Consider the following 54,505-nt stretch of genomic DNA (forward strand, 5'->3'; position numbering starts at 1 on the left):
TTTTGCATATCCGGCTCAAGTGCATTAATACGCATCACAACTTTATTCATGCGCTTTAATTCACGCTCATTTTTTGAACCAAAAACTGCTTTGATTAACTTACCGATCATTTTTTTAATACCGTGAAAATCCAATAGACTGAATAAATTTTGCTCAGCGAAATACAGGCAAAACAACCTGAATGTGCCTGAAGGCAAGGCTGGCAAGTAAATAGGAAGGTGCTAACTAAAGCAAGTGTGAAATCTGCTGTCAGCTGGAGGGAAAAACTTAGCGGTTGGTGCGGCGGATATAACTGGCAGGATCGACCACGCGGCCATTTTTATAAACTTCAAAGTGGACATGGGGTGCTGTCGATCGCCCGGTCGACCCCGACAGGGCAATCACTTGCCCTTTTTTTACGACGTCACCTGCCTTAACAAGATTAGAGGTGTTATGCGCATAGCGGGTAACCAAACCATCGCCATGTTTGATCTCAACCATGTTGCCATATTCAGGATGGCGGCCGGACCAATTGACAATACCTGCGGCAACCGTACTGACTTTACTGCCTTTGCGAGCAGTGAAATCTATCCCCGAATGAAACTCGGTCTTGCCCGTGAAGGGATCTTTGCGATAACCATAGCGCGACGAAACCCATGCATTGGCAACAGGCGCACCGGAAACCAAAGTCTCCTGCTGTAAGCTGCGGTTGGTAAGCAATGCTTCTATGGTATTGAGTTGTTGCTCGCGGCTGTCGACTTGTTGGGATAGCTGATCTATTGCAGCAAAAAAATCGGGGGTGGCGTAAAGAGTATCCGGACTCGCTTTGGAGGGGCCACCAAGTGCAGGGACTTGGCTGAAATCAAATTCCCCCTGCTCCAGGTTGGCAGCCGAGGTGAGCTTTTCACCAAGGGCATCAAGCCGCATCAAGCGCGCCTGCAATTCTCCCATCTTACTCGTCAGCGCCGCTATCTGTGCTTCGGAGGCTTCACGCTCCTGTTCAATTTCAGATTCACGTGCAGAAAGAATATCCATCCAAGCTTTGGTGTCAGTATTAAAGAAGCCATCGCGCTCGTCAGATACCAGCCAGCTATAACCCCAAGCGCCAACAAAGGTGGGAATCCCCAGCAGACATACGGACAGGAACGCACGAGTCCACCCACCCAGGGTAAAACTGCGAGCCTGCGCATGATCTTTGTTGACGATAATAATCTTCATTCAGAAATCTACTTTTTTATAGGTTAAAAAACCGTTCGCTTCGGGCTTTACCCGATAGGATTTTCGATAAAAATTTCGACTTTCAGATCGCGGCTCACTTCCAGGCGAGACGCAGTTTGACATCCAATAAAAACACTTTCAGGTTATTGAGCCGCTAATAAAAAGTGTTTTAAAACAGCCAGTTACACAAATTTCACGAAGGAAATATGACAGTGCGGAAATTCCTTGCAACACACCCAAGCGAGTGCATGTCCGAAATATCGCACAGATAGGAAGGTTTTAACAAGTAGAAATTTAGGCAGCGTTCACAAAACGAACACTGCGCCAAATGGAATCAAGCTGCCGCTATGGGCTGCATATAAGTAATAGGTAATTGCTGGTTTTCCTCAAATGTGACCAACTCCCAGGCATCCGGCTGTTCAATTAGCAATCGCAATGCCCGATTATTTAATGAATGCCCCGACTTATGCGCCTTGTATTCGCAGATCAAACTATTACCCAGCATGTATAAATCGCCGATGGCATCCAGCACCTTGTGCTTCACAAACTCGTCTTCAAAACGCAGGCCATCCTCGTTAAGAATCTTGTATTGATCCACCACAATCGCGTTATCCATACTGCCGCCACGAGCCAAGCCTTTGGAGCGCAGATATTCGATCTCATGCATAAACCCAAAGGTGCGTGCACGGCTGATGTCTTTCACAAAGGTCGAGCTGGAGAACTCAAGTTCAGTTTGCGGGCGACGATCTTTAAATACGGGATGATCAAACTCGATAGAAAAAGACACTTTGAAGCCATCAAAAGGGATAAAACTGGCGAACTTGTCGCCATCCCTCAAGGTGACTTCTTTTTTAATGCGGACGAATTTTTTAGGCGCATTCTGTTCCTGGACACCGGCAGATTGAATCAAAAACACAAAGGGACCGGCGCTGCCATCCATGATCGGAATTTCAGGCGCATTTAATTCGACAATCGCATTATCAATACCCAACCCGGCCATAGCCGACATCAAGTGTTCAACAGTTGAAACACGGACGTCATCTTTGATCAGGCAGGTAGAAAGTGTCGTTTCTCCTACATTTTTCGCGGTTGCTTTAATCTCTACCGGCGGATTCAAATCCACACGGCGAAAGACTATGCCCGTATCAACGGGGGCTGGCAAAAGGGTCAGATGGATCTGATCCCCTGTATGCAAACCGACACCGGTAGTACGTATCGCATTTTTAAGCGTGCGCTGTTTGATCATTTTCTACCCCTTACTCGTCTTACCGTTTCAACACCGCACAGCAGGTACGGCTTGATTTTCATGGGCATGTTACCAATCAGGGAAACTACCAACCAGTTAAAACTGGCAATCTCCCCTATAGCCAAAAGCCGATTAATCCGCCTGACGACGCAGGAAAGCAGGAATATCAAGATATTCCAATTCCTTATCACCCAAAGGTGCAGCCAAAGCAGCCGCGTTGGACGAATGCGCGTTAGCACGCAGATGTGCAGGGCGATCAAGCGCTGCATAATCTACGGGTGGAGTTGCAGGACGACGGGTGTTGTCGATCACTTTGGTCGGCGCTGGTTTTACTTCCTTCGCTGTCGCAGCAGCTTTTGCGATTCCCAGGCCCGTTGCAACCACAGTAACGCGCAGCTCGTTAGTCATTTCAGGATCGATAACCGTGCCCACAACCACAGTCGCATCGCCTGAGGCAAACTCTTCAATGATGCTACCCACTTCAGAGTACTCACCCAAAGAAAGATCAATACCAGCGGTAATGTTAACCAGAATACCGCGCGCGCCTTGCAGGTTCACATCTTCCAGCAATGGACTGCGAATGGCCGCTTCAGCTGCTTCACGTGCACGATTTTCACCAGTCGCACGACCGGTACCCATCATCGCCATACCCATTTCCGACATAACTGTTCTTACGTCAGCAAAGTCTACGTTGATCATACCCGGGCGAATAATCAGGTCTGCAATACCCTGTACTGCACCGAGCAATACATTGTTTGCCGCTTTGAAAGCGTCGAGCAAGCTGGTTGATTTTCCCAAAACTGACAACAATTTTTCGTTAGGAATTGTAATCAGCGAGTCAACACGTTCGCTCAGCTCTTTAATACCGGCATCCGCAATTACCATGCGCTTGCGGCCTTCGAATGGAAAAGGCTTGGTCACCACAGCAACAGTCAAAATGCCCAAGTCACGCGCGACTTCAGCAACAACTGGCGCAGCGCCCGTACCTGTACCACCACCCATACCGGCGGCGATAAATACCATATCTGCGCCGCGTAATACTTCAGCGATGCGCTCGCGATCTTCCATCGCGGCTTGACGACCGATTTCCGGATTAGCGCCAGCCCCCAGACCTTTGGTCATGGAATTGCCAAGCTGCAATACGGTGCGCGCATCTATATCTTTCAATGCTTGCGAATCGGTGTTGGCGCAAATAAATTCTACGCCTTCAATTTTACTGGCGATCATGTGTTTGACTGCGTTTCCGCCGCCACCACCAACACCGATCACTTTGATTACTGCGTTCTGATGAATGCTATCGACTAATTCAAACATGGCCACACCCCTTTTGTTTCCCTTGACTCAATCTGTGAAATAAAATTTGGTTAAAAATTGCTCTGGAATATTTTTTTGATCTTGCTAAAAATTGAACCTTGCGATTCTTTGGTCGTAGTCGATGAGCGGCTACTACCCTGTTGTTGCTTCATGGCGTAAATCAACAAACCTACACCCGTCGAATAAATGGGATTGTTTACGATATCGGATAAACCGCGAATGTTCTGTGGGGCACCGAGCCTAACGGGCATATGAAAAATTTCTTCTGCTAACTCGATAACACCTTCCATTTTGGAAGTCCCACCAGTCAATACAATCCCCGCCGCAATTAAATCTTCATAACCACTGCGACGCAGCTCTGCCTGGATCAGCGTAAATAATTCGTCGTAGCGCGGCTCAACAACTTCAGCGAGCGCCTGACGGGACAAATCGCGCGGTTGACGATCACCAACACTTGGCACTTTGATGGTCTCATCCGGGCTGGTTAATTTCGCGAGCGCACAGGCATACTTAATTTTGATTTCTTCTGCGTTAGGTGTTGGAGTGCGCAATGCCATGGCGATGTCATTGGTCACTTGATCGCCTGCAATCGGGATAACGCCAGTGTGACGAATTGCACCGTCTTTAAAAATGGCGATATCGGTGGTACCACCGCCGATATCCACTACACACACGCCTAATTCTTTTTCGTCATCGGTTAACACCGAATAGCTGGAAGCCAACTGCTCAAGAATGATGTCTTCCACTTCCAGTCCGCAGCGACGAATACACTTTTCAATATTTTGTGCCGCATTCACCGCGCAAGTGACCAAATGCACTTTGGCCTCCAGGCGCACACCTGACATACCCAAGGGTTCTTTTACGCCATCCTGGTCATCAATCAAAAACTCTTGCGGCAAAATGTGCAGGATTTTTTGGTCGGCGGGGATTGCCACTGCTTGCGCCGCATCAATTACGCGTTCCAAGTCCTGGGAAAATACTTCGCGATCGCGAATCGCCACAATACCGTGTGAGTTCAAACTGCGAATATGGCTACCGGCGATACCCGCATAAACCGAGTGAATTTGGCAACCTGCCATCAATTCTGCTTCTTCGATAGCACGTTGGATCGACAGCACGGTCGATTCAATATTCACAACCACGCCTTTTTTCAAACCATTAGAACGGTGCGAACCAATTCCAACAATTTCCAATTGTCCTTCCGGGGTGATCGCGCCAACGATCGCGACAACCTTGGATGTGCCTATATCCAGGCCTACAATCATTTTGTTGTCGCTAGCGTTTGCCATTCATAAACCTCATTTGCCAGTAGTGAGCCAATTCAAGCAACTGGCGATTTTCTTGTTCAATTAATCTGTGGAGTATTCGGAGCCGCTGGACTAGGTAGCTTTACTTGAGCTTGGCTTTTTATGTACTTTTTTGCCGTTGCCGAGTCAGCTACCCAACGCACTGCAACTCCATTTGTGTATCGTAAATCTATTGCTTTTACATCCAACCAAACATTACTTAAATGCGTGTCGTATACAGTAACAAATCTACGCATTTTTTCCATCACTTGATCGCGTCCAAGTGCAATTTCTACGTGATTTTTTATCGTTAATCGCCATGATTTTTTGTTATCGCACTTTAATGCGATAACTTCCAACCCACGTGAACGCAAAAGTTGGGATAAATCCTGATATTGCTGCAAAATTTCCGGTGCATCGGCTTCACTTCCTTGCAACCAAGGCAAGCCGGAAAGTTTGCTTGCTTCATCAACAAGGACAATTTCTCCACGCTGATTTAAAAATCCATCACCCCAGCGGGCAATTGGCTTTTGTTCAGAAATCTTAACGACCAAGGTATCCGGCCAGCGACGATTCAAGGTCACTTTTTCTACCCAGGGATCACCTAGCAACGCATTTTTCAGCTGCATCAAATCCAACTGCAAAAAATCGCCATCGATTTCATTGCCGATCAGCTCAGTCGCACGCTGTTTGGTGATGAAATTAAAATCGCCTTCCACAACTACACTTTTAATTGGACGCTCAAATACTTTGGCAACGGGACCACTGACCCAATAAATCCCGAAACACAGCCCAATCACAAAAATAACTGCACCTAATTTGCGATTGACCCAAGAGAAGTTCCATTTTTGCCAAAACTTCTTTTCAGCGCGCCCTGTTTTTTGTCTCGTTTCACGCTCCCTGCGCCCTTGAGGTGATGCCTTGGTATAACCGCGCTCACGTTTTACCGTTCCATCTTGCGGGGCAACCGGCAAATCCGGTGGAACATAACGCGATGATGGACTATCCAGTAACACATCGCGCACTATTCGGCTGGTCGCTACAGATTCACTGCGACTATCGCGCGCAGTTTCAGCGGCGCGATTGCGGCGCGTCGATTTTGCCACCTCGGCATCGTCTCGCTCGTTACCAATCCTCGGTTCGATGCGCTCGCCTTTCATATCACGCATGTTTATTCACATAGCCACTGCGCATTTATACTTTCACCGCGAGGCTTGCGCGCAAAACGGTGAGCACCAACTCTGCAAATGACAACCCAATCGCTTTTGCTGCCATAGGGACCAAACTGTGGCTGGTCATACCCGGTGCGGTATTGACCTCTAACAGATAAAAGTTTTGCTGCGCATCTGCCATCACATCGACGCGCCCCCATCCGCGGCAACCCACCGTAGTAAAAGCATTAAGTGCGAGCGTTTTTAATTCCTGTTCTTTTTCAGCAGGCAAACCACAGGGGCAAAGGTAGCGAGTATCGTCGGCAATATATTTCGCATTGAAATCATAAAACGTGTGGTCAGTTTCCAACTTAATCGGCGGCAGAGCTTCGCCGTCCAAAATTGCCACTGTGTATTCAGCCCCTACAATCAACCGTTCCACCAACACACTGCCTTGGTATTGCGCGGCTTTTTGAAACGCAAGCTCCAGATCTGAAGCATTATTCACCCGAGACATGCCAATGCTTGAACCTTCATTGGCCGGTTTCACCATGACTTCACCGCCCAAAGTTGCCAGTACTTTTGCAAAATCAGAACCCTGGGTTAGTACCGCAAATTCCGGTGTAGGTAAACCTTGCACCCCATTGATATCTACGCCGCGCCACAATTGTTTAGTGCGCAATTTATCCATCGCCAACGCCGATGATGCAACATCACTGCCGGTGTAAGGAATATTTAAAAATTCAAGCAGCGCCTGGATACGGCCATCCTCACCACCAGGGCCGTGCAAAATAAGAAAAGCGCGATCAATATTTGCCGCTTTAATATCCGCAATAATGTTATCGCCTACATCAATAGCAACATGTTCAACGCCCGCTTCAGCTAAAGCAGCGATAACCGCCGCACCGCTTTGCAGGGAAATTTCACGTTCAGCCGACAAACCACCAAAGAGCACACCTACGCGGCCCAATTGTTTTTTCAATGTTTCACTGATCGGCAGAGTTACTGCTTGCATCACTTGATTAACCTCTAACGCAATTGTCGTTTTGCTAATTCAGGGGAGAGAACACCCACATTACCTGCGCCTTGTGTGATCACTATGTCACCGGCGCGCACTATGTCTTTCACTATTGCCGGAACGCCATCAACCGTTTCCACAAAAATGGGTTCGATAACACCGCGTGCGCGAATACTGCGGCAAAGATGACGACTGTCAGCACCGGGAATCGCATCTTCACCTGCGCTATAAACTTCCAACATAATTAATGCATCGGCAGTCGACAGCACCTCGACAAAATCTTCGTACAGATCGCGCGTACGCGTGTATCGGTGTGGTTGATAAATCATTACCAAGCGACGCTCCGGCCAACCATCGCGCACCGCTTTAATAACGGCAGCCACTTCACGTGGGTGATGGCCGTAATCATCGACCAACATTGCTTCGCCGTCGCCCACCGGAAAATTACCGTAGACTTGAAAGCGGCGGCCAACACCTTGAAAGTTTTCAAGGCCAGATTGAATTGCTTCGTCACTAATACCTTCATCGGTTGCAACTGCAATTACCGCCGCTGCATTCAATACATTGTGAATGCCAGGAATATTGATGCGGATATGCAATGGTTTGTCGTGACCGGGGCGAAGCACATCAAACTCGGAATGCATTTTGTCTTGCTTGATATTGATCGCGCGGAAATCGCAATGATCGCCAAAACCGTAAGTCAAAATCGGGCGCGACACTTCCGGGATAATGTCGCGGATTACCGGATCTTCACCGCAGAGTACTGCCAAGCCGTAAAACGGCAGGTTGTGTAAAAATTCGATAAAGGTTTTTTTCAGCTTGGAAAAATCGCCACCATAGGTTTCCATATGGTCAGCGTCGATATTAGTAACAATTGCGACCATTGGCTGTAAATGCAAAAACGATGCGTCGCTTTCATCGGCTTCAGCAACCAAATAACGGCTCGCACCTAATTGCGCATTGGTACCTGTGCTATTGACCAAGCCGCCAATAATAAACGTTGGATCCTGTTTTGCCGCCGCAAGAATTGATGCGAGCAAACTGGTAGTGGTGGTTTTGCCATGGGTGCCCGCTACTGCAATACCGTGGCGATAGCGCATCAACTCGCCCAGCATTTCCGCGCGGCGCACGATTGGGATACGCAATTCGCGCGCGCCCAGCATTTCCGGATTGCTCGCATTCACTGCGCTGGAATTCACCACGACATCCGCACCGCGAACATTATCTGCTGAATGGCCAATAAATACCGTCGCGCCCTTACTGACCAAACGCTCGGTAACGCTGGACTCTTTAATATCAGAACCGGAAATTTCATAGCCCTGATTCAACAACACTTCAGCGATGCCACTCATACCTGCACCGCCAATTCCAATAAAATGAATACGGCGAATACGGCGCATTTCTGGAACACAATGACCTATGGACGTCTGTGTAGATTTATCCACGGGCTACCTCCTCACAAATATCAGCCACTTGCGTAGCAGCATCAGGCTTGGCCAATTGCTGCGCTTTTTCCGCCATCGACATCAAGTGATTGCGGTCAGCTAATTCGGTTAACAACAAAGCAGCTAATTTTGCTGCCGTTAAATCTTTTTGCACCAATGCAATGCCCGCACCGGCTTCGGTTAAATTTTTTGCATTAAATGTCTGGTGATCATCAATCGCACTCGGCAATGGAATTAATATCGAGGCAACACCGGCCAACATTAATTCCGATACAGTTAACGCACCCGCGCGGCAAATCACTACATCAGCCCAGGCATAAGCAGCCGCCATGTCATCAATAAACTCGGTGACTTTGGCATTGACTTGATGCTGCATGTACAGCGCCGTCGTCGCTTCCGCATGACCTTTACCGGTTTGATGCCAGACTTGTGGACGTGCATCGAGCGGCAGTTCCGCCAACGCTTCCGGTACCAACTCGTTGATCGCTTTTGCACCCAAACTGCCACCCACAACTAACAGTTGTAACGGCAGCTTTTGTTGCGCCCTTTCAGCGTACCGATCTTGTACGGCAGAAAGATTCTTGATCTGTTCACGCACCGGATTGCCGACAACCTGCTCATTACCAGCATCACCAAAAGCATTAGGAAATGCGGCGAGTACTTTATTTGCAACCTTTGCAAGCAAACGATTGGTTGTTCCTGCTACTGCATTTTGCTCATGAATAACCAAAGGTATACGGGATAATTTTGCCGCTAACCCACCAGGGCCAGATGCAAAGCCACCAAAACCTAAGACCACATCCGGTTTAATCTGGCGCATGACACTCAAGGCTTGCAGCAATGCATACATAATCAGGAATGGCGCCTTTACCAGTCCGATCAGACCGCGACCGCGCACACCCTCTACTTTAATAAGATGCAATTTGATATTTGCTGCAGGAACCAAACGATTTTCTATTCCGCGCCCAGTTCCTAACCAATTGATCGTTGCACCGCGCGTGCGCAATTCTTCAGCTACAGCCAATGCGGGAAACACATGGCCACCGGTACCGCCGGCCATGATTAACACCGAGATATTTTTTGCAGCAGGGGTGTTCATGTCGCCGCCTCCACCAAACTTCTACGGGGAGTTTTTGCAATTTCCGGCACGGCAGGAACATATCCAGCGAGTTCCCATTGGACGCGCATTACAAATGCCATTAACACGCAACAAATTAACAAGCTACTGCCACCGTAACTAATAAAAGGCAAGGTCAGACCTTTTGTCGGGAGTAACCCTGAGGAAACGCCCATATTGATAAAGACCTGGAACGAAAACAAAATCGCAATACCAAATGTGGCTAAAGCCGGGAACATTTTTCCAGCGGCTAAATTTTGTTTAGCCACATTAAAAATACGCAGGATCAACGCAGCGAATATGCCCAATAAAACAATCGCACCAATCAGACCAAATTCTTCCGCGATAATTGCAAAAATAAAATCGGTGTGCGCTTCAGGTAAAAAGAACAGCTTTTGCAAACTATTACCTAAGCCCAGCCCAAACCATTCACCCCGGCCAAAACCAATCAGCGACTGGGTGAGTTGGTAGCCGGTATTAAATTGGTCAGCCCAAGGATCAAGGAAGGTAATCAAACGCTGCATACGGTAAGGGGAAAGTACAGCAACAGCTGCCAAGCCACCGACACCGATAACAATTAATAGCAGGAAGTGCAGCATGCGCACACCGGCAATAAACATCATGGCGAATACGGTTGCACTCAAGACTACCGAGCTACCAAAGTCTGGCTCCAACAACAATAAGCCCACAAATACACCGACAACCATTAAGGGCTTCAGAAAACCTTGCCAGCCAAAATGTAATTCTTGATAACGGCGCGCAAAAAAACTGGCAAAAAATACCACTGCACAAAATTTGGCGATCTCAGACACTTGAATGGATATAACACCAAGACTGAACCAGCGCTGACTTCCATTTACTTTTTTACCAATACCGGGAATCAATACGATTACCAGCAAGAAAAAAGTAAGCAATAAAAAATGTCCCGCATAACGCTGCCATACACTCATTGGTACACACACCACAAACATCGCTAGCACGATACCGAGCAACATATACACCGCGTGGCGTTTGGCAAAAAACCAGGCATCGTTATAGGTCAGCGCCGCAAAAGAAACTGAAGCGGAAGCCACCATAATCAAACCAATTGACATAAGTGCTAACCATAAGCACAACAACGGCCAATCGATACGTTGGCTCAGGGGCAATTGATTGAAATGGGTGGTCGCGTTAATCATGATGCAACTACCTCCTGCACGGCGAGGCAGAATTTTTCACCACGATCTTCATAGTTTTTAAACATATCGAAACTGGCGCAAGCGGGAGACAACAACACTGCATCGCCAGATTTTGCAGCTGTGAAGGCTTTGTTGACCGCATCTTGCATTGAATCGGCATAAATAATTCTCGCCGCATCACCAATAGCCTCGGCAATAATCGGTGCATCGCGACCAATTAAAACGACTTTGCTATTAATTGAGCGCAAGGCAGGCGTCAACTCAGTAAAATCCTGCCCTTTACCTTCGCCACCCAAGATAACGATTAATTGTTGTGGGTCGCGCGCCAAGCCCTGGATAGCTGCAAGGGTTGCGCCTATGTTGGTGCCTTTGGAATCGTTATAAAATTCCACTGCATTTTTTTCTGCGACAAATTCGCAGCGGTGACGCAAGCCACTAAACGATTTCAAGGTAGCAAGCATGGCATCCATAGGAATGCCTGCTGCATCCCCCAATGCCAAGGCGGCAAGCGCGTTATCGACATTATGGCGACCACGAATTTTCAATTCTTTTGTTGCCATTAATGGCGTAAGATTTTTTGCGAGAAATTCACCATCACTATCTTGAATCAAACCGAAGCTGCCAAAGTCGGCATTACCACCAAAATAAACAGGTTTAACACCCGCAGCCAAAGGTGGATGGGTCAGAATGTCTTTGCGATTTACCACAATATGCTCAGCACCAAAATACACGCGCAACTTCGCAAGAATGTAAGCGCGCATGTTTTCGTAACGATCCAGATGATCAGCGCTGATATTTAAAATGGTGGCCACTTTGGCATTGAGCTTAGTAACCGTCTCCAATTGGAAACTGGATAATTCCATTACATAAAGTTCAACTGCATCATTTAGCAACTCCAGTGCTGGTGTACCCAGGTTGCCGCCAACGGCAACATTCATGCCTGCCACCTTAGCCATCTCACCCACTAGCGTTGTAACCGTACTTTTGGCATTGGACCCAGTGATCGCGACAATCGGTGCTTTCGCCGCGCGCACAAATAATTCGATATCACCAACAACAGAAATGCCCGCAGCTTTGGCTTGCTCAATTGCCGGAGTTGCAATTGCCACACCGGGGCTGACAATAATTTCATCGCATGCCAACAAGGTGTGCAGATCCAATTCACCACAAATAATGGTGACACCGGGAAACTCGTGTTGGACTTTTTCAAGATTGGGCGGATTGCTGCGTGTATCCATCAACACAAACGCCTGCCCTTGTGCCGCCAAAAAGCGCGCCACCGACAACCCGGTGATACCGGTGCCGATAATCGCTTTTACTTTACTGGTGGCAATCATTTGGCTCACTGTGTTTTCTCTCTCGCATTCTTGTTTAACAGTTAATAAATTTCACGGCCTTCATCAGGCTTTATCTAACGCAGCTTTAATGTCGCCAGGCCAATCAACACCAGCACCAAGGTGATAATCCAAAAACGCACAATCACACGCGGCTCCGGCCAACCTTTTAATTCAAAGTGATGATGAATAGGCGCCATGCGAAAAATACGGCGACCGGTTAATTTGAATGAAGCTACCTGCAAAATCACTGACACGGTTTCCAGTACAAAAATACCGCCCATAATAAACAGTACGATTTCGTGGCGAACGATTACTGCGATCAAACCCAATGCAGCACCTAATGCCAGCGCGCCTACATCACCCATAAATACTTGGGCGGGGTAAGTGTTGAACCATAAAAATCCCAGACCGGCACCCACTAACGCACAGCAAAACACCACTAATTCACCCGCACCGGGGATGTAGGCAATATTCAAATATTGTGAAAATTGTGAATGCCCCGAAAGGTAGGCGATCAATGCCAAAGCACCGGCCACCATCACACTTGGCATAATCGCAAGGCCGTCCAAGCCATCGGTTAAATTAACCGCATTGCTGGTACCAACGATCACGAAATAGGTGAAGACGATGTAGAACAAACCTAAATCGAGCGCGACATTTTTGAAGAAGGGAATAAACAATTGAGTTTCCGCTGGACTCTGCGCGGTGTAATACAAGAATATCGCCGCGCCAAAACCGGCTATGGATTGCCAAAAATATTTCCAACGCGCTGGCAATCCACGTGAATCGCGCTTTGCGACTTTGCGATAATCATCCACCCAACCTACCGCACCAAAAATCGCAGTGACAATTAACACAACCCACACATAACGGTTGGATAAATCAGCCCACAACAAGGTGCTGATAAAAATGGCCGATAAAATTAATGCACCACCCATGGTCGGTGTGCCGGATTTACTCAAATGGGATTGCGGACCGTCGTTGCGAACCGATTGGCCGATACGTAATTCGGTTAACCGGCGAATGAACCAAGGGCCGAGTAATAACGAAATACCTAATGCGGTAAGCACACCTAAAATGGCGCGCACGGTTAAATATTGAAACACTGCAAAGCTGCGCAGGTATTCCTGTAAGTATTCTGATAGCCAGTACAGCATTAGTGTGAGCCCCCCGCTGAATCACAGAGCTGGCGCACAACTAGATCCATAGCGGCGCTGCGCGAGCCTTTTATAAGTAAAGTGGTATCCTTATTGGCAATTTTTTTCAGGTGTTCGACCAGGGTGGGTTGATCGGCAAAATGCAGCGCGCCTTTACCAAACGCGCGCGAGGCATTTTCACTGAGCTTGCCCACGGTAAATACGTTGGCGATTTTTTTTGCACGGGCATACTCACCTAATTCAGTGTGTAACTGCGGCGCTTCCGGCCCCAACTCACCCAAATCACCCAACACCAAAATACCTTGTGATTTTTGCGCGAGCACATCTATAGCGGCACGCACTGAACCCGGGTTAGCGTTGTAACTATCATCGATAATTTGCGCTTCATTGAAGCCAATGTGACGACTCATGCGGCCGGCAACGGGAGCAAAACTCGCCAAGCCTTGTTTAATTTGTTGCAAATTTGCGCCCACGGCCGACGCACAGGCAGCAGCCATTAACGCATTGCGCACGTTATGCTCACCTTGTGCATTGACGCTGACCTGCGTAGATGCACCATGCAAATTAATAGAAAACTCAATGCTGTTAGCACTAGGTTCAATATCCTGCGCAAAACAATCAGCGTCGCGATTTTGAAAGGAAACACGAATAATTCGACGATTGGTTAAGGTCGCCAACCAATCCGGGGCAAAACGATCATCGATATTGACGACTGCAGTACCGGTAGTCGGCAGTGCTGCATAAATTTCACCTTTTGCACGCGCCACACCTTGCAAGGAACCAAAGCCCTGGATATGCGCAGCCATCACATTATTCACCATCGCAATTTGCGGTTTGGCGAGTGAGCAAAGGTACTCAATTTCGCCTGGGCCACTCGCACCCATTTCAATCACCGCAAATTCATGATGCGCTTCCAACTGCAACAGCGTTAAAGGCACACCAATATGATTATTAAAATTACCTTTGGTCGCGTGCGTTGAACCACACTCGGCAAGAATGCCGGAGAGCAAGGTTTTAACGGTGGTTTTGCCACTGCTACCCGTAATCGCAATAATCGGACGTAAGAATAAACTGCGATTGAGCGCTGCAATCTGGCCAAGTACCAGCAACGAATCGCTGACAACTAATTGCGGCAATTTGATGTCGGGGAAAAACCGCTCAACCACCAGGGCACAAGGTTTTTTCGCAACAGCATCATTAATAAAATCGTGCGCATCAAAACGCTCACCGCGCAGGGCAATAAATAATTCGCCTTCTGCCAGGGTGCGCGAATCAGTATTCACACGGGTAAATTCCACATCGCCCTGTTTCAGCTGTGCAGTAACTGCACGCAAGGGTTTATTGGTAGCAATAAATTCTTCAACCCACTTTAAAGTAAGAGGCTTGATCATGAGTGAGCCTCGGGTGACTGATTGTCATTTTCATGTTTGGCGATACGGCGTTGCAACGACAAGCGCGCGTGTTTGCTATCGCTGAAGGGAAGGGTTTGGGTTGCGAAAATTTGGTAATCCTCGTGACCTTTACCCGCAATTAACACTATGTCGCCCGCCTTGGCTTGTTGTACGGCAAAATCAATTGCCTGAGCGCGATCGGCAATCACCAAACAACCGCTTGGGTGATTCATACCGCGCACAATTTCTGCCGCAATACTTGAAGGCTCTTCTGAACGAGGATTGTCATTCGTGACGATTACATAATCACTCAAGCGCTCGGCGATTTTTCCCATTTGCGGGCGCTTGCTTCTATCGCGATCACCACCACATCCAAACACAGTCCACACGCGGCCGGCTTTGTGTTGATGAATTGCATTCAAGGTGTTTTCGAGCGCATCCGGCGTATGGGCATAGTCGACAATGACTTGAATTTCTTGCGCAGATTGATCGACCGTGACTAACTGCATGCGGCCAGGAGCAGGTTCTAATTGCGCAATTAGTGGCAACAATTGTTCCAACTTAAATCCTTGTGCTCCCAAAGCAGCAATCACAGCAAGCAAATTACTAAGATTAAATTGCCCCAATAGTGGCGAATCTATATCGGCGTCACCCCAGGGAGTATGCAAATGTGCACGCACACCCTGTGCATGTAGTTCACTATTTGTTGCGTAAACGTCAGCTATTTTTTCGGTTGAGTAACTAATGATGTTTACATTGGTCGGGGCTTTTTTCACCAAACTACTTGCCCAATCATCATCAAGATTAATAATGGCTGTTCTCAACTGCGGCATTTGCAATAGCTGCGCTTTTGCATTGCCGTAGCTGTTTAGATCACCGTGGTAATCCAAGTGATCCTGGGTGAGATTGGTAAAAATCGCACTGGTAAAATGTAAACCAGCAACACGCTTTTGTTGCAAACTGTGTGATGACACCTCAATCGCAATCGAAGCAGCACCACCACTAACCAATTCGCTCAAAATACGCTGCAACGTAATTGGGTCAGGCGTTGTTAGACCTGTTGATGTGAGCAAGCCGATTTGTTGCGCAAGCGGTGCGATTACCGAGATATCCAGCAAACCGTAACCGATAGTCCCAACAACGGCCGACTTTTTTTGCAACCGTGCAAGCATTTGTGCTGCCAGCAGACTGCACGTGGTTTTACCGTTAGTGCCAGTAATACCAATCAATTGAATTTTTTTGCTCGGCTCACCGAAAAAGTGACCGGCAATTTCGCTCACCCGGGAAGGCAAATTATCGATTGCAATAACCGGCACCGCTCCCAACCAAGCAATACCCTGCCAGTTTTTATCTGCCTCAACTAAAATGGCGGCTGCACCCAATTCAATCGCTTTGGCAATAAAATTACGGCCATCAACCTTAATTCCCGCCAACGCAATAAATGCATCACCTGTTTTTAATTGGCGGGTATCGAGACATAAATTGCGCACCATAATACTGGCCGCTTTATCCAGTACCAGGTCGGGTAATAGATCGGCAAGCGCAACACTGTGAGTTTGATAATGAGTGGCCATCAGGTTTCTGACCTCTCGTCATGAACAGGATTTTTAGGTGCAGCTTTAATCGCAGGCTCTGCAGTTAAGGCTTTATCATCTGCACCGCGAATATTGTCGGGCGGAACTTGCAACATACGCAGCGCATCTTCCGCTACTTTGGAGAATGCGGGCGCCGCAACAATACCCCCGTTTCCCATAATGCCGCCGCCCTTGGGTTCGTCGATCACGACCATAGCCACAATGCGCGGATTATCGACCGGCGCCATGCCTATAAACGAACTAATTTGTAAGCTGGAATATTTCCCGTTTACAGCCTTGTAAGCAGTGCCGGTTTTTCCCGCTACCGAATAGGAAATCGCACGTGCTCTACTACCAGTACCTTCAGCAGATACCACGCGCTTAAGCATTTCTTTTACCTGGTTGGTGTATTTTTGCTCAACAACACGCTGACCGTCCGGCGGTGTATCCACGCGCAACAATGAAACCGGACGCTTAACACCGCCAGTTGCTATCACTCCATAAGCTTGCACGGTTTGCAGCACCGTGCTGCTGAGCGCATAACCATAAGAAAAATTGGCGCGCTCAATTTTTTGCGCGGGCTTCAACACAGGTAAATGCCCGGCAGATTCGCCGGGAAACCCGGTACCTATAGGTTGGCCAACACCCAGGCGTTCATACATGTCGCGCACGGTATTGGTATCTAATGCAAAGGAAATTTTAGTCATCGCAATGTTGGATGATTTTGCAATTGCCATTGCCAAATCCATCGCGCCATAGTTTTGATGATCTTTGATTGGCTTACTACCAACCATAAAGTAACCGGGGTTGGTATCAATAATATCTTCCGATTTAAATTTGCCACTTTCCAGCGCAGCGAGAATTACCCAGGGTTTCACTGTAGAACCCGGCTCATACAAATCAGTAATCGCGCGATTGCGCAAACCAGCACCGCGCGCGCGGCTGCGATCATTCGGGTTATAAGAGGGTAAATTGGAAATGGCGAGCACTTCGCCAGTGAGCACATCCAGAATCACGATCGAACCGGCAACTGCACCAGCATCTTCCACTGCTTTTTTTAATTCGCGATGAGCGAGATATTGCAAACGCAGATCAATGCTGAGTGTGAGGTTTTGCCCCGGACGCGCCGCTTTCACCAGACGCAACTCTTTTACGGTGCGGCCACGTAAGTCTTTCACAACTTCTTTCGCGCCGTTCTCACCGGTGAGCCATGCATCGTAAGCTAGCTCCATCCCTTCCTGACCGCGATCATCTACATCCGTCATTCCGACTAAATGCGCAGCAACTTCTGCAGCGGGGTAATAACGATGGTATTCAATTTGCTCGTAAACACCGGGGATATCTAATACCAAAACCGCTTGCGCGGCTTCGGGAGACATTTGACGCTGCAAGTACATAAATTCTTTTGTACCGTAGCGCGCGAGGCGTGTTTCCAATTCGGCTTTATTGAGCTTTAGCGCCTGCGCCAATTCACCCCAGCGATGCGGGGCTTGCAATAACACTTTGGGATTTGCCCAGAGCGTGGATACCGGCGTGCTCACCGCTAGCGGATCGCCATTGCGATCGGTAATCACGCCGCGATACGCAGGGATAACTTCAGTGCGCAGGGTGCGTGACTCACCTTGATCCTGCAGGAATTCGTAGCCTTTATCGGCATTTGGTAAAACTTGCAGGCTGGCAACATGACCAATTAGCACCATCACCAACAGCACCAACAGAATGCCGACACCATAGAAGCGCCAGCGCGCAACCTTCAGCGGCTTGCGTGCAGGCTGCAATGGTGGGCGCGCAGTACGCGGCTCGAATGCCGAGGGGCGATTCATTGTCCACCTGCCGCAGGCTCTGCCTGGTTGTGCTTTTCAATCACATGGTTACCGGAGATCATCACCATCTCTTCCGGCGTTGGTGCCATCATATTGAGCTCAGAAACTGCCGCATTTTCTACACGGCCATAGGCCGCCCAGGTGCTTTGTTCGAGCAGATATTGCCCCCACTGCACTTGTAGTTGGGATGCTTCACGACGCAGGGTTTCAAGGCTGTTTACATCGCGACGGACTACTTGTGTCGTGGCGACCACCCCTATCGCAGACGCTAATGTTGCCACCCACAAAAACGCCACAACCAGGATGACACCTGGTGATAGCGGCTTTGGTTGTGATGGGTGACTTCTGTTCATGGAATCCCTGGAGTTTATAAATTTATCGAGTGATCTCGTACTGGTAGATCGGGTTACCGCTAGTGACGCAAAACCGGGATTTACAACTTCTCCGCCACACGCATAACGGCGCTGCGCGAGCGCACGTTGGCATTCACCTCTTCGTCGCTCGCTTTGATCGCCTTGCCAAGCGAGCGCATACGTTTATTTAATTGGTCATCGCGAATCGGCAGGCCTTTGGGTACGGGATCTCCCAACTCCTGACGACGAATAAAGCGCTTGACCGCACGATCCTCAAGCGAGTGAAAGCTAATTACTACCAAGCGACCACCGGGAGCGAGAACGGCGAGAGCCTGCTCCAACACCGAATCAAGATCGATCAACTCGCTGTTGACCTGAATACGAATTGCCTGGAAGGCGCGCGTTGCGGGATGCTTACCTTTTTCCCACGCTGGATTCGCCTCTTTAATCACTTCCGCCAAATGCTTGGTGCGCGTGAATGGAGTCTTTTGGCGCTCGGCGATAATGGCGCGCGCCATCCGCTTGGCAAAACGCTCCTCTCCATACTCTTTAAACACCCAGGTGATATCGTCTTCACTTGCAGTATTTACCCACTCCGCCGCACTTTGGCCGCGGGTCTGATCCATTCGCATATCGAGTGGACCATCCTGCATAAAGCTAAAACCGCGCTCGGCCTCATCCAACTGCGGTGATGACACCCCCAAATCCAGCAATACACCGGCAACTTTCCCGGTCATATCGCGCTCAGCAACTAACTGCGCCAGCTCTGCGAAAGAGCCATGGGCAATGGAAAAACGGTCATCATCCGCAAAGCGGGCATTGGCAGTGGCTATCGCAGCCAAATCTTTATCGATTCCGAGAAGCCGACCATCGACAGATAACTGCTTCATAATCAGTGCACTGTGACCGCCGCGCCCGAAGGTGCCATCTACATAAAAGCCCGATGTATCGGTAACTAGCGCCGCGACCGCCTCATTCAAGAGCACGGTTATATGTTGTGAGTCAGCCACGCCGGTACCTAGAAAGAGAGATTTTGTAAGTCGGCTGGCATTTCGCCTTCAGCCGGCTGATCCATCAGGGCGTTCCAGCTGTCTTCGTCCCACAGCTCCAACTTATTGCCCAGACCAACCAACATGAGTTTTTTATCCAGATGCGCAAATTCGCGCAGGGTGGGGGGAACCAGAACACGGCCATTCGCATCCATCTCAAGATTCACTGCCTGCCCAATAAAACGGCGCTGAATCCGGCGAACATGCTCATTTCCGGCTGGAAGTGCTTGTACCTTGGCAAGTACAGGTTGCCATTCGGCTTCGGAGTAAACCAACAGGCAGCGTTCATACATGTGTGCAGTCACCCACAAACGCGCAGCACCAGACGCTGCCAGCGAGTCGCGGATGCGCGCTGGTATCGCCATGCGACCCTTGGGGTCCATGCTGATGGAGTGACTACCTGTTAAATCGGACACGTTTCACCACTTGCCGGGTTTATTTCCCACAAAAATCCACAATTACCCACATTTCCCCACGACGCTCACTATAAATCGGGGGGATGCAAAGTCAAGCAAGCAATTGCCAAAAGGCGCATAAAATCACGGGAAAAATCGGCAAACGTCGGCAAACAAGAAGGGAAAATACAAAAGCAAACGCCCACAAAAACCAACTTAAACAACAAAAACAAAATGATAGAAACCAAACTTAATGTAAAACATTAAGTTTGGAATTATTTTGCAGTGAAAATTAGGGATTTATATAAGGATTAGATCTATACAGCAGGCAAGAAAGCACAAATCAGGATCTGCGAGCAGTAAAAGGCTGGAATTTAGGAGCATCGTACCTAAAAAAGTAGCGGTACATGCCAAAGCAGGCAGCCTAACCTAGAGGGCACTTTTAATGCAAGTCCCGCCTCATTGCACCGAAAATGATCGATATGTATGATCGATGCAACAGAATCTGAAGCTATCCCCGTGGGACAATAAGCCTTCATCAAACTAGGAAGTTTTTATAATGAACAAGACACTCATTTTCTTGCTCTCAATCATATTCGCCGCCAACGCTTTCGGTGGATTTATTAATGCCAATGACTTGAAGACTGGCGAGAACATCGCCAACAGCTTTGGCAGCTCAGCAATACTGCATTGGGTAAGCAAAGAGCAAAACAAGCAAGCTGTTATGAGCCCGCTCATTGTCAATCAGGCAAACACCGAATTTTTGGGAAATTACTCCCAGTACTTTGGCGCGGCCAATGGCAAATCTGATACTTATGGCCTTGGCAATTTACAGGATACCCTCAATGACCCGGCAAACTATCCTGAAGAAAACGCAATTTATAGCGCCATCGCAATCACATTTACGCAACCTGTATTGAGCTTCGGATTTGAGGCAGAGAACTTTAACGGAGACGAGCAATTTGCTTTCCTTTTCACACCACAAGGTAGCCTGATCAGACGCGAGACAATTATACCCTTAGGTATTACAGGAGATTTTGGCGTTCCTATTTCGGGGTACAAACATACATTTGATTTAACCAGTCAAAATGTTGGTTCAATTATCCTTGGGTCGTGGAGCTCTGCAACTTACTACTACAAGCTTAGTATTGATACGAAACTGCCCGAACCATCAAGCATCTTAATGCTGGTTCTAGGGCTAACTTTGTTGAGGATTAAACAGATAAAGGCAGTCAGTTTGCGATGCATCACACCCTAGGCAAGGTGCTATAAAAAAACATAATCAATGCAAAGAATGGATAAAAACGGAGTCAGCCTGTAAGCCGGGTTCTGTCGTGGACAGTCATTCATCTGGGACTAGCGTCACCGCTAGCCTCAAGCAACCTACCCGAATCCGATGCGGGCCGCACCAATGGATTCCTATTTGGTCTTGCTCCGAGTGGGGTTTACCATGCCGCAGCCTGTTGCCAGTTGCGCGGTGCGCTCTTACCGCACCCTTTCACCCTTACCGGCATTCTTGCGAACGCTTAGGCGGTCTACTCTCTGTTGCACTTTCCGTAGGCTCGCGCCTCCCAGGCGTTACCTGGCACTCTACCCTATGGAGCCCGGACTTTCCTCCCCGATGCACCAGATAACACTCAAGAGAGCTATTCAGTTAACACCGGAGCGACTGTCGGGCCGACTCCGAGGCAGCACATTACTCGCCAGAATCAACAAGCGCAAGTTCAGCCTTTGAACAAAAACCACTTTTTTTGCGAACTTCGTCACCAAAAGTGGCAGCCTTATTCCCACTTTGGAGCAAAGCTTTTCATTAACTGGTATTTTTGCCACTTTAAGCTATTAATTAACAAGTATTTATTGCCCAACTTTGGGCAATAAATACTCTTCACGCACAAATTTCACAATAAAAGCCAAGGAGACTCTCCCGTGAAAGCGCACAAGCACAACCTTCTCGCAGCGGCTATAGCTTTATCTCTGACTGCACCTGCAATCGCCCAAGATGATAGCCCAGCACTTGAAGAGGTGATGGTAACCGCTCAAAAACGTCCGCAAAGCCTGCGCGATGTTCCATTGTCGGTGAATGCACTAGGGGGGGAGAAAATCGAATCTGCCGGTATCACGAATATCGAAACCATGGCGGACTACATCCCCAGCTTCAATATGACCCAGACCGGTATAGGCACCAACATTGCTATCCGCGGCATCAGCTCCGGTGTAAACCAGGGGTTTGAGCAGTCTGCGGCACAATTTATCGACGGTATTCATTATGGTCGTGCGCAATTGTCGCGCGCGCCCTTTTTGGATATCGAACGCGTAGAAGTCCTGCGCGGCCCGCAAAGTATTATCTTCGGCAAAAACTCTACTGCAGGTGCGATCAGCATTACCACCGCCAAACCGGGTGATGAGCTGGAAGGAAAACTCAGTGCGCTCTATGAGCCGGAACACGGCGAGCAGGATGTGCGCTTGATATTGTCAGGCCCAATCAGCGATACCGTCGGTGGCCGCCTTGCTATTTTGCAAAGCAGCCTCGATGGCTACATGGAGAACACCACGCTGGATCGCGATGAATCCGGTGATAAAAATCGTGTGATCCGTGCGACCTTGCAGTGGCAACCGAGCGACCTGTGGGACATTACCCTCAAGATGGAAGATGGATCTTTCGACAGCAATGGGCGCAACATTGAAGTTGTTAAACCGGTAGGTGGATCTTACGCGAATGCCTTATCGTTCTTCACCCAAGGCGCCTATCAACTTGATACGACCCACGATTGGAAGCGCCAATCGAACGGCGACTACAGCTATAACGATACTGAAAACATCACACTCAACATCGAGCGGGAACTGGGCGAGCACACAATTACCTCGGTTACCGGCTACAACGCCTACACCTATCAAGAGTTGTGCGATTGTGATTTTACCGGTGCGTCCGGCTTTAACATCCTTTCAGACGAAGATTACAGCCAGGTCAGTCAGGAACTGCGTATCGCATCACCAGAAGATGAAACTATCAGCTATCTCGGAGGCGTGTTTTTCCAGAGCAGCTCGCTGAAATTCCATGATGCAGTGCGCGTTCCCACTGACAGCTTTATCGCCACCGCTTTCTCCTCACTACTCGGGGCCCAAGCCGCCAATTTACTGCGCGGTGCGTCAACCCAGCGCGACTTCGAACAAGATACGGATCTGGCCGCAATATTCGCCCAGGGGACATGGAATTTCACCGATTTGTCGCGATTGATCGTGGGAGCTCGCTATACCCAGGAAACCAAAGAAGCTAGTCGTCACCAGTATCACGTTAGCAATACTGGCGTGACGCTACCTCAGGGCACGACAGCACAGCCTTACAACCTGATCTGGAGCCAATTCAAGATCGATCCTCATGCAGTTAAAGGTGATCGAGATGAATCCGGCTTTACGCCACTTATCACATTCCAACACGATTTCTGGGGTACCGACATGGTCTACCTCAGTTACACCACAGGGTTTAAATCCGGTGGTTTTGATGTCCGTGCCAACGCTGCGCCTAATGCATTGGATGGTATTTACCCGAATATTGAGGGCACTTGGGAATTTGAAGAGGAAAAGGTCAGAAACTTCGAGGCAGGCGCCAAGCTTGTATTGGCTGATGGCGCCGCAGAGTTGAATGTCGCCGCTTTCCGCTCCGAATTCAAAGATATGCAAACCAGCCAGTTCGACGGCAGCCTCAGCTTCAACGTGACCAATGCGGGTGAAGCTGTAGTTCAAGGCCTTGAGGTTGATGGCCGCTGGGCAGTCATTGATAACGTTATGTTGCGCGGTGGCGCAGCCTACATCGATTTTGAATACACCGATTTCCCCAACTCGCAATGCTACTTTGGTCAACCTGCATCCGAGCGCAACCCAACCAACCCAACTGTGTGTGATGCCACCGGCAAACGCCGTGAGTTCACCCCGGAAATTCAGGGCAATATGGGCATAGATTACACCTTGAACTTCAGCAATGGCCTCAAATTAGTTAACACATTGGACGTCATTTATAGCACTGAGTACCTGACCACTCCGTCATTGGATCCCAAGTTTGAGCAGCCGTCCTACACCAAAATTAATGCTCGTATTGCGCTGAGCGGTAACGATGACATGTGGGAATTGGCATTGATCGGCAAAAACCTGACGGACGAATCGGTAGTTACCTATGCCAACGGTTTACCAGTAGCGACTACAGTATCGAGCGGCACAGGTTATTACGCCTTCTACGAACGCCCAAGAAATATAGCCCTACAGGGAACCATTCGCTTTTAATCCGCGAGAGTAACAAACGCCTAAATAAACCCCAGCCCAGTGCTGGGGTTTGTCTTTTTAACTTCTCGCGTTAATCCTTCACCCACTTTGCTGCTACCATTAATATGACTTATTTTTTGCTTCACCTATCGGATTAACAGTAATGAGCGATTCACCCGCTGGGCAAGCTGCACAGAAAAACGCCCCGCACACCATAACCCTGCTGCAACACAATGCCCTTAAAGGATTCCTCCTCGCCGCCGCCGGCTTGTTTCTCTTCGCCTGCATGGACAGCACCACCAAATACCTGACCACCCATTACAACGTTCCCTTTGTGGTAGCGATGCGCTATATCGTCCATTTTTTGCTGATGGTTATGATCCTCGCCCCGCGCCATTCAGCTCAGCTGGTTTACACCCAGCGCACCGGATTAGTGGTCGCGCGCGCGGTGGTATTGACTATCGCATCGCTCTGTATGGGTATGGCATTACATCGCATGCCGCTGGCAGAAACCACGGCGATCAACTTTCTCGCGCCCACGCTGGTAGCGTTACTCGCCGGCTCCATGCTGGGTGAAAAAATTGGCGGCTGGGGCTGGGCGGCGATCGTCACTGGCTTTATCGGCGTGCTGCTGATTGCCCGCCCCGGGGGTGGACTGGATGCTGTAGGCATTATGTTTGCGCTGGGTGCAGCGGCAGCCAACGCGACCTATCAGCTGTTATCGCGCTTGCTAGCCAGCACCGAAAAAGCCATCGCCTTGCTGTTTTACACCGCGCTGCTTGGCTCGATTATCTTTGGCATCGCCCTGCCCTGGTTCTGGGAAAATGAAGCTCCAAGTGAGCTAGAGGTGATTTTACTGCTGAGCATGGGGGTTAGCGGCGGCTTGGGACACTACTTGTTTACCCTTGCCTATCGGCATGCGCCCGCATCCATGTTAGCTCCCACTACCTATTTGCAACTGCTTTGGGCTGGATTGTTGGGCTGGATTATTTTCGACACCATCCCCGACAGCATGAGCTTGATCGGTATGGCGATTGTGGCGGCCTCAGGCCTTATTATTGCGTTCAAATCCCACTAGAAACCCGGACCAACTCCGCCAGGTTAACCTGTTAAATGGTGCTGGAACACTTAAAAAAAGACCTCCTAACAAATGAGTACCAGCAAAAAAATCAAACTTGGCAAACGCCTGCAACACATTGAACTCATGGTAACCAAGCAATACGATCACATTTGGGATTGCTGCTGCGACCATGGTTTGTTAGGCGCTGCACTGCTTTCGCGGCACGCAGCACCTAACATTCATTTTGTGGATATAGTTCCCGATCTTATGCATGAACTGGAACATAAACTGAAACAGTTTTTTCCAAAAAAGCCTGACCCGCACACTCAATGGCAAGCGCACTGTATAGACGTAACAGCCCTTCCCTTACAACAATTCAGCGGAAAACATCTCGTGATAATTGCAGGAGTTGGCGGCGATTTAATGACGGAGTTAGTTCGCGCGATTTATCAAAAAAATCCTGCATCAGATATCGATTTTTTACTTTGCCCCGTACAACATCAATTCACGCTAAGACAACAACTCATCCAACTTGACTGCAGCTTACTAAATGAAACATTGATTGTTGAAAACAAACGCTTTTATGAAATTTTATTAGTCTCAACAGCAAAAAACTCCGGTTCAAAAATAAATCCCTTCGGCAGCCTCATCTGGCAAAGCAATACACCTGAACAAGCAAAAATCGCCGCTGATTACCTAAAGAAAACAATGGATCACTACAAGAGGGCTCAATTAAGTCGTAAAGCTGAAGTGCAGCATATTATTGATGCCTATAGCACTATAACTGCACAATCATTTTATCTATAGCCAAAACACCAAACAGTACTCCCCCCCCTCACACACCACACACCACACACCACACACCACACACCACACACCACACACCACACACCACACACCCCAAAAAGATTTTTCTGATCAGGTTGCTGCACGCGCCAACATTATTTTGTTAGATAAAAATCCATTAATTGATATTAGTCATAGCCGAAGTAATAGTGGTATATATACTCGCGAGCGATGTCTTTCCAATTCAGGCATTAAAGACTTCTTAAGTTTGCTCTGATGTTGCAATAGCAAAATGTAAATCAAAATGGCAACAAATATGACTCCGGACGTAAATCCCAAAGAAGACGTATGGCTGGTATACGACGGCGAATGCCCCGTATGCAAAACCTACTGTAAATATATTCGCATACGCGCAGCGGTTGGCAATTTGCATTTGGTTGATGCACGGCAGCCAGGTGAGCTGATGGATGAGATAACCCGCTTGGGGCTGGATATCGATCAGGGAATGGTGCTGAGATTTAGAGACGCCATCTATTATGGGTCAGATGCAATTCATATGCTTACGCTACTCAGCACACCTTCCGGAGTTTTTAATCGCATTAATTATTATGTGTTCAGCACCCAAGTGGGTTTTAAAATCTTCTACCCAATCGGCAAAGCCTTTCGTACACTTTTGCTGAAATTGCTCGGCATCCGCCGTATTGAAAACTTGAAAAAAAATTCTAAAACGTCGGTTTCATAAAAAAATAATCCCGCACAGAGCGGGATTATTAGACAGAACCGGCAAGCGGTTGTTAAAACTTGAATTTCACCCCCACATCGATGCTGCGCTCAGTACCCACGTAAATACCTTGGCGCAAGCTGGCGATGTACTGCTCATCGGTCAGGTTCTTGGCGCTGGCGCTCAGGCTCAAATCCTTGCTGAACTCGTAGATCGCGTTCAAATCCAGCAGCGTGTAGCCATCGATTTGGCCGGTGAAAAAGCCGGATGTACTCTCAGTGATAGGCTTGGTGTTGAGCACGTCCGTATATTGCTCACCCGTATGATGCACACTGAGCGCGGTGCGCAACTTGCCGGTTTTGTACTCCAGGCTCAGGTTGGTCACCCACTCAGGAACATAGGTCACGCGATTGCCATCGGGTGTAGTGATGTTGCCATTCGCATCGCGGCGCGCGCCCACAAACTCCGCATCTGGAATGTAGGTGGCGCTGGATTTGAGGGTAAAACCAGCGCCCAACTCCCAACCTAATGCCGCTTCAAGGCCTTGATGAAGCGTCTCACCACCATTGGTACGCTGGAACTGACTGTTCGAGTTAGCCGGGATAATCTGATTGTCAAAATCCATGCGGAAGAAAGTCAACTCGTAGGTCAACTGCGCGCGCGCGCCACGAACACCCGCCTCGATATTCACCGAACGCTCGGCGTCGAGCTGCTGATCTTCCAAGCCGTTAAGTGCATCGCTATTGAGCGCGGGCGAAAAGGCTTTGTAGACGCTTGCAAAACCTTGCAGCGCAGGATTGATCTGATAGGTAGCACCCAGCCCAGGCAGTATCTCGGTGTTGGAGGTGTCAGCCTCATTATTGGTGGCAGCGCGTTTGTTTTGGCTGGTTTGTTCGTAACTCTCGGCACGCAAGCCTGCGGTCACGGCAAAACGGTCAGACACGGCAAACCGATTTTGCGCATACAAAGCGAGACTATCTGCGGATTCAACCGCATCCCTGCTGATGGTGCCAGTGCGCGGAGTAGCGCGAGTGGCAGCGACAGTCACGTCATCCATGGATTCATTCATTGCCCGCACACCAATTTCCGCCTCGTTCGCCAGACCAAACAATTGATGCTGCAGCTTGAGGCGGCTATCGATACCAAAACGATCAAAGCTGCGGTTGTTGCCGTTCAAACTATCGGTGTAAACCCAGCGGCCGGCTGCCGCAGATGCAGCATTGTTGGTGGCATAGCGCCAGTAGTCGCGATAGGTTTCGCTCCCGTACACCAACGTAGTCAGCTTGGCGGTAGCGCTGATGTCCCACTCGTGGTTCAAATCCAGTGCGCGACGGCCACTGATAAAATAATCGTCCGGCGCAGGATTGTAGTCGGCGCCATCTTTGTAAGCCTGCAAAAACACCCCGCGGTAGGAGATATTGGCCTCGCTGTCGTAATCGCTGAACTTCAGGCTCAGCCACTGATTGTCGCCCAACGCCATGCCCGTTTTGATCATAACGTCAGTCATGTCATAACCCTTGTCCATAAATCCATCGCTGCTGGCATGGGTGATGAAAGCGCCAAACTGCGCTTCTTGCGACGGCGTTGAACCACCGACTTCCAGTGTTGCCTCGCGGCTGTTGAATGAGCCAGCGCGCGCCTCAAGCTGAACACCATCTTCAGGTTGCTTGGTGATGTAGTTGATCACACCGCCAATAGTACTGGGGCCGTATCGCAAAGAAGCGGCACCTTTGAGGACTTCAATTGTTTCCATGCGCTGGATGCGTGGGTTGTAGTAACGACCATTGCCCACAAACAAACCGGGTGCAATGGGCACACCATCTTCGAGAATCAGGGTTTTATAATCGGCAGAGCTCAAGCCACGTATACCAATGTTGGCAACAATCGCACTTTCTTCTTCAGGCTTGATGGCCACACCGGGCACTGAACGCAAGGCCTCTTCTGTTGAACGGGGTTGACGAATCTGCAGCTCCTCTTCAGTGACAATCGCAACTGCGCCTGGCTGACGCTCGCTATCACCCTCTTCTGTACCCACAACCACCACCTTCGGCAGCACCTTGGCCTCTGCTTCGGCGGTGGCAGGCAAAGCAGCACCACCCAAAGCAAGTGTCATAGCAACGGCGAGTGGATTAGGTAAAAAACGGGCTGCGCGAGCAGCGGGAGTGACGGAATGACGCATGTGAAGTTCCTTGGGTTCCAGTGGTTAACAGTCGCATAAACACAGCTGAATACAGCCGATTATGGCAATCAAATACGTGTGTCATGCTTTTTCAGATGCGCCACTATAACAAACAGGAATAATTTACATCAAACTTACATCAAAATAAGCGCTAATCTGCCAACCACGGCAAGACTACTCAGCCTGCTGCAACGCCCAATCGTACAGAAAATTCTTTTTCAAACCGGTGAGTTTTGCGCCTATTGCCGCCGCTTGTTTTACCGGCAATTCATCCAGCAACACTTTCATGATATGCATGTGCTCGGGCGTCATGGCTTCGTTTTCAGGCTTGGGCGCGCCATGGACCAAGAGCACAATTTCTCCGCGCTGCTGGTTGCTATCGCTCTCAACCCATGCCGCCAACTCACTGACGTTACTGCCTTTTATCGTCTCAAAGGTTTTGGTCAGCTCGCGTGCCATCACCACTTCGCGCTCCGCGCCAAACACCTGCGCCATGTCTTGCAGGGTTTCCAAAATACGGTGGGGGGCTTCGTAAAAAATCAGTGTGCGCGGGTCAGCAGCCAGCGACTGTAACTGGGTGCAGCGGGCGACTTGTTTGGCGGGCAAAAAACCTTCAAACGCAAAACGGTCAGACGGCAAACCGGCAGCACTTAAAGCGGCGATCATCGCGCAGGCGCCAGGAATAGGAACGACTTTAACACCCGCTTGGCGAGCAGAGCGCACCAAGCGATAGCCGGGATCGGATACCAGCGGGGTGCCCGCATCGGAAATCAGGGCGACTGAATCGCCGGCTTGTATGCGGGCAATAAGCTGCTCAACGCGCGTCTCATCACTGTGGTCGTGGTAAGCGATGCAGGGGGTTTTGATATCGAAATGGGCCAACAGACGGGAACTGTGTCGCGTATCTTCAGCGGCGATTACCGCTACCGTTTGTAGTGTTTCCACCGCTCGCGGTACCATATCGCCCAAATTACCAATCGGGGTCGCCACGACATAAAGAATGCCTTGGTTGGAGGCTACTGTTGTCATACCGAACTCCGGAAAAGGGGTAGAATCCACGCCAGGTTTATGGCTTTGGATGTTGAATATTCACTGCAGGTTTTCACCGAGGTTTTCATGCCGATACGGCCTTTTTTGTGCACTTTATCGACCAAGTCGCGCAACTTATCAACCAATACCCTAGCCACGCTGATGATCGCAACACTGACCTTGAGTCTGGCGAGCTGCAGTAGCAATCCACCCCAGTCCGAGAAGCGCAAATCCACCGCTGTCAAAACCCAAGCAGCCAAGCCAAGCGCCGCCAAGCTGCTAAATCAGGCAAATCAATTGCAGTCGCCCGAGCGAGAGAGTTTGCTGTTGGAGGCGGCGCAAGCCTATATCGATGCACGCCAATACAATCGCGCGCGGGATTTGCTGGTCGATATGAACTCCGATGCACTGCCCGATCAGGATTACATCAAACACACCGACCTGCTCAGCACCGTCGCCCTGCATCAGGGCTCCAACTTTTTAGCGCACGGCATTCTAACCAAGCCGCGCCTCGAACAACAATGGTCAAACATGGAGCCACAGACCGAAGTGTCGCTGCGCGAAAAGCGCGCCCAGGTGTTTGCACTTCTGGGCGAAGCGCAAAATAGCGTGGCCGAGCGGATTCAACTGAGTGGATTGATCGACAATAAAAACCAACGCCAGGCTAATCAGGAAGTGCTCTGGCAGAATTTGATGAGCATCCCTTTTGCTGAATTACAGCAACTCAGTCAGGATGAAAACGGCCAGGCAGCGCGCGGTTGGTACAGCCTCGCTGCCATCAACAAAAACAACCAAATCGACTTGGAACAACAGCGCGAACAATTACAGCAATGGTTGGGCGTGTGGCGGCAACATCCCGCACATGACAACTTGCCGAGCGATTTGCGTCTATTGCAAAGTTTAATTGAACAACAACCGCAACAAGTGGCGCTGCTACTGCCAATGCAAGGCAAACTCGCTGAAGCAGGCGAAGCTGTGCGTGATGGTTTTTTTGCGGCTTATTACGAAGCATTGAGCAATGGTCGGAATACCCCTGAAGTGCGCCAATACGATAGCAGCGGCGATGCAATCGCGGCCTATCAACAAGCGATCGCAGATGGTGCCGATCTGGTCATTGGGCCTATCGATAAAGAGAAAGTCACCGAAATAAGTTTGATGCCTTCACTGGAAGTGCCAGTGCTATCGCTCAATTATCCGGACACTCCCCCCGCCGAACCGCTTAAAGGTTTTTATCAATTTGGTTTAGCCGTTGAAGATGAAGCGCGCCAGGTTGCGCGCCAGGCATTTTTGGAGGGACATCGTCAGGCGATGGTGATTATTCCAACGCAAGAGTGGAGCGAGCGCAGTGCGCGCGCCTTTGCCGATGAGTGGGAAAAGCTCGGCGGTGTAGTGGTCAACCGCACACAATTTCAAACCGGCGTGAATTATTCCGGTTTGGTAAAAGATGCGATGTTGATTGAGCAAAGCCAAATACGCACCCGCGAAATGCAAGAATTATTGGGCATCCCGCTGCAGTCATCGCCACGTAGCCGTGGCGATGTAGATATGATTTTTTTAATTGCCGATCCTGCGCAAGCGCGTCAAATAAAACCGACATTTGCCTTTCACTACGCCGGAAAAATTCCGGTGTACTCCACTAGCCAGGTCTATTCTGGCCAACCCAATCCGAAAGCGGATCGTGATTTAAATGGCATTCGCTTTAACACTATGCCCTGGCTGTTCGACACCACCAGCCGCGAAAAACAAGCAGTTGCACAGCACACAAAATCCGCTGCGGTTTACGGCCGCTTACATGCGCTGGGCGCCGATGCATTTCGTCTTTACGCGCGTTTGCCGCAACTGGAGCAAGTGCCCGATATGCGCATTTACGGCGCGACAGGTGCGCTGCATATGCTGAGTGACAGACGCATCGAGCGCGAGCAAATCTGGGTGAGATTTCGCAATGGTGAAGCGCAACCGCTGCCGATGGTAATCAACGAAAATGAAGTTCAATATTAAGGATTGACTATGTTTAAACGCGACAAGGATGATGCCGCAACAACGGGCAGCGATAGCAGTGTTCACAGCACCATCAACATAGGTGCACAAGCCGAAGCACAAGCGGAAGCATTTTTACAGCAGCAAGGATTGGTGACTCGCACTAAAAATTATCGCTGCAAACTCGGTGAAATTGATCTGATCATGCTGCAAAAAACTGCGCGCGGGACCTGCTTTGTGTTTGTTGAAGTGCGCCTCCGTACCAACAAGCGTTTTGCCCCTGCAATTGAAACCGTGGATTACCGCAAGCAACAAAAAATTATTCGCACCGCCACCCGTTTTTTACAAGAGCAGCGGCTGTTTGATAAAGTCGCCTGTCGTTTTGATGTGATAGCATTAGATCAAACCGGTACTGCCCCACCCATTCAATGGATTCAAAATGCATTCGGGGCTTGAGCTGCAGTTGCGTCAGCAATTATTGACTCCGCATGGAACCTGCATCACCACACAACATCATCACAAGTAGAATTGCTATGGATCAACGCGTTATCACCCTGTTTCATGAAAGTATCGAAGCAAAAATGCACGCGGGTGAAGAACTTGCGCCACTAATTGCGCAAGCCAGCCAACTGATTGTCCACGCGCTACTAAGCGAGAAAAAAATCCTCACCTGCGGCAACGGAATTTCCGCTGCACAAGCGCAAATATTTACCGCCAGCTTGATCAATCGCTTTGAACAGGAACGCCCGAGTTTGCCGTCATTTAATCTGGGCGCTGATTTCACCACCCAAACTGCGATTGGTAGCGACTACAGCTTTAATGATGTTTACGCTAAACAAATTCGCTCGCTCGGCCAACCGGGAGACGTTTTGCTACTCCTCACCAGCACGGGTAAAGCAAGCAATTTATTGCAGGCCATTAGCGCCGCACATGATAAGGAAATGCAAGTTATTGCACTCACCGCGAGCGATGGCGGCGATGTTGCTGCCTTGCTCGACAACCGCGACCTGGAACTTCGCGTGCCTTCCGTGGCCAAACCCCGTATCCACGAGGTTCATCTCCTCAGCATTTTTTGCCTATGCGATTTAATCGATCAGCAATTGTTTGGAGGCTTTTAAAATGTTTATTGCCCGCACCCTCACCCCCGATCTTATTCACATGGGCAAAGTGTTGGCAATTGTAGTCATCGCCTTAATGCTGCTAAGCAGCTGCGCCAAAATTATTAGTGTTACCACGAGTGAGCCGATCCAGATCAGCACCAACAAACGCACACTCGGAACTAAAATTAATGACCAACAACTGGAAACTTTTGCGCGCGTCAACCTCAATAAAGCCAGCGAACAACTTGAAGATGCACACATCAATATCGATAGTTTTAATGGCTTGGTGCTCTTAACGGGTCAGGTGCCGAACGAACAACTCCGCAACCTCGCAGGCGACACCGTCGGAAAAATAAATTCAGTGCGGCAAGTGCACAACGAGCTGACCTTAGGTGCTCCAACTGGATTTCAAGCGCGCAGTAGAGACAGTTGGATTACCACCAAAATTAAAACCAAACTGGTCGCCAGCAGCATCCAAAGCCGCCGCGTTCTGATTATTACCGAGGCGCAAACTGTATTTTTAATGGGATTGGTGTCGCGATACGAAGCCGATCGCATCACCAACGTTGCCAAAAATACGGATGGTGTAAAGCAAGTGGTTAAGGTATTTGAATACATCGATTAAGCACTGTTTTTACCGCAACACCTTTTGTCCCTTCTTTATTGACGATTGTCACCCAGCCAGCGCAGCCTCTGGCATTCTCTGTACATCCTGCTAGTATCATGCGCACCGCAGATCCGGTTTTATAAACATCACTTGGATAAAACGGCGACAGCGTTATTTCATCCCCATGCAAAGGAAACACCCATGATCTCTACCATCATTCTTCTCGTGATTATTGCTGCACTGGTGTTTTACGTGATCGGGATTTACAACCAGTTGGTAGCGTTGAAAAATCGTTTTGAAAATGCGTTTTCGCAAATTGAAGTACAGTTAAAACGCCGCTATGACTTGATCCCTAACCTGGTTGAGACCGCCAAGGGCTATATCAAACATGAGCGCGAAACATTGGAAGCGGTCATCAATGCGCGCAATCAGGCGATGAATGGTTTACAAGCTGCCGCCGCAAATCCCGGTAGTGCGGTCGCCATGAATGAGCTCGCGGGCGCCGAAAGTTTATTAACCAGCGCGATGGGCCGTCTGAATGTCGTGATGGAAGCCTATCCGGATTTGAAAGCCTCACAAAATATGATGCAGGTTTCCGAAGAGCTGACCAGTACCGAAAATAAAGTCGCGTTCGCGCGTCAGGCGTTTAACGATGCGGTCACCGCCTACAACACCTACAAACAAAGCTTCCCTCCGGTTGTGTTTGCAAAAAGTTTTGGCCATGTCGACGACGCCAGTTTATTGGTGTTTGCCGATAGCGCCGAGATTCAGGCTGCACCCAAAGTACAGTTTTAACCATGCACAACTAAAGTCTTCCTTCTATATATAGAAGGAAGACTTTTAACGCTGGTCGCTGCCATTACATCTTCCTTCTTTATATAGAGCACTAGCTCACTTTTTATTGACAGGTTGCGCATGAATTTCTTTGAGCATCAGGATCGCGCGAGGCGCAATACCAATCATCTGATCCTGCTGTTAATACTTGCAGTACTTTCCCTTGTTGTCATTACCACATTGTTATTTGCAGCATTCGCTTATTTTACGCAAGAACACTATTCTGCCGATGTAGGGGAAACCGTCGGTTTGTGGCAGGGAATTATTAACGCACTGAGCCTGGAAACTTTTATCTTGATCGCTCTGGGGGTTAGCAGTGTTGTGCTGCTCGGAAGTTTATTTCGCTTTTTCCAATTACGCGCGGGCGGCAAAAGTATTGCAGAGGCAATGGGCGGCCGTTTGTTATCCGGCAATACTGTCGATCCTGACGAGCGTAAAATACTGAATGTTGTTGAAGAAATGGCAATTGCATCCGGCGCCGCTGTTCCACCGGTATATTTAATTGAAGACGATGCAATCAATGCCTTTGCCGCAGGTTATCACCCCCAAGACGCGATCATCGGTATTACACGCGGCTGCATACACACATTGAATCGCGATGAGTTACAAGGGGTGATCGCCCATGAGTTCAGCCATATTTTTCATGGTGATATGCGCATCAATATGCGCTTGATTGCTCTCTTGCATGGCATTTTAGTCATCGGTTTGATTGGCGAGTTCTTAATTCGCAGCGCAAGCAACCGCAACATTCGGCGCTCCAGTAAAGATAATTCTCCTGCAGCGATTATGGGATTGGGCCTTGGGTTGTTAATAATTGGTTACAGCGGAATATTTTTTGGCAATTTGATCAAAGCCGCCGTAAGCCGCCAGAGGGAATTTCTTGCCGATGCCTCAGCAGTACAATTTACCCGCAACCCGGATGGTATCGCCGGTGCGCTGAAAAAAATTGGCGGTAGTAGTTATGGCTCGCAATTGCAGAATGAACATGCTGCCGAGTTCAGCCACATGTATTTTGGGCAGGGCGTAAAATCCTTTTTCAACTTGATGGCGACCCATCCACCACTGGAAGACAGGATTAAACGTATTCAGCCCAATTGGGATGGAGAGTTTGCAGAAACGACTTATATAAGAAGGAAGACTTCACATGACGACACCGGTGCGATGGGCTTTAGTGAAGGAGCAACAACCTATACAGATGAAACAACTCGCGTGGTAGTTAATATTGATGCGACCTTGGACCAAATCGCACAGCCAACACAACCTCACGTTATTTACGCCCGCGATCGTATCGCCGCAATCCCGCCACTATTAAAAGAAGCAGCACAAGTACCAGCTAGCGCGCGTGGGTTGGTGTTTGGATTCCTGTTGGATCGCCATCGCGATTTACGCAATCGACAATTCGCACTCCTCAGCGAACATTTAACCACTGCTGATATGGGCGACTTGAATACGATTATTACTATCGCAGCAGATCTTGATGCAAGCCTGCGCTTGCCGGTAATCGAACTATGTTTGGCCGCACTCAAACAATTGTCGCCGGATCAGCATGCAGCATTTATACGTTGCTTGAATGTATTGATCAGCGCCGACCAAAAAGTCAGCATGATGGAATGGGCAATCTATCGTATTGTGCTGCACAACACGGTCACCGATATTAAGCTCACACACAATCGCCAACTCAGCGAATTACATACAGAGTGCCAATTATTATTATCATTACTGGCCTATGCCGGAGCGCGCACCGAGCAAGATGCATCGACTGCTTTTGCACAAGCGCAAAAAATACTGGGTTTTTCCAATTTTGTATTATTGCCACGCAACAGTATTAAGTTGGCTGACGCCGATAAAGCGCTGGAAAAACTTAACCTCATCAAGCCACTGCAAAAACCCCAACTACTGAAAGCCATGAGCGAATGTGTATTGCACGATGGCCAATTGAGTATTGCAGAAGCTGAACTCTTCCGCGCCATCGCCGATAGTCTCGACTGCCCTATTCCACCGCTCATCACCGAGATGCGCAACTAATCATCCCGCCAAGCCTGCAGTTACACCAAACTGTCTACAACAATTGGAGTGCGAGCGGGTATAATGCGCCCCACTTTAGCTTGCTAACTTAAGACGAATCCCGCCAACCACCATGAGGTAATCACCTTGCAACTGGATAACGCATCTGTAGCGCAACTGCGCGAATGGGAAAGCCAACTGACTGAACAATATCAGGCTATCCTCGCCAAAAAACTCAATCTTGACCTGACCCGTGGCAAGCCTTCGGCAGAGCAATTAAATCTGTCGGATGAGCTTGATGGCCTGCTCAAGGGCAACTACATCGCCGCTGACGGCACCGACACCCGCAACTACGGCGGCCTCGACGGCCTGCCCGAAGCCAAACAACTGGGCGCCAACATCATGGGTGTTGAGCCAGCCAACGTGTTGGTAGGCGGGAGCTCTAGTCTGACCCTGATGTTCCAGATGATGCTGACAGCTCATCAGTTCGGTCTCAAAGATGCGTCAAGCGCTTGGAAAAACGAAGGTGAAGTTAAATTCATCTGCCCGGTTCCCGGTTATGACCGTCACTACACCGTGTGCGAGCAACTCGGCATCAAGATGATCAATGTGCCTATGACCTCAACTGGCCCGGATATGGACGCGGTTGAAACATTGCTCAAAGCGGACAAATCCATCAAGGGTATGTGGTGTGTTCCCAAGTACTCCAACCCAACGGGTGTGGTCTACAGCGACGAAACCGTTGAGCGTATCGCCAAACTCGGCCAAATCGCCAGCGCTAACTTCCGCGTATTCTGGGATAACGCTTATTCAGTCCACGACTTAACCGCCAATGCGCCGCAGCTTGCCAGTATTCTCGAAGCAACACGTCGCAACGGCACTGAAGACTCAGTTGTGCAATTTGCATCGACTTCAAAAATTACTCATGCGGGGTCTGGTGTCGCCTTTGTTGCTGCTAGCGCTGCGAACCTCGCTGGCTTCAAAAAGTTTTTGAACAGCTGCACTATCGGCCCGGACAAAGTAAACCAAATTCGCCACACCCGTTTGCTGCCAAACAAAGAAGCATTAATGGCACACATGGGCAAACACGCCGCACTTTTGAATCCACGTTTTGATGCAGTACTCACAGCATTGAGCAAAGCATTCGAAGGCACCGATTTAGGCGCATGGGAAAAACCAGTTGGTGGCTACTTCGTTTCTTTTGATACTCGCAAAAATTGTGCAAAAGAAACCGTTCGCCTTGCAGCAGAAGCAGGTGTGAAATTAACGCCCGCAGGCGCTACTTATCCCTATGGTAAAGACCCTGAAGATCGTAATATTCGTATCGCACCTTCAGTACCTACCGTATCGGAAGTCGTTGGTGCGATGGAAGTATTCGTGACCTGCGTAAAACTGGCATCAGTAAAACAACAGCTCGCGAGCCTCAGCTAATAAAACATTAGATACCACATAACAAAAAGCCGCTTTTATAGCGGCTTTTTGTTTTATTGCGTATATACAAGCAGAACCTCACTACCAATAAAAAGTTAGCGCTACCGCCTCACAACAAAGCGTTCTAACAAATCAGGATTAATTCCAAAACGCTTGCCCCGCTCGTAAAAATCCTTCCTATACTCCAATTAGCAAGAAGTTAATTGCTAAACGTTTTATCAACCATCCTTTTAACTATTTATGGATTGCTTACGTATTTGATAGCGGTGATGGATGCCATAACCAACAAATAGTGTTTAACCCTTTCTCTGCGCATTTCGCCACAGGAGATATTTGTATGGGTGTTGCTGCAACTGTAGAAAAATATCTAAAAGCAAAACAAATCGACTTCACGCTGCTGGAACATGACTACTGCGAAGGTTCATACAACACCGCACGTGTCGCACGCATTGACGACCACTGCCTTGCCAAAGGCGTTCTGTTACGCGATGAAGATTTTCATTACACGCTTTGTGTCTTACCCACACGCAATAAAATCCTCCGCCACACACTGAACCAAATTTTTGATCGGCACATGGAGCTGGTTGAAGAAGAGGAACTAACTGAAATTTTCAAAGACTGCGCTGAAGGCGCGATACCTGCATTAGGTGAAGCCTACGGTATAGATGTAATATGGGACGAAGAATTGATGGGGGTTGAGGAAGTTTATATAGAAGCTGGCGATCACCGCCATCTGATCCGCTTAAAGCAACCTGACTTCGCCCAGCTCATGCAAGACAAACTCCACGATCACTTTAGCGCCGAACGTACACGGCACAGCACACTGCCCAAAAAGTACATCCGCCACGAATACGAACTATAACCATCCACCAAATCACAGACATAAAAAAACCGCCATGTTTCCAAGGCGGTTTTTTTTATTTCCAAGTACCGATTAATTAATTGTCGGTCGGCACGAGAACAACGTTAGGCGCTTTGGCTTCGCGCGCAGCATCTGCAACGGTGACATAAGTGCTGGTATTAGCACGACCACTTGCCTGGATGATGACTGCAGCTTTGGGGAACTCGGCACGCAAGCGCTCAATATTTGAGCGAATAGCACGACCATCAACACGACGCTCGCCTTCTTTCTCCATCAGCCAAATCTGATCGTCTGCAGAGATGCGCACCAGGATGTTAGGTTCGGCATCTTCTGGTGGAGGGTTATTGTTCGGCTCCGGCACATTGGGGTTGATACCCGCCTCTTTCACAAAGGATGCGGTCACGATAAAGAAAATCAACATGATGAAAACCACGTCGAGCATCGGCGTCAAGTCAATCTCGTTAGTATCATCGACGGCACGGCTTTTATGTCTGCGGCTCACTGCGGGTACTCCTCGTGTTATTTGGAACGTTATAGTAAGTCTGTGGTAAAACGCCAATTCTAGCAGTTTTGGCAAAACAAAAACCAACCCTTTACCTGTCCCTTTTGGGAATTTACGCGAAATATTCAGGCAACCTAGAATACATGCTCAATTATTGACCAGACCATAAGCCCCATCAAAATCTTTCCGCACGTGTCAAAAATCAGTCATGTGCCGGGACCAAAGCACGAATCCAGCTGATCCGTTGCAAGCTAATCTGATTGAATCCAATCACTGAATGCCTTCGGCGTAGCCACGCAGGCATACCTCTAAAAACATAACTCCAATACAAAACCCAAATAAGCGGATGCGTAACACCTAAACACGATACCGCCAGACTTATTCACGTCACCGATTGCGATACAAACCTGCATCGCCACTGCGACCAATTTTATGCATTGCTTATCGTTGAAGCGATTGATCCAAACCAACAACTCGCTCCAATATTACTCCCTGGAAACCAAGAACAGCTCCATGAGCAATTGAGCAACACGCTCAACATAAAAAGATATTTTGTATACCGGCATTCAACATTAACCCTGACTTTTCTCCCATCATTAAGTGCACTCACGTCCAGTAGATAAACCAGAGGAGCAACTAAGGCTTTTACTGCGAAGAAAAGTAAATCACCAAGCACGACAATATTTCCTTTAGCTGCAAGGTGCCTATTCGCCCGCGTCAAAAAATTGGAATTAGTCGTGTATATCACTCAATCATCGACTGCTTTAAACAACAAATAAAATCCGGCTTATTCCTGGCGCCGCGCCGAACATAGGGATTCAACCCATCATGCGATAAATAAAATTACCGATCCTCCGTCAATGCAGGCGATACCCTCATGCAACGCAATGTACAGATGCAGAAAGATTGATAAACACCAATCCTGATCATTAAAAATTGACACGCAGCATTAACATCGGCAATTTCTTCCGCTCACGTGAGCACGACTTGAAGCCTTATTAGCCATAAGTGGCCTATCCGACAACATTTTTACCTTGCTCCTCGATCAATTGCGGTTATACGAAAAATTAGCACGCAAATGGGTGTAAATGCTTCTCTAGCATCCCGCACTCACACCTAAACAATCCTGAATACTGTTGAGTGGGGTATTGTTCTACATAACAGCTGTTTTTTGTCGCCATCCAGCCAACACAAACCGTCGAAAACAATACGCAAAAGATCCTTTCTCGCTAAAACAGAATTGGGCACAGGGCAATACTCTGCGTCAGGGAAACCAATTGAGCGACTAAAAACGACGGTAATCACTATTTATATTTTCTAAAATCGCCGGCTTTGAATTATTGATATGCGTTAAATCAACCGTTAACGAGACCCGGAAAGAGTTTCAGACAAAACCAAAATGACCATACACAACCTAAACACAACCTGAAAAATGGATTGAAAATATCGCAACCAAATAAATTTTGGACATTGAAAGGACAAAAAAGAGCGAGCGATGCATGGCTTGTTTTTCTAACGCAGAGAGTAACTCATAGAAAAACTTTCCGAAAAATTCACAAAAACACATTTTTTTACTAAAAATCATCAAAAAAACGCGTTTTTATTGACTATTTAACGCAAAAAACTTGAATTTTTTTAATAAAGTTTTAACTTATACATGTTGTACTTTTTAATCCATTTATCGACTTGTCGAAAACTATAAAGGAAGCACACCATGGCTGCACGTAAACAAACCGCTGTTAATACTGTTGCAAGTTTGGAACAGCAATTGGCTCAACTGAAAGCACAACTGGCAAAAGCTCGCGCAGCTCAAGCGGCTGATGCCGGTAAAGCTGTTGCTGGTTTGGCAAAAGATGCTGCTAAAGCAACTGCTGCATTGAAAGCCGCGCAAAGCAAATTGGCCGCTGCTGCTAAAAAGAAAACCCCAGGCTCAGCTAAGCAAGTTTCTGCAGCTAAAGCTGCTGTTGCTGCAGCAAAGAAAGATGCTACTGCTGCTAAAGCGGCTGTTGCCTCTGCCAAGAAAGAAGCTGCCGCTGCAAAAGCTGCTGCTAAACTTGCTGCCGCTCACGACAAAGCAGTTGCAAAAGCAGAAGCGGCTGTTGCCAAGCGCTTGAAAGCATCAGCTAAGAAAGCTGCTGCAAAAAGTAAAGTAGCTGAGAAAAAAGCTGCTGCTAAAGCCAAGTTAGCTGCTAAGAAAGCTGCTGCTAAAGCGAAAATAGCTGCGAAGAAGCAAGCTGTTAAAGCAAAAGCGGCTGCAAAGAAAGCTGCTTTGAAAAATAAAGCCGCAGCCAAGAAAGCTGCTGCTAAAGCTAAAGTTGCTGCCAAGAAAGCCGCAGCTAAAGCTAAAGCTGCAGCCAAGAAAACTGCAGCCAAAGCTAAAGTTGCAGCTAAGAAGCCTGCAGCCAAGAAAGCTGTAGTTGCCAAAAAACCAGCAGCGAAGAAAGCTGTAGTTGCCAAAAAACCAGCAGCGAAGAAAGCTGTAGCTAAGAAACCAGCTGCGAAAAAAGCTGTAGCTAAAAAGCCGGTAGCCAAGAAAGCTGTGGCAGCCAAAAAACCAGCAGCGAAAAAAGTTGCTGCTAAAAAGCCAGCCGGTGCTGCACCAGCTAAACGTGGTCGCAAGCCAAAAGCTGCTGCTCCTGTAGCTGCTGCTTAATGCTATCGCCCCAATAAAAAAGGCACCTTCGGGTGCCTTTTTTATTGGGGGTACTCAAACAACAATTATGGGACTGAGTTTTCCTGCAGCGCGATTTGGTTAAATACATAGGCGTACATTACCAATCGATGTTCATCAGTTTGACTTGTAAACTCCAATCCGTAGCTAACCAATACTCCTTCACCGAGATTATCTGTCGGATCGACACGCGACCGAATCACACCCGTTAATATCAGGTCTCTTTTCACATCGCGTATATCTACCTGTGCCCTAAGCTCAAGAATATCGCCAATTTCAGCAATATCATCACTCAACTCTATCCGGGTGCCGCTGATACTCATGTCCGAGATAAATCCAGAGGCTTTAATTTTACTTTCCACACTGATATTGGTGACTTCAATTTTTTCGCGAACAGCAACGCGTGTTGCACCACGAATGCCTTTGAAGGTCACTGTTTCAGGATAACTGAGATGTAATATGGGGTAGGGATCTTGTGTTTGGCTCTCAACAATACCGGCAAAAATGCCAATCCCATTATCGATCATTAAGCGGACTACAATTTTTTGCCCTGCACGGAACTTAATCAGCTTACCTGCCTGCTTGGGCACTGACAGCAAAATACTGCGTCCAGGTAAACAACCAATTAATCGACAGGAAAAGCGCTCCGGTTGCCCTGCTAAGGTGGCAGTTTGCAACTGTAATGGGTAGCCATAGGTGAGTTTTAGCTCTTCAAATTTCATTGCCGCTACTACACTAATTATTGGAATGTTATTTTAGTAAGTGTAGCAGTAGAAAAAACTCTTGCCGCAAGGGCGTGGGGCGATCAATCAATACGCCTAGGATTCACGTTCGACGATATGCTGGTTTTGATTGAGCGTGTCGGCAGACAATACACCAAATTCTTTATTCCACTCTAACAGCAACAATGCCAATGCCTGGGATTGCTCATGGAGTGACACCAACTCCTCATGCGTATCTTTAGGACCAAGATACAGCTTTATTTGCCGATGTTTATTGGCCAGCTCATGCTGTAAATGCTGGGACCGGTAAACTTCGAGCTTCCATCGCAAGTTATGCGCAGTATTGCGGTAATAGGAAAGTTTGGTTTGCCGAGATATTGGGCTCACTGAATTTAATGGGCCAAACACATTAAAATCCAACGCCAGCACCATAGATTCTTTTGCCGCAGCATCAGCAATTACGGTTGCCGTTCGCGCCTGTCCCATTAACTGTGCCAAATCACCGAACACTTCACCTGGCGTAACATAATTAACAAGGTCGCCTTGTAACGCCTGATCGACATAAACTGCCAGTTTCCCTTTAAGCAAGAAATAGAGCCAATTACCGGTATCACCTTTTTGCAAAACAATTTCGCCAGGTAGGTAAGAGACAACCCGCGACGCTTGCAGTAACAACTCAAACTGTTTTAGATCCTGCTGCCTTACTGCTTTGAAGAAGGGGATACCCGATAATAAATGATCGAGTGTATCTCGCGGTACCTTGTGCAGAGGTTTCGTTTCCATCATCTACCCGTATGTATATATGTTTTTTATCATTAATTCACTACGAATCAAACCAGAGTGACTAATCCTGCCGTAAAACTCCTTGGATAGGCATGATACTACCGAAAATTTATATAACAACTATAGTCAAATTATCTCTGAGGTACGCTCTAACACTTTTTTTCTATATTATATCCCCGTACAACGTATAAGATTCAGCCTACACCACTGGACGATAAACCAAACCAAAACCACAAAGTCCCTAAAGATAGAGAGTAGTAAGACTATGCGCTTCAACCATCTATTCCGAGTTCTCACCTGTATCTCGCTATTAATGTTATGCCAACTCACTCGCGCTGAACCCATGCTCAATGGTATTGGCGTACATCAGGAATTAGGCCGGGAAGTGTTTATCGGCGCACTCTACTCTGAGTCGCTCAGCAATGATCCCGATACTCTTATGAATAATGTCCAGCCGATGCGCATGGAACTGAAAATAGTGGCACCTGATGGGTTAACGACTCGCCGCTTCAGCCGCATGTGGATTGAAGGCATGGCCGTCAACAGCAAAGCGGATGCGCTCACTGCACAAGCCGATAACATGGTGAAGTTTGATGGTTTGTTTAAAGGCCGTTTTCTAAAAGATGATTTCATCAGCTTTATTAATAATCCCGGCAAGGGCGTCGATATTGCAGTGAATGGTGTGCTGCTGGGCAACATTGATGACAACGCCTTTTTTTCTATGCTGTTATCAACCTGGATTGGCAAAATTCCACTCTCATCCGATTACCGCGATAGCCTTCTTAAAGTGGGCGATGTTGATGCAGGTTTACGTAGCCGCTTCAGCGCGATATCACCAGCGGCTGCGCGCACAGCAGAGGTTAAAACCTGGACTGGCGCTCAAGTCGAAGTAAAAACAGCAGCAGCTTCATCATCCAAATCTTCAGTCAACGCGAAAGTCGAGGTGGCAACGATAGCAAAAACCGAGCTGCCAAAATTGGAGGTTCCCGCGCTTGAAAAACCAGCCTTGGATATTCCAGTTCCTGCGCCACAAGCAGAAAAGCCTGCGCCTGTTACAGCCGCCGCTGCTAGCACACCTGCTAAACCAGTGGCGGTTGCTGCTGCAAAAGTTGAGGAAGAAGAGGAAGAAGGCCCGGCACTAACGGCACAAAGTCTGTTGGCTCGTCAGTTTTATGTATCTGATGTCATCAAAAAAATCCGCGGCAAAACCAAATATCCGCAACGCGCATTGGATCGAGATCAGGAAGGGAGCGTGCGTGTTGCTATCGTTATCGATCGTGAAGGCACTGTTCTCAGCACCAACATTTTGGAAACCAGCAAGTTTGATATGCTAAATAAAGAAGCCCTTGAAGCGATAAAACGCTCAGCACCTTTCCCCGCTTTACCGGCAGAAATAGCGGGCTCGCGATTTGAGTTTACGGTACCTATGCGTTGGACCCTGCCGAAATAAAATCTGCACCATCTTGATACCAATAAAAAGGCCACCCTCTGCGGTGGCTTTTTTATTGCAACTGAAATCAAATCACTAGCCCAGTTGACGCAAGCGCTGCTCTATCACCTTATGGATTCCACTGCGCTCCAAGGTTGAGTGCTCTGCCAAACGATCCAGATGGATGGCATGTAAGTGCAAGCAAGGGGTTGAGGCATCCAATTCACGCAAATCCCCTTTCATTAACACCGGTAGAAAGGGTTTATGCGGCGGGAGTTTTTGACGAACAATATTCAAGCCCATTTGCAGTGGTACAGCACGATATTTAACGGTGCCACTTCGAAAGGGAATACGCAAAAACAAACAGGGACGCGATTGGTAAATGCCGGGAATAATTTCCATCCCGGTGGGTGTAACTGCATTGGGGGGGATACCATTGAAGGTATCGTGCGGCATATAGGGATTCGGCAAAATCACCAACTTTCGATCTTCTTCCTTGGGAAAGAAAATATTGTAGTTTGTATAGAGCTGTTCCACTGAGCTGGAATAGACACAGAGTTTATTTTCAAACCCCATAACAAAATCCACCGCACGCTGGCGCTGGTTAAATGCATCCAGATCCCAAATAAGATCCTTATTGTCGGAAGCTGCTGTCAAAGTTGCGCCTGTTTTAGTTGATAATAGTAATGGTCTGAGTATAACCGAGCGAAGGGCGCCTAACATCCAGCTTAGCAGTCCAGTGCCTCAACCTTCGCCAAAATCCAACGAATTTGAGTTAAACCACTTTCACTCAGTAAAAAACCAGTGCGCGTATGGCCAAGATATTCTTTTTCATCAATCGCTGCACAGGCATCGCGAAAGGGTTCTAGCTCCGGGCAATGGCGAAACGACGAGGACAAAAAAATCGCCCAATCATTTTCGCTGGCCTGCCCCACCAATACCTTTTGCAACAGCTCGACCAAGTCTTCCCTGGTCATCTGGTAACGCGGAGTTTTTACCCACAGCAATACCCCTATAACACTCAGGAATACGGCCAAGGTGATAAAAAAAACGAGCATCTATTAGTGCTCGCGAGTCGCGCGGAAGACCACATCAGGATGCCGCTCTTGGGTAAGGGATAAATTTACCCGTGACGGCGCGAGATAGGTGAGGTGGCCACCGCCATCCAATGCCAAATTTTCAGCACATTTGCGATTAAACTCTTCCAGCTTTTTCGGATCAATACAATCGCACCAGCGCGCGGTGGTGACGTTGACCGGTTCATAAACTGCTTCCACTTTATATTCATCTTTCAAACGATAGGCGACCACCTCAAATTGCAGAACGCCCACTGCGCCCACAACGATATCGTTATTGTTAATGGGAAAAAATACTTGCGTGGAACCCTCTTCCGATAACTGCTGCAAACCTTTTTGCAGCTGTTTCATTTTAAGTGGATCTTTCAAGCGGATGCGGCGGAATAATTCCGGTGCAAAGTGCGGAATACCAGTGAACTTCAAATTTTCGCCTTCAGTGAAAGTATCGCCGATTTGAATGGTACCGTGGTTGTGCAACCCGATAATATCGCCTGCAATAGCCTCATCAACAGCACTGCGGTCACCCGCCATAAACGTCACTGCATCGGCAATTTTCACATCCTTGCCCAGACGCACATGCTTCATCTTCATGCCTTGCGAATAAGTGCCGGAGCAGATACGCATAAACGCTATGCGGTCGCGATGTTTGGGATCCATGTTGGCTTGAATCTTAAAAATAAAACCGCTGAATTTTTCTTCGCCCGGTTCAACCAATCGTTCATGAGTGGCGCGCGCGCGCGGTGTCGGAGCCCATTCAACAAAACCATCCAGCATTTCACGCACACCAAAGTTGCCCAGCGCAGTACCAAAAAATACCGGCGTCATACGGCCAGCGAGGTATTCCTCCAAATCAAATTGGTTCGTTGCGCCGCGTACAAATTCAATTTGGTCGCGCACATCCTGCGCATAGGCACCGAGCAATTTTGTGGCTTCTGCACTATCGAGGCCTTTGATTTGGATATCGTCGGGAATCGTGTGACCCATCCCCTGCTGATAAACATGAATCACATCGGTATAAAAATTATAAACGCCGACAAATTCTTTACCGCTACCTAACGGCCAATTGATTGGCGCTGCGGTAATTTTTAACACGTTTTCAATTTCATCAAGTAGCTCAACGGCATCGCGGCTTTCGCGATCCATTTTATTGATGAAGGTTAAAATTGGAGTGTCGCGCAGGCGGCAGACTTCCATCAATTTAATCGTGCGATCCTCTACACCTTTCGCGCCGTCGATCATCATCAACACAGAATCTACTGCGGTAAGTGTGCGATAAGTATCTTCCGAGAAATCTTCGTGGCCGGGGGTATCAAGCAAATTGACGATGCGATCCTTGTAGGGAAACTGCATCACCGAGGAGGTCACGGAAATACCGCGTTCCTGCTCCATGGTCATCCAATCCGATTTGGCATGGGGACCGCGCTTGCCTTTAACCGAGCCCGCTAATTGAATGGCATTGCCCCACAGCAATAATTTTTCCGTCACCGTGGTTTTACCGGCATCCGGGTGGGAAATAATCGCAAAGGTGCGACGCTTGGCGAGTTCAGCAGTTAAATTAATCATAAAAATATCGCGTCAAAAGAGAAAAATAAAAAGATACAAAAGAAGTGCGGGAATTATACCCTGTGAGTTATCCCTTGGTGGGAAGCTTCGGCGGAGAATTCTCAGCGTGCTATGGCTCAGCAGAAGCTGCTTGCTGGTGGATATGTTTTCTTAGCCACAGCCACGCCCATAGGCCCAGCAAAAGATTGGCGAGTGCAGTCGCGACAAAAAGCCCCGTCATGCCCCACCAATGTTGTCCAAGCCAAGCCAGCGGTAAATACACATAAAGCACGCGGCCGGCAGATATCAGCATCGCTGGCCAAGGGCGCCCCAAACCATTGAAAGCCGCGTTGACCGCCATCACCAAACCATAGGCGCCGTAGCTGATCGGCACAATCATAAGATAGGTTGCGGTAATGGTAACCACTTCGGCGTGATCGCCAAATAACCCCGCAATTTCTGCCCCTAAAAAGCCAAGTACGACCGCTAATATCACACCAAAAACCAAACAAAAAACCGTGAGCACGCGCAGGGCTTCATATAAACGGTCCAGTTTTCCTGCACCGAAGTTCTGCCCGAAAAACGGCCCTACCACACCGGAAAGCGCATAGAAAACTATCAGCGCCAGAGGTTCGATACGCATTGCAATTCCCAGTGCTGCTACCGCATCGGTACCATAGGCAGCGACCATCGCCACCACAATCGCACTGGCAAAAGGGATAATGACGTTGGCGACCATGGCGGGTACGCCCACTTCAACAATTGTCATCCAGGATTTCTTTAGCTTTTCCCAAGGCAAAAATGGATTGACTAACATGTGCACACGCGCATGCAAAATATAAAGGGCAACTACCAGCATTAACGCACGAGTAAACAGTGTGGCTAACGCTGCGCCTTGTAGACCCAATGCTGGAAAACCGAACAAACCGAAAATCAAAATAGGATCGAGCAGCACATTGAGCAGTGCAGCGCCCCCCATCAAATAGCCCTGCACCTGGCTCATGCCCATTGCCCGGAGCGCCGATAGGCACACCATAGGCACCATCAAACAGGGCGCACTGAAATACCAAATGGACATGTAGGAGCGAATCAGCGGAATCAAATCCGGTGTAGCGCCCAGCGCGAGAAACAGGGGTTCAAGTGTGATCCATCCCAATAAGCACACACTCGCCGAGATGATGAACGTGAGGCTCATGGCGTCGGTAGCAAGCCGCCGCGCCTTGCTGGAATCGCCCTCGCCAATTGCGCGGGCGACAGCCGATGATGTGCCAGCCCCCAGACCAATACCCAGACTGGTGAGCACCATAATAATCGGAAAGGTAAAGCTCAGGGCGGCCAGGGGTTCGCGCCCCAATTGGGCGATGAAAAAGGTTTCTATCGCATTGAGCGACATGGTCGCCATCAGCCCCCAGACCAGAGGCAAAGCCAGGGTTTTTAGCTGTTCAGAGACCCGTCCTTCGGTAAGGGTTGCTGGTAAGGGGGTTGTCATAAACGCTGCCGGCTGTTGTAACCAAGAAAAGGCGATCAAAAAATGGCGTGCAGTATACACCAGTCCCTATGCGCGGCTCCGCTTTGAGCAGAGTGAAGCGCGACAAAGTGTCGCACCACCGATTTCCCGCTAAAGCAGTTTGCGCGGCATCAGTTCGCTATAATCCACCTCTCCAGCCGCTGCTTACCCGGACTCCAATGCCTCAAAAGACTATGATCAATGCGCCCTTCACCTTGGCTGGCCACGCGCAGCATTTGGGTTATTGGGTGATTATCCGCACCTTGATTTTGATTTGCCTCGGTATCGCCGCCGTTATCTTTTTGTGGGATGGTACGGTCAACTTGCCGTTTACTGAAATTCTCACTGCACTGGTTATTCTGACGAGTGTCAACCTGCTCACGTTCGTGCGTTTGCGCAAACCATTAGCCGTCACCCAGATGGAGTTTTTTATCCAGCTACTGGTAGATTTAGCCTGTTTAACTGCGGTGTTTTACTTTAGCGGCGGCGCCAACAATCCATTTGTTTCCTATTTTTTAGTACCTATCTGTATTTGTGCAGCAACCTTAAGTGGCCGCTATACACTCGCCATTGCCGGTTTAAGTGTTATGAGTTATTCGCTGCTACTATTTTTCCACATCCCCTTGCCCATCCTCTCTCCCCATCACCACCAAGCCGACCACTCAATCAATTTGCATGTGCTCGGTATGTGGCTGAATTTTTTTATCAGCGCCTGTCTGATTACTTACTTTATCGTGAAAATGGCGCGCGACCTGCGCGCGCAAGAAGCGCAATTAAATCGCTGGCGTGAAGATCAGTTGCGCGATGAACAAGTAATGGCAGTCGCTACACTTGCGGCGGGAACCGCCCATGAACTGGGCACGCCTCTATCAACAATGAAACTCTTGCTCAGTGAGTTACGCACCGAATACAAAAACGTTGATCCGCTGCAAAAAGATTTGCAACTACTGCAGGAACAGGTCAACCAGTGTGCCAACACCTTGCGCGAATTGGTTGCCACTGCCGAGCAAACCAAAGACGGGCAATTACCCAGCGACAATATCAGCAACTACTGTAATACCATAATCGAGCGCTGGAAAATTATGCGCCCCGATGTCGTATCTACAATTAATATTGCACCTAATCAACCGGACATGATTGTACAATTTCACCCAACTATTGCCCAGGCAATTATCAATTTATTGAATAACGCCGCCGATGCCAGCCCGCAAAATATAGAAATTGATATCAATTGGAATGCACAAAATATGCAATGGGCAATTAAAGACAGCGGTGCGGGAATTGCCGAAGAAGTGACTGCTCATTTGGGTAAATCATTTATCTCAACTAAAACCAAAGGACTCGGTATTGGTTTGCTGTTGACGCAGGCTACGATTAATCGCTACGGCGGAACTGTATCGCTCCATAATCGCGTACCGCGTGGCACTATTACACGTCTCGAATTACCTATCACACTTGTATCACCGACAGAGCCACTCGCAATATGAGCGCAACGACCACGGATTTTTTAATTGTAGATGATGACCAAACCCTGGCGGGCATGCTTGAGCGCGTACTGCAAAGGCGCGGTTTTTCAACAATATCAGCAAGCAATGCAACCCAGGCGCTACAACTAGCTAGCAGTATTGATTTTGCACGGGCTATTGTCGATTTGAAATTAGGTAGTGATTCAGGCCTGCAACTAACACGTGAATTAAAATTGCGTCAACCGGAACTGGCGATAGTAATGCTGACCGGGTATTCGAGTATTTCAACCGCCGTCGAAGCGGTAAAATTAGGTGCAGTAAATTATTTATGCAAGCCCGCAGATGCCGATGAAATCCTTGCTGCGTTTGGAGAGCAAAAACAGCAATCCGCTATTGAGCCAACTTATACACCGCTCTCAATTGACCGCTTGGAGTGGGAGCACATTCAAAAAATACTGCAGGAAAATGATGGCAATATCTCCGCAACAGCAAGGGCATTGGGTATGCATCGCCGCACACTACAACGCAAACTTCATAAGCGTCCTGTGAAGCAATAAATTCCGTGGATGTTGTTACAAAAGCTGCCGCGCCATTAAAAGTGCATCTTCATAGCCATTAACAGTAGGATAATAATTTTTGCGCTGACCAACTTCGAAAAAATCCTCTCTTTCATAAAGTGCAATTGCCTTGCGATTAGACATACGCACCTCCAAAAACAACATATCCGCTTTTGCTTTAACGCAATTCACAGCATGAGCCAATAAGCACTGACCTATTCCTTTGCGCTGATAAGCCGGTGCAACTGAAATATTCAGCAACTCAGCATCGCCGCCACCATGAGTAACGACCACATAACCCACCAAGATTCCCTTATGTTCTGCCAACCAACATTTTTGCCGACCGTTTAAGCAGTCTTCAAAACTGGATTGTCGCCAAGGGTGAGAATGAGCGATACGCTCAAGCGCCATTACGTGCGGAATATCCTCCGCCGTGATTAAACGGAATTGCAATGCCAAGCCGTTGTAGGTTTCGCACGCGAGAGAAAGTTCTTCGGTCATTGTTTTAATTTCGGTGTAAAAACAAAATTACGGCAGACAAGCCCATAATCTGGATTTTTGTGTAGGGTTTTGCAGCAGCTGATTAAGGCTCGGCAAGATCAATGCTTGCAAAGACATATCCTTGATAGGTTGCGCTGTCCAACATATTGCCGCCAAATCGCGACTTGCATCCAACCAATAGCGCGCAGCACTTTCGCCCATCAACCATAGCTTATGAATAGGGCGCAATTCATTTTCTACCGCAAGCCAAGTCTGCAATTCATTGCGCGCATCATCCTCAGTGCGCGATACAAACCGGTTCTCAATCATCGGCCAACGCAAGACCTCTTCGCCAAGCGCAGGCTGTACTGCCTTTAGATGCACACGTAAAAGATTATTAAGCAGAACCTCAGTAGGCAATGCCAGCTTCGTGTTACGCGAATCGATAATTAAAAAACCAGGCTGGGGGCGATAAACACTCAGTGAAAAAGGTTGTACAACCGGCGCTTTTTTTTCTTCCAATTGCTGCAGAATCACTGCAGCATTGATTGCCAGAGGCGCCTTTTTTTGCTCGCCCAAATCGGCCATTGCCGCTAATACATTCGGTGCAGAGGGTTTACTTTCGATCCTAGTTTCTATTGTTACAGCCTCCAAAGACGCAGGAGTTGCAGCAACAGGAATATCATACACTGGTAGCACACAGGCAACTGAAACAGGGGCAGAAGGCATGAGCCAGCGCGGGGCATAATTTTCTATGCCGAGCGCCGATAAATAGGCTTGCCGCTGCAATTCATTCATAACCAGATCAGATTCCGTCGTGTTGTGGATGGGCTTTGGCGGCATGAGCGCTTAACAAATTAAGTGCGTGCAAATATGCCTTTGCCGATGCAGTAACAATATCAGTATCAGCACCAACACCGTTAACAATTTGACCATCGTGTTCCAAGCGCACAGTGACATCACCAAGTGAATCAGTTCCCTGTGTAATAGCATTGACTGAATAAAGCTGTAAATGCGAGTGGCTATTCACCAGACTTTCTATCGCTTTAAATGTAGCATCAACCGGTCCAGAACCTATAGCATCCGCACTGACAGATTTACCGCGAATTTTTACTTCCACTTTCGCGCGAGGGCTCTGGCCTGTTTTACAAACCACCTCCATCTCACCCAATTCATAAACATCAACCAGGCTATGTGCTTGAGTGTCGCTGACCAGTGCCTGCAAATCTTCATCAAAAATTTCATGCTTTTTATCGGCAAGATCTTTGAATTTTACGAACGCAGCATTGAGTGCATCATTGTCTACAAAGCTAATCCCCAGTGCTTCAAAACGCGCTTTTACCGCCGCACGCCCCGAGTGCTTTCCCAACACCAGTTTATTGGTATTCCAACCCACATCTTCTGCGCGCATGATTTCATAAGTTTCACGATGTTTTAAAATACCATCCTGATGAATACCGGATTCATGTGCAAATGCATTAGCGCCAACAATGGCTTTATTTGGCTGAACAGGAAAGCCGGTAATACTTGAAACCAAACGGGAGGTAGGCACTATGTGGCTGATATCGATACAGGTTTCAACGGGCATTAAATCCTTGCGCGTTTTAACCGCCATCACAATTTCTTCAAGCGCAGCGTTGCCAGCGCGCTCACCCAGACCATTAATCGTGCATTCAACTTGTCTTGCACCATGCATAACAGCAGAGAGTGAATTAGCAACGGCAAGGCCAAGATCGTTATGGCAATGAGTGGAAAAAATAGCTTTATCCGAGTTAGGGATAGCTTCAATTAAACGGCGAAATAAGAATCCATATTCACCTGGTTCCCCGTAGCCGACAGTGTCCGGTAAATTGATTGTGCGAGCGCCCGCATCAATTACCGACTCAATGATGCGACACATAAAATCGAATTCGGAACGGCTGGCATCTTCGAGGGAGAATTCGACATCATCGGTAAATTGCCGTGCTAATTTAATCGCCGCCACCGCCTGCTCCAACACTTTGGGAGGCTCCATTTGCAGCTTGTATTTCATATGAATCGGTGAAGTTGCAATAAAAGTGTGGATACGGCCAGAGTTTGCAGGTTTTATTGCTTCGCCAGCGCGCTCAATATCGCCCTTTATCGCACGCGCCAAACTGCACACAGTTGAATCTTTAATAACTTCAGCCACAGCACGAACCGACTCAAAATCTCCTTGGCTCGCAATTGCAAAACCTGCCTCAATAACATCCACGTGCATTTTTTCCAGCATCTTTGCGATACGCACTTTTTCATCGCGGGTCATAGATGCACCGGGGCTTTGCTCTCCGTCACGCAAAGTGGTATCAAAAATGACGAGTTTATCTTTCTGTGTCATATAGTTTTGCCAGAAGGAAAGTTTGATTAATTATAAATCAATATAGGAAAGAACAAGCACTAAGTCTTCGGGTAATTAAGGCAGTGTGATTCTGCAGCCCCTAAAAGCGCAATGAGAGAGGTTGGAGTCTCTGCGCCTAATGCTGAAGCTATAAAAAGAATGCGTAACAAAACGGCGGATCAAAAAAAACGCCCTGCAGTTACCTGAGGGCGTTTTTAGTATTAGAAGCTTGACGATGACCTACTCTCACATGGGGAGACCCCACACTACCATCGGCGCTAAGTCGTTTCACTTCTGAGTTCGGTATGGGATCAGGTGGTTCCAACTTGCTATGGTCGTCAAGCAATTCTGCATGAGTTCGGAGGTCTTAGGATGTGTAGCACATCAGCCTCGATTGACTCAAATAGGGTGGTGGATGTAAAGCGTTGCTGTTTTACTGCTGTTTTTTACATATCTGTATTTTACAGTGTTTTGGATGCTTGTATATCTTAACAAGTCCGGTGCAGTGTTAGTGCATTTGAATCTGTAAACCGTCTAAC

At 48.3% G+C, this 54,505-nt stretch carries 47 protein-coding genes, 1 rRNA gene and 1 other RNA gene (1 of these 49 cut by a window edge); 17 read left to right on the plus strand and 32 right to left on the minus strand.

The features are described from left to right. The 18 genes from secA to mraZ form a co-directional block, all read right to left on the minus strand. Positions 1-110: the 5' portion of a preprotein translocase subunit SecA gene (gene secA, locus J2X05_RS18370; RefSeq protein WP_310075302.1), read on the minus strand. 2,623 nt of this gene lie to the left of the window's left edge; only the first 110 of its 2,733 coding nucleotides appear in the window; it begins with the start codon at positions 108-110; its stop codon lies off the left edge, out of view. Between the two features lie 157 nt (positions 111-267). Next, positions 268-1,197 carry a peptidoglycan DD-metalloendopeptidase family protein gene (locus J2X05_RS18375; protein WP_310075305.1) on the minus strand — a complete coding sequence of 310 codons (930 nt, stop codon included), beginning with the start codon at positions 1,195-1,197 and terminating at the stop codon, positions 268-270. Positions 1,198-1,531: 334 nt separating this feature from the next. After that, positions 1,532-2,443, minus strand: a complete 912-nt coding sequence (gene lpxC / locus J2X05_RS18380) for a UDP-3-O-acyl-N-acetylglucosamine deacetylase (RefSeq protein WP_310075307.1) — start codon at positions 2,441-2,443, stop codon at positions 1,532-1,534. Positions 2,444-2,575: 132 nt separating this feature from the next. Further along, positions 2,576-3,757, minus strand: coding sequence for a cell division protein FtsZ (ftsZ, locus tag J2X05_RS18385; RefSeq protein WP_310075310.1), 1,182 nt, complete (start codon positions 3,755-3,757; stop codon positions 2,576-2,578). Between the two features lie 50 nt (positions 3,758-3,807). Next, entirely contained in the window at positions 3,808-5,046 is a 1,239-nt protein-coding gene (gene ftsA, locus J2X05_RS18390) for a cell division protein FtsA (RefSeq protein ID WP_310075316.1), read from the minus strand. Between the two features lie 56 nt (positions 5,047-5,102). Beyond that, positions 5,103-6,212 (minus strand): cell division protein FtsQ/DivIB, encoded by a 1,110-nt coding sequence (locus tag J2X05_RS18395; RefSeq protein ID WP_310075319.1) that lies wholly within the window; start codon positions 6,210-6,212, stop codon positions 5,103-5,105. A 25-nt stretch (positions 6,213-6,237) separates the two neighbouring features. After that, a complete protein-coding gene (locus J2X05_RS18400; protein ID WP_310075322.1) occupies positions 6,238-7,209 on the minus strand; it encodes a D-alanine--D-alanine ligase in 972 nt (323 codons plus the stop codon). A gap of 14 nt (positions 7,210-7,223) precedes the next feature. After that, the gene (gene murC, locus J2X05_RS18405) at positions 7,224-8,612 is read right to left on the minus strand and encodes a UDP-N-acetylmuramate--L-alanine ligase (RefSeq protein WP_310075410.1); all 1,389 of its coding nucleotides are present in this window, start codon (positions 8,610-8,612) and stop codon (positions 7,224-7,226) included. Positions 8,613-8,649: 37 nt separating this feature from the next. After that, complete coding sequence (gene murG / locus J2X05_RS18410) at positions 8,650-9,756, minus strand: undecaprenyldiphospho-muramoylpentapeptide beta-N-acetylglucosaminyltransferase (protein ID WP_310075325.1); 1,107 nt, start codon at positions 9,754-9,756, stop codon at positions 8,650-8,652. After that, positions 9,753-10,952, minus strand: coding sequence for a putative lipid II flippase FtsW (gene ftsW, locus J2X05_RS18415; RefSeq protein ID WP_310075329.1), 1,200 nt, complete (start codon positions 10,950-10,952; stop codon positions 9,753-9,755). Before ftsW ends, murG begins: the two co-directional genes overlap by 4 nt. Next, the gene (gene murD, locus J2X05_RS18420) at positions 10,949-12,289 is read right to left on the minus strand and encodes a UDP-N-acetylmuramoyl-L-alanine--D-glutamate ligase (protein ID WP_310075412.1); all 1,341 of its coding nucleotides are present in this window, start codon (positions 12,287-12,289) and stop codon (positions 10,949-10,951) included. Before murD ends, ftsW begins: the two co-directional genes overlap by 4 nt. 74 nt (positions 12,290-12,363) lie before the next feature. Next, entirely contained in the window at positions 12,364-13,446 is a 1,083-nt protein-coding gene (mraY, locus tag J2X05_RS18425) for a phospho-N-acetylmuramoyl-pentapeptide-transferase (RefSeq protein WP_310075331.1), read from the minus strand. Then, positions 13,446-14,837: a UDP-N-acetylmuramoyl-tripeptide--D-alanyl-D-alanine ligase gene (locus tag J2X05_RS18430; RefSeq protein WP_310075334.1), complete on the minus strand. Its 1,392-nt coding sequence runs from the start codon at positions 14,835-14,837 to the stop codon at positions 13,446-13,448. Before J2X05_RS18430 ends, mraY begins: the two co-directional genes overlap by 1 nt. Further along, positions 14,834-16,411 carry a UDP-N-acetylmuramoyl-L-alanyl-D-glutamate--2,6-diaminopimelate ligase gene (locus J2X05_RS18435; RefSeq protein WP_310075337.1) on the minus strand — a complete coding sequence of 526 codons (1,578 nt, stop codon included), beginning with the start codon at positions 16,409-16,411 and terminating at the stop codon, positions 14,834-14,836. The genes J2X05_RS18430 and J2X05_RS18435 overlap by 4 nt, the downstream gene beginning before the upstream one ends. Continuing rightward, entirely contained in the window at positions 16,411-18,234 is a 1,824-nt protein-coding gene (locus J2X05_RS18440) for a peptidoglycan D,D-transpeptidase FtsI family protein (protein ID WP_310075339.1), read from the minus strand. The genes J2X05_RS18435 and J2X05_RS18440 overlap by 1 nt, the downstream gene beginning before the upstream one ends. Beyond that, positions 18,231-18,587, minus strand: coding sequence for a cell division protein FtsL (gene ftsL / locus J2X05_RS18445; protein ID WP_310075342.1), 357 nt, complete (start codon positions 18,585-18,587; stop codon positions 18,231-18,233). The genes J2X05_RS18440 and ftsL overlap by 4 nt, the downstream gene beginning before the upstream one ends. A gap of 80 nt (positions 18,588-18,667) precedes the next feature. After that, positions 18,668-19,597 (minus strand): 16S rRNA (cytosine(1402)-N(4))-methyltransferase RsmH, encoded by a 930-nt coding sequence (gene rsmH, locus J2X05_RS18450; protein WP_310075344.1) that lies wholly within the window; start codon positions 19,595-19,597, stop codon positions 18,668-18,670. An 8-nt stretch (positions 19,598-19,605) separates the two neighbouring features. Further along, positions 19,606-20,052 (minus strand): division/cell wall cluster transcriptional repressor MraZ, encoded by a 447-nt coding sequence (mraZ, locus tag J2X05_RS18455; protein ID WP_310075346.1) that lies wholly within the window; start codon positions 20,050-20,052, stop codon positions 19,606-19,608. A gap of 538 nt (positions 20,053-20,590) precedes the next feature. Between mraZ and J2X05_RS18460 the strand changes: the two genes are divergently transcribed. Further along, a complete protein-coding gene (locus J2X05_RS18460; RefSeq protein ID WP_310075348.1) occupies positions 20,591-21,289 on the plus strand; it encodes a hypothetical protein in 699 nt (232 codons plus the stop codon). A 44-nt stretch (positions 21,290-21,333) separates the two neighbouring features. On the opposite strand, the gene rnpB is transcribed toward J2X05_RS18460, so the two are convergent. Continuing rightward, positions 21,334-21,716, minus strand: an RNA gene (gene rnpB, locus J2X05_RS18465) — RNase P RNA component class A. A gap of 241 nt (positions 21,717-21,957) precedes the next feature. Here rnpB and J2X05_RS18470 point away from each other — a divergent pair. The 4 genes from J2X05_RS18470 (at position 21,958) to J2X05_RS18485 (ending at position 26,873) form a co-directional block, all read left to right on the plus strand. Further along, entirely contained in the window at positions 21,958-24,306 is a 2,349-nt protein-coding gene (locus J2X05_RS18470) for a TonB-dependent receptor (RefSeq protein ID WP_310075351.1), read from the plus strand. Positions 24,307-24,448: 142 nt separating this feature from the next. Continuing rightward, positions 24,449-25,363: a DMT family transporter gene (locus J2X05_RS18475; protein ID WP_310075354.1), complete on the plus strand. Its 915-nt coding sequence runs from the start codon at positions 24,449-24,451 to the stop codon at positions 25,361-25,363. A 72-nt stretch (positions 25,364-25,435) separates the two neighbouring features. Further along, positions 25,436-26,152 carry a tRNA (adenine(22)-N(1))-methyltransferase gene (locus J2X05_RS18480; protein ID WP_310075356.1) on the plus strand — a complete coding sequence of 239 codons (717 nt, stop codon included), beginning with the start codon at positions 25,436-25,438 and terminating at the stop codon, positions 26,150-26,152. A gap of 295 nt (positions 26,153-26,447) precedes the next feature. Continuing rightward, positions 26,448-26,873 carry a DCC1-like thiol-disulfide oxidoreductase family protein gene (locus J2X05_RS18485; RefSeq protein ID WP_310075358.1) on the plus strand — a complete coding sequence of 142 codons (426 nt, stop codon included), beginning with the start codon at positions 26,448-26,450 and terminating at the stop codon, positions 26,871-26,873. Positions 26,874-26,925: 52 nt separating this feature from the next. Here the strand turns inward: J2X05_RS18485 and J2X05_RS18490 are convergent, their stop codons facing one another. Next, positions 26,926-29,031, minus strand: a complete 2,106-nt coding sequence (locus J2X05_RS18490) for a TonB-dependent receptor family protein (protein ID WP_310075360.1) — start codon at positions 29,029-29,031, stop codon at positions 26,926-26,928. 174 nt (positions 29,032-29,205) lie between these two features. Then, on the minus strand, positions 29,206-30,060 hold the full coding sequence (gene rsmI, locus J2X05_RS18495) for a 16S rRNA (cytidine(1402)-2'-O)-methyltransferase (protein ID WP_310075363.1): 855 nt from the start codon (positions 30,058-30,060) through the stop codon (positions 29,206-29,208). Between the two features lie 162 nt (positions 30,061-30,222). On the opposite strand from rsmI, the gene J2X05_RS18500 reads away from it, so the two are divergent. The 8 genes from J2X05_RS18500 to J2X05_RS18535 all read left to right on the plus strand — a co-directional run bounded on the left by J2X05_RS18500 (position 30,223) and on the right by J2X05_RS18535 (position 38,875). Continuing rightward, a complete protein-coding gene (locus J2X05_RS18500) occupies positions 30,223-32,058 on the plus strand; it encodes a penicillin-binding protein activator (protein WP_310075365.1) in 1,836 nt (611 codons plus the stop codon). A 9-nt stretch (positions 32,059-32,067) separates the two neighbouring features. Continuing rightward, on the plus strand, positions 32,068-32,493 hold the full coding sequence (locus J2X05_RS18505) for a YraN family protein (RefSeq protein ID WP_310075367.1): 426 nt from the start codon (positions 32,068-32,070) through the stop codon (positions 32,491-32,493). A gap of 77 nt (positions 32,494-32,570) precedes the next feature. After that, a complete protein-coding gene (locus tag J2X05_RS18510) occupies positions 32,571-33,155 on the plus strand; it encodes an SIS domain-containing protein (RefSeq protein ID WP_374725284.1) in 585 nt (194 codons plus the stop codon). 1 nt (position 33,156) lies between these two features. Continuing rightward, complete coding sequence (locus J2X05_RS18515) at positions 33,157-33,762, plus strand: BON domain-containing protein (protein ID WP_310075368.1); 606 nt, start codon at positions 33,157-33,159, stop codon at positions 33,760-33,762. Positions 33,763-33,945: 183 nt separating this feature from the next. Continuing rightward, positions 33,946-34,539, plus strand: coding sequence for a LemA family protein (locus J2X05_RS18520; protein ID WP_310075369.1), 594 nt, complete (start codon positions 33,946-33,948; stop codon positions 34,537-34,539). A 120-nt stretch (positions 34,540-34,659) separates the two neighbouring features. Beyond that, positions 34,660-36,603, plus strand: a complete 1,944-nt coding sequence (locus tag J2X05_RS18525) for a M48 family metallopeptidase (protein WP_310075370.1) — start codon at positions 34,660-34,662, stop codon at positions 36,601-36,603. Positions 36,604-36,729: 126 nt separating this feature from the next. Further along, positions 36,730-38,013, plus strand: a complete 1,284-nt coding sequence (locus J2X05_RS18530; RefSeq protein WP_310075372.1) for an aspartate aminotransferase type Ic — start codon at positions 36,730-36,732, stop codon at positions 38,011-38,013. Between the two features lie 337 nt (positions 38,014-38,350). Beyond that, the gene (locus J2X05_RS18535; RefSeq protein WP_310075374.1) at positions 38,351-38,875 is read left to right on the plus strand and encodes an aminoacyl-tRNA deacylase; all 525 of its coding nucleotides are present in this window, start codon (positions 38,351-38,353) and stop codon (positions 38,873-38,875) included. A gap of 76 nt (positions 38,876-38,951) precedes the next feature. Here the strand turns inward: J2X05_RS18535 and J2X05_RS18540 are convergent, their stop codons facing one another. Further along, entirely contained in the window at positions 38,952-39,377 is a 426-nt protein-coding gene (locus tag J2X05_RS18540; protein WP_310075376.1) for an ExbD/TolR family protein, read from the minus strand. A gap of 1,714 nt (positions 39,378-41,091) precedes the next feature. Here J2X05_RS18540 and J2X05_RS18545 point away from each other — a divergent pair. Beyond that, a complete protein-coding gene (locus tag J2X05_RS18545; RefSeq protein ID WP_310075378.1) occupies positions 41,092-42,030 on the plus strand; it encodes a hypothetical protein in 939 nt (312 codons plus the stop codon). A 65-nt stretch (positions 42,031-42,095) separates the two neighbouring features. Here J2X05_RS18545 and J2X05_RS18550 read toward each other — a convergent pair whose 3' ends face one another. Then, positions 42,096-42,770, minus strand: coding sequence for a flagellar brake protein (locus J2X05_RS18550; RefSeq protein ID WP_310075379.1), 675 nt, complete (start codon positions 42,768-42,770; stop codon positions 42,096-42,098). A gap of 96 nt (positions 42,771-42,866) precedes the next feature. Beyond that, positions 42,867-43,553, minus strand: coding sequence for a cyclic nucleotide-binding domain-containing protein (locus tag J2X05_RS18555; RefSeq protein ID WP_310075382.1), 687 nt, complete (start codon positions 43,551-43,553; stop codon positions 42,867-42,869). Between the two features lie 343 nt (positions 43,554-43,896). Here J2X05_RS18555 and J2X05_RS18560 point away from each other — a divergent pair, with 343 nt between their 5' ends. Next, positions 43,897-45,003 carry a TonB family protein gene (locus J2X05_RS18560; protein WP_310075384.1) on the plus strand — a complete coding sequence of 369 codons (1,107 nt, stop codon included), beginning with the start codon at positions 43,897-43,899 and terminating at the stop codon, positions 45,001-45,003. A gap of 75 nt (positions 45,004-45,078) precedes the next feature. Here the strand turns inward: J2X05_RS18560 and J2X05_RS18565 are convergent, their stop codons facing one another. From J2X05_RS18565 to J2X05_RS18580, 4 genes are all read right to left on the minus strand, one after another. Beyond that, entirely contained in the window at positions 45,079-45,639 is a 561-nt protein-coding gene (locus J2X05_RS18565) for a hypothetical protein (protein WP_310075386.1), read from the minus strand. Between the two features lie 71 nt (positions 45,640-45,710). Then, positions 45,711-46,040, minus strand: coding sequence for a hypothetical protein (locus tag J2X05_RS18570; RefSeq protein ID WP_310075388.1), 330 nt, complete (start codon positions 46,038-46,040; stop codon positions 45,711-45,713). A 3-nt stretch (positions 46,041-46,043) separates the two neighbouring features. After that, positions 46,044-47,621: a peptide chain release factor 3 gene (locus J2X05_RS18575; protein WP_310075390.1), complete on the minus strand. Its 1,578-nt coding sequence runs from the start codon at positions 47,619-47,621 to the stop codon at positions 46,044-46,046. Positions 47,622-47,730: 109 nt separating this feature from the next. Next, positions 47,731-49,089, minus strand: coding sequence for an MATE family efflux transporter (locus J2X05_RS18580; protein WP_310075392.1), 1,359 nt, complete (start codon positions 49,087-49,089; stop codon positions 47,731-47,733). A 197-nt stretch (positions 49,090-49,286) separates the two neighbouring features. Between J2X05_RS18580 and J2X05_RS18585 the strand changes: the two genes are divergently transcribed. After that, on the plus strand, positions 49,287-50,594 hold the full coding sequence (locus J2X05_RS18585) for an ATP-binding protein (RefSeq protein ID WP_310075394.1): 1,308 nt from the start codon (positions 49,287-49,289) through the stop codon (positions 50,592-50,594). Next, entirely contained in the window at positions 50,591-51,130 is a 540-nt protein-coding gene (locus tag J2X05_RS18590; RefSeq protein WP_310075396.1) for a response regulator transcription factor, read from the plus strand. The genes J2X05_RS18585 and J2X05_RS18590 overlap by 4 nt, the downstream gene beginning before the upstream one ends. Before the next feature lie 15 nt (positions 51,131-51,145). On the opposite strand, the gene rimI is transcribed toward J2X05_RS18590, so the two are convergent. The 4 genes from rimI to rrf form a co-directional block, all read right to left on the minus strand. Then, positions 51,146-51,631 carry a ribosomal protein S18-alanine N-acetyltransferase gene (rimI, locus tag J2X05_RS18595; RefSeq protein ID WP_310075398.1) on the minus strand — a complete coding sequence of 162 codons (486 nt, stop codon included), beginning with the start codon at positions 51,629-51,631 and terminating at the stop codon, positions 51,146-51,148. A gap of 27 nt (positions 51,632-51,658) precedes the next feature. Further along, complete coding sequence (locus J2X05_RS18600) at positions 51,659-52,408, minus strand: hypothetical protein (RefSeq protein ID WP_310075400.1); 750 nt, start codon at positions 52,406-52,408, stop codon at positions 51,659-51,661. 7 nt (positions 52,409-52,415) lie between these two features. Beyond that, positions 52,416-53,966 (minus strand): 2-isopropylmalate synthase, encoded by a 1,551-nt coding sequence (locus J2X05_RS18605; RefSeq protein WP_310075402.1) that lies wholly within the window; start codon positions 53,964-53,966, stop codon positions 52,416-52,418. A gap of 227 nt (positions 53,967-54,193) precedes the next feature. Then, positions 54,194-54,309 (minus strand): 5S ribosomal RNA (rrf, locus tag J2X05_RS18610). Positions 54,310-54,505: the final 196 nt, after the last annotated feature.

The organism is Cellvibrio fibrivorans (assembly GCF_031457055.1).
Classification (GTDB): domain Bacteria; phylum Pseudomonadota; class Gammaproteobacteria; order Pseudomonadales; family Cellvibrionaceae; genus Cellvibrio; species Cellvibrio fibrivorans.

Bases quoted from the DNA above. Each gene is read 5' to 3' on its own strand.
- J2X05_RS18395 (WP_310075319.1), bottom strand. From the start codon at position 6,212: ATGCGTGATATGAAAGGCGAGCGCATCGAACCGAGGATTGGTAACGAG.
- J2X05_RS18400 (WP_310075322.1), bottom strand. From the start codon at position 7,209: ATGCAAGCAGTAACTCTGCCGATCAGTGAAACATTGAAAAAACAATTG.
- J2X05_RS18505 (WP_310075367.1), top strand. From the start codon at position 32,068: ATGTTTAAACGCGACAAGGATGATGCCGCAACAACGGGCAGCGATAGC.
- J2X05_RS18475 (WP_310075354.1), top strand. From the start codon at position 24,449: ATGAGCGATTCACCCGCTGGGCAAGCTGCACAGAAAAACGCCCCGCAC.
- J2X05_RS18550 (WP_310075379.1), bottom strand. From the start codon at position 42,770: ATGAAATTTGAAGAGCTAAAACTCACCTATGGCTACCCATTACAGTTG.
- murD (WP_310075412.1), bottom strand. From the start codon at position 12,289: ATGATTGCCACCAGTAAAGTAAAAGCGATTATCGGCACCGGTATCACC.
- J2X05_RS18590 (WP_310075396.1), top strand. From the start codon at position 50,591: ATGAGCGCAACGACCACGGATTTTTTAATTGTAGATGATGACCAAACC.
- murC (WP_310075410.1), bottom strand. From the start codon at position 8,612: ATGCGCCGTATTCGCCGTATTCATTTTATTGGAATTGGCGGTGCAGGT.
- J2X05_RS18430 (WP_310075334.1), bottom strand. From the start codon at position 14,837: ATGATCAAGCCTCTTACTTTAAAGTGGGTTGAAGAATTTATTGCTACC.
- J2X05_RS18555 (WP_310075382.1), bottom strand. From the start codon at position 43,553: ATGGAAACGAAACCTCTGCACAAGGTACCGCGAGATACACTCGATCAT.
- J2X05_RS18525 (WP_310075370.1), top strand. From the start codon at position 34,660: ATGAATTTCTTTGAGCATCAGGATCGCGCGAGGCGCAATACCAATCAT.
- ftsZ (WP_310075310.1), bottom strand. From the start codon at position 3,757: ATGTTTGAATTAGTCGATAGCATTCATCAGAACGCAGTAATCAAAGTG.
- rsmI (WP_310075363.1), bottom strand. From the start codon at position 30,060: ATGACAACAGTAGCCTCCAACCAAGGCATTCTTTATGTCGTGGCGACC.
- J2X05_RS18435 (WP_310075337.1), bottom strand. From the start codon at position 16,411: ATGGCCACTCATTATCAAACTCACAGTGTTGCGCTTGCCGATCTATTA.
- J2X05_RS18545 (WP_310075378.1), top strand. From the start codon at position 41,092: ATGGCTGCACGTAAACAAACCGCTGTTAATACTGTTGCAAGTTTGGAA.
- J2X05_RS18510 (WP_374725284.1), top strand. From the start codon at position 32,571: ATGGATCAACGCGTTATCACCCTGTTTCATGAAAGTATCGAAGCAAAA.
- J2X05_RS18500 (WP_310075365.1), top strand. From the start codon at position 30,223: ATGATCGCAACACTGACCTTGAGTCTGGCGAGCTGCAGTAGCAATCCA.
- ftsA (WP_310075316.1), bottom strand. From the start codon at position 5,046: ATGGCAAACGCTAGCGACAACAAAATGATTGTAGGCCTGGATATAGGC.
- J2X05_RS18585 (WP_310075394.1), top strand. From the start codon at position 49,287: ATGCCTCAAAAGACTATGATCAATGCGCCCTTCACCTTGGCTGGCCAC.
- J2X05_RS18440 (WP_310075339.1), bottom strand. From the start codon at position 18,234: ATGAATCGCCCCTCGGCATTCGAGCCGCGTACTGCGCGCCCACCATTG.
- J2X05_RS18575 (WP_310075390.1), bottom strand. From the start codon at position 47,621: ATGATTAATTTAACTGCTGAACTCGCCAAGCGTCGCACCTTTGCGATT.
- murG (WP_310075325.1), bottom strand. From the start codon at position 9,756: ATGAACACCCCTGCTGCAAAAAATATCTCGGTGTTAATCATGGCCGGC.
- J2X05_RS18580 (WP_310075392.1), bottom strand. From the start codon at position 49,089: ATGACAACCCCCTTACCAGCAACCCTTACCGAAGGACGGGTCTCTGAA.
- J2X05_RS18570 (WP_310075388.1), bottom strand. From the start codon at position 46,040: ATGCTCGTTTTTTTTATCACCTTGGCCGTATTCCTGAGTGTTATAGGG.
- J2X05_RS18375 (WP_310075305.1), bottom strand. From the start codon at position 1,197: ATGAAGATTATTATCGTCAACAAAGATCATGCGCAGGCTCGCAGTTTT.
- J2X05_RS18605 (WP_310075402.1), bottom strand. From the start codon at position 53,966: ATGACACAGAAAGATAAACTCGTCATTTTTGATACCACTTTGCGTGAC.
- J2X05_RS18515 (WP_310075368.1), top strand. From the start codon at position 33,157: ATGTTTATTGCCCGCACCCTCACCCCCGATCTTATTCACATGGGCAAA.
- J2X05_RS18600 (WP_310075400.1), bottom strand. From the start codon at position 52,408: ATGAATGAATTGCAGCGGCAAGCCTATTTATCGGCGCTCGGCATAGAA.
- J2X05_RS18535 (WP_310075374.1), top strand. From the start codon at position 38,351: ATGGGTGTTGCTGCAACTGTAGAAAAATATCTAAAAGCAAAACAAATC.
- J2X05_RS18560 (WP_310075384.1), top strand. From the start codon at position 43,897: ATGCTCAATGGTATTGGCGTACATCAGGAATTAGGCCGGGAAGTGTTT.
- mraY (WP_310075331.1), bottom strand. From the start codon at position 13,446: ATGCTGTACTGGCTATCAGAATACTTACAGGAATACCTGCGCAGCTTT.
- J2X05_RS18480 (WP_310075356.1), top strand. From the start codon at position 25,436: ATGAGTACCAGCAAAAAAATCAAACTTGGCAAACGCCTGCAACACATT.
- J2X05_RS18490 (WP_310075360.1), bottom strand. From the start codon at position 29,031: ATGCGTCATTCCGTCACTCCCGCTGCTCGCGCAGCCCGTTTTTTACCT.
- J2X05_RS18520 (WP_310075369.1), top strand. From the start codon at position 33,946: ATGATCTCTACCATCATTCTTCTCGTGATTATTGCTGCACTGGTGTTT.
- ftsW (WP_310075329.1), bottom strand. From the start codon at position 10,952: ATGATTAACGCGACCACCCATTTCAATCAATTGCCCCTGAGCCAACGT.
- rimI (WP_310075398.1), bottom strand. From the start codon at position 51,631: ATGACCGAAGAACTTTCTCTCGCGTGCGAAACCTACAACGGCTTGGCA.
- lpxC (WP_310075307.1), bottom strand. From the start codon at position 2,443: ATGATCAAACAGCGCACGCTTAAAAATGCGATACGTACTACCGGTGTC.
- J2X05_RS18460 (WP_310075348.1), top strand. From the start codon at position 20,591: ATGAACAAGACACTCATTTTCTTGCTCTCAATCATATTCGCCGCCAAC.
- ftsL (WP_310075342.1), bottom strand. From the start codon at position 18,587: ATGAACAGAAGTCACCCATCACAACCAAAGCCGCTATCACCAGGTGTC.
- J2X05_RS18485 (WP_310075358.1), top strand. From the start codon at position 26,448: ATGACTCCGGACGTAAATCCCAAAGAAGACGTATGGCTGGTATACGAC.